We start from the raw sequence: 54,458 nt of genomic DNA on the forward strand, positions 1-54,458 counted from the left end.
CGCCGGTGACATTGGACGCGGCGGTGACCACGAGCAGCTTCGGGCCCTCGATCCCGGCCAGCGCCTCGTCGGCGGCGCGGACGGCCTCGCCGGGGAAGGCGGGCGGCGCCAGTCGTACGGACTTCCGCCAGGGCAGGAGCGAGGCGTGGTGCTCGGTGTTGAAGACGACGGTGGTGGTGCCCGCGGGCAGGCAGCCGGCCAGCAGGTTCGTGGCGTCGGTGGTGTTGCGGGTGAAGATCACGGCGTCGTCGGGACGAGCGCCGACGAACGCCCTGACCGTGTGGCGGGCCTGCTCGTACCTGGCGGTGGTGAGCTGGGAGGCGTAGCCGGCGCCGCGGTGGACGCTGGAGTAGGCCGGGAGCGCGGCGGCGACGGCGGCGCTGACCGGCTCCAGACAGGGCGCGCTGGCCGCGTAGTCCAGGTTGGCGTACCCCACCAGCCGGCCGCCCTTGACCGGCACCTGGAGGTCGGCCCCGAGCACCGCGGGAATCGGCCGGCTCGCGGCGGCGGCCTGGGTCTCGCCCGAAGCCTGGGCGGGGACGGAGTCGAAGATCGTCAGCGTGGACACGGCACATCTCCCTCAGGGACCATCGGACCCCTGGAGCAGCCATGGAGCCCGCGCTTGCCCGCCACACCGCGTGGCGGACCAGGTCTTCACCCGGGGCACCCCGCCGCGGACGCGAGGGTTGCCGGCCAGCTAGCCGGGGCTTGTCGCTGGCACTCATGACCTACGCCCGCACTATAACCCAGTTCCCACGGCAAAACGCAAACCGGCGAACTTTGACGGCTCTTGACTCGTTGCTACCGGGAACCGCAAAGCCGCAGGTCATGGAGGTAAGCAGATGTTCGACTGGGTGACCGACCCGCAGATCTGGATCGGATTCTTCACCCTGGTGGCCTTGGAGATCGTGCTAGGCATCGACAACATCATCTTCATCTCCATCCTGGCCGGGAAGCTACCTCCCGAACAACGGGACAGAGCCCGCGTCCTCGGCCTGGCCGCGGCCCTGATCAGCCGGCTGCTCCTCCTGCTCGGCCTGTCGTGGGTGGTGCAGCTCACTCAGCCGCTGTTCGCCGTCTTCGGCCACGAGATATCGGGACGTGACTTGATCCTGCTGCTCGGTGGCCTGTTCCTGCTGGCCAAGAGCGTCACCGAGATCGGCCAGAGCATGGACGCCCCCGCGGCCAAGGACGGCAAGAAGACCGCCGCCGTCACCTTCACGTCGGTGATCCTGCAGATCATGGTGCTCGACGTCGTGTTCTCGCTCGACTCGGTCATCACCGCGGTCGGCATGGTGAACGACCTCGGCGTGATGATCGCGGCCGTCGTGGTGGCGGTGCTGGTCATGCTGTTCGCCTCCGGGCCGATCAGCCGGTTCGTGGACCAGCACCCGAGCATCAAGATGCTGGCGCTGGCGTTCCTGGTGCTGATCGGCGTGGTGCTCATCGCCGAGGGTCTCGACCAGCACATTCCGAAGGGATACATCTACTTCGCGATGGCGTTCTCGGTCGTCGTCGAGCTGCTGAACATCCGGATGCGCGGCAGGCACGCCAAGCAGTCCGAGCAGCAGGAGGCGGAGCCGGAGGCTTCTACTATGAAGTAGTGCGCTTTGATCCCTGGAATCCGGATTTTGTGGCCTACCCGTACCGGGTCTACGACGAGCTGCGGCGCGAGGCGCCCGTCTGCTACTTCGAGCCGACGAACCAGTGGTTGATCTCGCGCCACGCCGACGTGAACACCCTGCTCAGGGACCGCCGTCTAGGGCGGTCCTTCCTTCACGTGGCCACGCCGGAAGAGTTCGGCAGGCCGACCGAGCCGGACTTCCAGGAGCCGTTCTGGCGCGTGATCAGGGCGGGCATGCTCGACGTCGAGCCGCCCGTGCACACGCGGCTGCGCCGGCTGGTCTCCAAGGCGTTCACGCCGCGCATGGTCGAGTCTCTGCGCCCGCGCGTGCGCGCGATCGCCGCGGGCCTGGTGGACACGTACGTGGAGAAGGGCGGCGGGGATCTGATCGCCGAGGTCGCCGAGCCGCTCCCGGTGACCGTGATCGCGGAGATGCTCGGCATCCCCGACGGGGATCGTCACTTGCTGCGCCCCTGGTCGGCCGACATCTGCGGCATGTACGAGCTCAACCCCACGCTCGAAGCCCAGCACACCGCGGTACGCGCGGCCGCGGAGTTCGCCGATTACCTCAAGGCCCTGGCCCGCGAGCGGCGGCGCCGCCCGGGCGACGACCTGATCAGCGCGTTGGCCGCGATCGATGAGCTGACCGAGGACGAGCTGGTCGGCACGTGTGTCCTGCTGCTCAACGCCGGCCACGAGGCCACCGTGAACGTCACGGGCAACGGCTGGTGGTCGTTGTTCAGGAACCCCGGCGAGCTGGCGCGGCTGCGTGCCGACCGCTCCCTGCTGCCCACGGCCGTGGAGGAGCTGATGCGCTGGGACACGCCGCTGCAGATGTTCGAGCGGTGGGTGCTGGAGGACATCGAGGTCCACGGCGTGACGATTCCGCGCGGGTCGGAGGTCGCGCTGCTGTTCGGCTCGGCCAACCGGGACCCTGCGGTGTTCGAGGATCCCGACCGGCTGGATGTGGGGCGGGTGGACAACCCGCACATCTCCTTTGGGGCCGGCATCCATTTCTGTCTGGGCGCGCCGCTGGCCCGCATCGAGCTCATCGAGTCGTTCGGCGCGCTGCTGGACCGGGCGGCCACGCTGGAGCTGCGCCAGGAGCCGGTCTGGAAGCCCGGCTACATCATCCGCGGCCTGCACGCCCTGGAGCTGACCGCCGAGTGACGTGAGGGGAGTCAGCCGAATCCGCCGTCCCGGCGCCGTCGGCCCAGGCCTGCTCACCGTCGCTGGTCGAGCCAGCCGAACCCGCCGAGGCCCGACGGGTCGATGAGCTCCCCTTCCTCCGACGCCCTGGCCAGGGCCCGCAGGTAGGCGCGCGGATCGGTGCCGGCCAGCTCCATGGGCGGCCGGGCGCCGGTGATCCCCAAGGCCCGCAGAGCGTCACGCTGTGTGGACAAGGTTGTGGATATCGCGCCGGCCCGCCGCCCCGCCGCGGCGCACGCGTCGAGCGCGACATGGGCCGTGATATCGCAGGTCCCGTCGGGAATCGGGGAGACGACGGCGCCGTCGCGGTATCCCGTCAGCGTGCCGCACATCGGCCGGTTATCCACAGGGTGTGCATAGTCGATGGCGATGGCCCGACCCCTGGTAAGGCGGGTCACGACCGAGGCCCAGGCCTCGTCACGGGGGCGGCCGATCTCCGCCCGTGAGCCCACCCGGGACAGCGGCCACCACCGATCCATCCACTCCCGGTCGGCGGGCCGCAGCGGGCCGCCGAGGCGCTCCTCGCCCGTACGGATGTTCACCAGGACGAGTCGCGGGCCGTCGGGCGTCTGCTCGGCCACGTCCACCGGGACGTTGTCGAGCCACTCATTGGCGATGGCCAGCCCCGTGATGCGCTCCGGCAGGCCGCGGCGCCAGCCGATCCGCTCGGGAAGGGCCTGCGGCCTGGGGGAGAGGTCGACGGCCGTGACCCGCAACCGGTCGCGCAGCGCGGGGTCGGCGGCGGCCAGCACTTGGGCCACCAGCGCGCCCTCTCCCGCGCCGATGTCGACCAGGTCGAGCGTCTCGGGCTCACCCAGCTCGGCGTCGAGCTGTCTCAGCAGCGCCAGCACCGCGTCAGCGAACACCGAAGAGGCGCTGACCGAGGTGCGGAAGTGGCCCGACGGGCGCTCTCGGAGGTAGAAACCCGCCTCGCCGTACAACGCCCGCTCCGTCGCGGCGCGCCACGTGAGCCACATGTCTTGGACTATCTCACGAGTTCCGCCTGACACGGACAGTCATTGTTTGACTACTCATTGCTGTCACCTTGCGCTACTGTTACCCAGCGTCATCAGTTGATCGCAGTCCGCCAACCCCCCACTGGCGGAGTCGATCGAAGCAAGCATCCGCGGCCCGGTGCCGCGAAACCGAGAGGAGCTCTCATGCTGAAGAAGATCCTGGTCGTGGCCGGAGCCGCCGCCATGCTGTCGCTGGCCGCCCCGCCGGCGCACGCCGACATCACAAGCGGCAGCGGCGGCGTGCTTTCCGGCAACCAAGTGCACGTTCCGATCAGCATCCCGATCAACGTCTGCGGCAACGCGGTGGCCGTTCTCGGCCACGCCATCGCCGGCTGCAAGGGCGGCGCCAAGGTGATAGGTCACTGATCAACGAAGAGAGCCCGGGCCGGCGCGGTCCGGCCCGGGCTCCCGGTCCTGGCCGGTCAGTCGGCGGATGAACCCGGCCAGGCGCACCTCCAAGGGGCGCAATCGTATGCGGGCGTCGGGTCCTGCCAGGACTCGGCGCCCGCGGCCATGCGATGAACCCCTCTCCTCATCTCTTCCGACAGGGGGTGCACTATTTGTCTGCCCTTGCCCCTTTTGTCGTTAACTCAACATGCGGCAAAGCACCGGTCACATCTGTAGTGCTGAGAGGCCGTTACGCTGGTCGGCAGTGCCATTTGCTCGACAGGGGTGTGACGTCATGGACGCAGGGGATCGCCCGGCACGGCTGACCGTCGGCGTGCTCGGCTCGGGCAAGGTCGGCTCGGCTCTCGGCGCCGCGTTGGCGCAGGCAGGACACCGGGTCGTGGCCGCGAGCGGGGTTTCGGACAACTCCCAGCGATGGGCCTCGGAGCGGCTCGGCGTCACGCTGTCGCGTCCCGACGAGGTCGTGGCGGCGGCCCAGCTGATCCTGCTCACCGTGCCCGACGACGCGCTGCCCGACCTGGTCAACGGCCTGGCCACCACGGGAGCCGACCTGAAGGGCAAGCTCCTGGTGCACACCAGCGGGGCCTACGGGCTGTCCGTGCTCGATCCCGCAGCCAGAGTCGGCGCGCTGCCGCTCGCGTTGCACCCGGTGATGACGTTCACGGGCCGCGACGACGACCTCAACAAGCTCACCGGCATCTCCTACGGCGTGACCGCGCCCGACACGCTGCGCCCCATCGCCGAGGCCCTGGTGATCGAGATGGGCGGCGAGCCGGTCTGGATCGCCGACGCCGACCGTGCCCTTTACCACGCGGCGCTGGCCGGGGCGGCCAACCACATGGTCACGCTCATCGCGGAGTCGCAGGAGCTCCTGGGACGCATCGGCGTCGAGCACCCGGGGCGCATGCTGGGCCCGCTGCTCGGCGCCGCGCTCGACAACGTGCTGCGGCTGGGCATCGCCGGCCTGACGGGACCGGTCGTGCGCGGCGACGCCGGGACCGTGCGCAAGCATGTGGACGCGCTGATCCTGGCGGCTCCGGAGGCGGCCGACGCCTACATCGCGCTGGCCAGGCTCACGGCCGACCGCGCGCTGGCCGCCGGCCTGCTCAAGCCGGAGGAGGCGGAGCGCCTGCTCGACGCTCTCGGGGGCAACATATGGACCTGACAGCGAGGCCGTGAAGAGGGAGGGCTCTATGGATCTGATCGTCGCCAGGAACCGGGACGACCTGGTCAAGGCGCGCGCCGGTGGCGAGGTGGCCCTGGTGCCGACCATGGGCGCCTTGCATGAGGGACACCGGTCGCTGATCAGGCTCGCCCGGGCCCGGGCCGATCAGGTCGTGGTCAGCATCTTCGTCAATCCCCTGCAGTTTGGGCCAACCGAGGATTTTTCGCGATATCCCCGTACGTTTGACGCCGACCTCGAGGTGTGCCGGTCCGAGGGCGTGGGCGTGGTGTTCCATCCGTCCGCCGAGGACATGTACCACCCTGATCGCCAGGTGAGCCTTCTCTCCGGCCGGATGGGCGAGATCGTCGAAGGCGCCTCGCGGCCGGGGCACTTCGACGGCGTGCTGACGGTCGTGCTCAAGCTGTTCAACCTGGTCCAGCCGCACGTGGCGATCTTCGGGCAGAAGGACGCCCAGCAGCTCGCGCTGATCCGGCGGATGGTGGCCGACCTCGACGTGCCGGTCGAGATCGTCGGCGCACCCACCGTACGCGAGCCCGACGGACTGGCCCTGTCCAGCCGCAACCGCTATCTGTCCGCCGCGGACCGTCAGGTGGCGCTGGCGCTGTCCCGGGCGCTGCGCGAGGGCGCCGCCGAGCCGGCCCCTTCCAGGATCCGGGCGGCCGCGCAGCAGGTGCTCGACGCGGCGGGCCCCGAGCTCGACGTGGACTACCTGGTCCTGGTGGACCCGGCGACGTTCACCGAGGTAGAAGAGTCGCACACGGGTGAGGCGGTGCTCGCGGTGGCCGCGAGGGTCGGTGGCACGCGGCTGATCGACAACGTCACCCTGACCTTGAACCCCGTCTGAGGCGGATTACCGTCAAGGTCATGACCGCCCCGGGGCATGCACACGCCGCGCCGGGCGTTATCGTCATATTGACGAAATCGCCTCAGTGAGGAGACCCCGAATGAGCGCACCGGCGATTCCCTTGCGGCTGACCGCTCCCGCGCCCGGCTGGACCGCCGAGGCCGACCTGGTCGTCGTGGGCTCCGGCATCGCGGGCCTGACCGTGGCCCTGCACTATGCCGAGCTGGAACCGGCCGCCAAGGTCATGGTCGTCACCAAGGACGTGTTGTCGGCGGGCTCAACGCGCTGGGCCCAGGGCGGCATCGCGGCCGTGCTCGACCCGCGCGACACGCCTGAGGAGCACCTGAACGACACGCTGCTCGCCGGGGTCGGCCTCTGCGATGTGCAGGCGGTGCGGACGCTGGTGACCGAGGGCCCCGCCGCGCTGCGCCGGCTGATGGCGCGCGGCGCCAATTTCGACCGCACCCCCGACGGGAAGCTCCAGCTCACCAGGGAAGGCGGGCACCGGCGGCGCAGGATCGTGCACGCCGGCGGCGACGCCACGGGCGCCGAGGTGCAGCGGGCGCTCATCGAGGCGGTGCGGGCCGCCTCGATCGAGGTGATCGAGCACGCGCTGGTGCTCGACCTGCTCAAGGACGCCGAGGGCCGGGCCAGGGGCGTGACGCTGCACGTCATGGGGGAAGGGGCGCGCGACGGCGTCGGCGCGGTGCTGGCCAGGGCGGTCGTGCTGGCCACCGGCGGCATGGGCCAGGTGTACGCCGCCACCACCAACCCCATGGTCTCCACCGGTGACGGGGTCGCGCTCGCGCTGCGTGCCGGGGCCGTGGTGCGGGACATCGAGTTCGTCCAGTTCCACCCCACCGTGCTCTGGCTCGGGGAGGGCTCGACGGGCCAGCAGCCGCTCATCTCCGAGGCGGTCAGGGGCGAGGGCGCGGTCCTGATCGACCACGACGGCAACCAGTTCATGGAGGGCGTGCACGAGCTGGCCGACCTGGCGCCGCGCGACGTCGTGGCCAAGGCGATCATGCGGACCATGCGCGCGACCGGCCACGATCACGTCTACCTCGACGGCCGTCACTTCGGCCGGGACAAGTGGGAGAGCCGGTTCCCGACGATCTACGCGGTCTGCCGGGAGCACGGCATCGACCCGGCCACCGAGCCCATCCCGGTGGCCCCCGCCGCCCACTACGCTAGCGGCGGCGTGCGTACGGACCTGCGCGGGCGTACCTCGATCGCGGGCCTGTACGCGTGCGGCGAGGTCGCCTGCACCGGCGTGCACGGTGCCAACCGGCTGGCCTCCAACTCCCTGCTCGAAGGGCTGGTCTTCGCCGAGCGCATCGCCGAGGACATCCACCAGGCACGCCCGGCGCCGGGCGACCCGGTCGCGAGCCGGTCCGCGCCCGGGCTGGCCGACCCCAGGATCAGAACGAGGGTCCAAGCCCACATGAGCACCGGGGCGAGCGTGCTGCGCAGCCGCGAGTCGCTGCTGGCCACGGCCAGGGCGCTGCGTGAGGCCCGCTGGACCCCCGTCGAGGTGCCGCCCTGCACCGAGTCATGGGAGGCCACGAACCTGCTGACGGTCGCCACCGTGCTCACCGGCGCGGCGGCGGCCAGACTGGAGACGCGTGGCTCACACTGGCGCGAGGACCACGACACCCGTGACGACGACGAATGGCTGGGGCACCTGGACGTGACCCTGACGGAGGAAGGCCCCCGCATGACGTACACGCCGCACGGGATTCCCGCGCGCCTGACGCAGGAGCTCGCCGTCGCCGGTCTCGACGCGGCCGAGGTGGACGCGCTGATCGACCGGGCGCTCGAGGAGGACCTGCAGGACGCGGGCGACGTGACGAGCCTGGCCACCATCCCGGCCGCGCAGCGTTCGACGGCTGACGTGGTGGCACGCAAGGACGGCGTCGTGGCCGGGATGGCCGTGGCGGAGGCGGTGTTCGTACGGCTGGGCGCGGGGCGTACCGAGCGGAGGGCCAAAGACGGCGAGCGGGTCCGGGCGGGCGACGTGCTGATGACCGTCGAGGGCCCGACGCGGGCCCTGCTGACGGCCGAGCGGACCGCGCTCAACCTGCTCACCCACCTGTCCGGGGTGGCCACGCTGACCGGCAGGTGGGTCGAGGCCATCAGCGGCACGGGGGCGCGGGTGCGTGACAGCCGCAAGACGCTGCCCGGGCTGCGGGCACTGGAGAAGTACGCGGTGCGCTGTGGCGGCGGCGTCAACCACCGGATGTCGTTGTCGGACGCCGCTCTGATCAAGGACAACCACGTGGTGGCGGCGGGCGGCGTGGCCGAGGCGTTCAGGGCGGTCAGGGAGCGGTACCCGGATCTGTCCATCGAAGTGGAGATCGACCGGCTGGACCAACTGGAGGCCGTGCTGGACGAGGGAGCCGAGGAGATCCTCCTCGACAACTTCACCATCGAGGACACCGCGCGCGCCGTACAAGTCGTGAAAAATCGGGCGAAAAACAGGGTTGCCGTCGAAGCCAGCGGGGGATTGACCTTGGAATCGGCTCGCCAGGTGGCCGAAACTGGCGTTGACTACTTGGCGGTGGGAGCGCTTACGCACTCGGCGCCGGCCCTGGACATCGCACTGGATCTGCGGGGGTAATTGATGCTGCTCACGATCGACGTCGGCAACACGCACACGGTGTTGGGGCTGTTCGAGGGCGAGGACGTCATCGAGCATTGGCGGCTGGCCACTGACGCCCGTCGCACCGCCGACGAGATCGCAGTCGTGCTCCAAGGGCTGCTGGCGCAGTCGCCGCTGCTCAAGGGGACCGACATTGATGGCATTGCCATTTGCTCCACGGTCCCGAGCGTGCTCAACGAGATGCGCGAGATGTGCCGTCGCTACTACGGCGACGTCAACGCGGTGATCGTGGAGCCGGGCATCCGCACCGGCGTGCCCGTGCGCATGGACAACCCCAAGGAGGTCGGCAGCGACCGCATCGTCAACGCGCTGGCGGCCATCGACCAATACGGCGGCCCGTGTGTCATCGTCGACTTCGGCACCGCGACCTCGTTCGACGCGGTGTCGGCCAAGGGCGAATACGTCGGCGCCGTCACCGCGCCCGGCATCGAGATCTCGGTGGACGCGCTGGCCGCCGCCGGGGCCCAACTGCACAAGGTGGAGCTGGTCAGGCCGCGCTCGGTGATCGCCAAGAACACGGTGGAGGCTCTGCAGGCCGGCATCATCTACGGCTTCGCCGGACAGGTGGACGGCATCGTCGAGCGCATGACGGCCGAGCTGGCCGACGACCCCGACGAGGTGACGGTGGTGGCCACCGGCGGGCACGCCGCGCTCGTGGTCGGCGAGTCGCGCTCGATCGACGTGCACGAGCCGTGGCTGACCCTCATCGGCCTGCGCCTGATCTACAACAGGAACACCACATAGGACAAGCGGCCCTCCGCTCGGGTACGAGGGCCGCTTGTGCATATGACCGCGTGAGGATTACTCGCTCTCGGCGGTGTAGAGGTACTGCCAGGGGCCGCACTTCGTCGGGTAGTTGCTGTGCACCCCGATCTGGCAGACCTTCGCCCGCAGGCTGTAGACGTCGTGCTCCTGGAAGTGGAACTTCTTGTAGCCGGGGAAGCCGCAGTACTTCTTGTAGTACGCGGGGGACCAGTCGTGGTCGAAGTCGCTGGCCTCGAACTTCACGAACGCGCACTTGCCGCCCTCGTTGTAGGTACGGTTGTCCAGGTCGTACAGCTTGCCGTAGAGGTGGACCTCATTCGACTCCCCGTCGTGGTCCCAGTTCACGGTGACCTGGCCGTGGGCCTTGGCCAGGCCGTGCTTGGCGTAGACCGGGCCCCAATACTCCGAGTAGTCGTCGTAGTCGGACGGGGTGCTGGCGGACGCGGCGGCCGGAAGCGACAGGGCCACGGCCGTGGTGGCGGCGATGGCGAGGGCGCCTGTCGCGATCTTCTTCAACATCTTCTCTCCTTGAGCTCCCCTGGGCCGGCTCCCTGCCGGCTCCCCCCTGAGCTCGTGAGTCATTGATAGAAGAGGTCTCTTGCAGTGTTCCTGCGTGCTCCCTGCAGGGGACCGACGAGTCCTTGCAGTTCGCCATATCCCCTACGCTTTGTTGTTGTGAGCGACGAACTTCCTGAGCAGATGCGGATCCGGAGGGAGAAGCTCGACCGCCTTCGCAGCGAGGGCGTCGACCCTTACCCGGTGAATTTCCCCCGTACGGCGACCAACGCCGAGGTGAGGGACAAATACCAGGGCCTGGAGCCTGACGCCGCCACCGGTGACACGGTCGCGGTCGCGGGCCGCGTCATGCTCAGCCGCGTGGGTGGCAAGCTCTGCTTCGCCACGCTCAGGGACGGCGAGGCCGATCTGCAGGTCATGATCTCGCTCGACAAGGTGGGCGAGGAGTCGCTGGCACGCTGGAAGCGCGACGTCGACCTGGGCGACCACGTCGGTGTGATCGGCGAGGTCATCACCTCGCGCCGCGGCGAGCTGTCCATCCTCGCCGAAAGCTGGCAGATCACCGCCAAGTGCCTGCGCCCCCTGCCGGAGAAGCACGTCGGCCTCACCGACCCCGAGGCCCGCGTCCGCCAGCGCTACGTCGACCTCATCGTCAACGACGAGGCCAGGAAGATGGCCCGCATCCGCAGCGCCACCGTGCGCGCGGTGCGCGACTTCTGGCACGACGAGGGCTACCTCGAGGTCGAGACGCCGATGCTGCAGCCCATCCACGGCGGCGCGACGGCCCGGCCCTTCAAGACCCACATCAACGCCTACGACATGGAGCTCTATCTCCGCATCGCGATCGAGCTCTACCTCAAGCGGCTGGTGGTCGGCGGCATCGAGAAGGTCTTCGAGGTCAATCGCAACTTCCGCAACGAGGGCGCGGACTCCACGCACAACCCCGAGTTCACCATGGTCGAGGCCTACGGCACCTACCTCGACTACAACGACATGGCGGACCTGACGCAGCGGATGTACCAGAAGGCCGTCCTGGCCGCCCTGGACACGTCCGTGGTCGTGCACGACGGCGTCGAGGTGGACCTGGGCCTCGCCCAGTGGCCGCGCATCACGCTCTACGGCGCCGTGTCGGAGGCCGTGGGCGAGGAGATCACCACCTCCACCACGCTGGAGGAGCTTCGCAAGATCGCCGACCGGCGCGAGATCCACTGGGACCCGAAGTGGGGCTCGGGCAAGATCGTGCAGGAGCTCTTCGAGGCGCTGGTCGAGCACACGCTCATCCAGCCCACGTTCGTCATGGACTATCCGCTGGAGACCTCGCCGCTGGCCCGCCTGCATCGGGACAACCCGCTGCTGACGGAGAAGTGGGACCTGATCGGCTTCGGCACCGAGCTGGGCACGGCCTACTCGGAGCTCAACGACCCGATCGACCAGCGCCACCGCCTGATGGAGCAGTCCTTGCTGGCCGCCGGCGGCGACCTGGAAGCCATGCAGCTCGACGAGGACTTCTTGCAGGCGCTGGAATACGCGATGCCGCCGACCGGCGGCATGGGCGCCGGCATCGATCGGATGATCATGGCCTTCACCGGCAAGAACATCCGGGAGACGATCCTGTTCCCCCTGGTCAAGCCGACCCGCTGAGCCGAGAGACGGGCGCGCGGCCGGTCCTGCGCGCCCGCCCGGTGCCACATCGGCCGCGTGGCCGGCAACTCGGCCTTGGTGAGCTCCTCGATCCGTGCCAGAGCGCTCAGGAGATCGTCGCCGGCGCGCCTGCCTGATCGCGATGAGGTCGCGGAAGTAGGCGCCAAACTTTCTTCTGGCCCGGCCGGTTTCCGATACGAGCTCTTCTGTAAGCATCGGGTCAAGGCTGCGAGCCAACATTTCGCTCCAGCCGCTGGAACATTCACAGTCCTCTGGAGGCACCCCGAGCATCTCGGTGATGACCATGGTAGGCGAAGCCGGAAACCAGCTCCGTCTCGTCCGGTAATGCGCCGATCAGCTCGGTGGCGATCACCCCGATGCGGGAGCGGAGCCGTTCGACTATGCACGGCGTGAACGCCTCGCCGACCGGAGCGCGCAGTCTGGTGTGGTCGGGTGGGTCCGTCCAGAGGGCCGATTCAATGGGCTGACCTGGGTCTCTTCCGTACAGAGGGTCGGAGCCGTGGCCGAAGCGGAGCATCGCTCCGCAACGTTCGTGGGTGGCGGCGACGAGCGGCCCGCGCGGGTGCGGAAGATCGCCCCGCGAGCGCTCAGCTCGCGGTAGCGCGCGTCTGGCTCGCGCAGAAAGTCCGGATCGCTCGGATCAAAACCAGGACGTCTGCCAGGCTCATCCGTCCCGGGCCGGGGCCTATTGGACCGTTCTATAGGATCGCTCATTGCGCCGACGGTCTCGTCGCCATATGGCGAGTTCGTCACATATAACGGATCATGTCAATAGTGCCCGTCAAGTGCGAAGATTCTGGCGCTTGACGACCTTTCCGGGATGCGTTTACCGTCTGCGAGACGAGCGGCTTTGGCCCGTTGTGAGGTCCGAGTTCTGCTGTTGGGGGGGAGGGCTCCCGATGGATGTGCTCACTGAAGGCGTCGAGCTGAGCCATGCGGATCTGGCGTTGCTGGCGGAGCTGGCCAAGGGGGTTACGGTCGATCGCGTGGGGAGACGTTTGGAGATCAGTGGGCGGACAGTACGCCGGCGGTTAAGGGGCATCTGCGACCGCATCGGCGTGGCCACGGCCATTGAGGCCGTGGCCTGGGCGGCGCGGCGTCAGCTGATCTGACGCCTCAGTCGGCGATGCGCACCGCGCCGGCGTACGGGCGGTTGGCGATCGAGGCGATGTGCACGACATCACCTGTGCGCGGGGCGTGCACCATCATGCCCCCGCCCAGGTAGATGCCGACGTGATGCAGGTCGCTGTAGAAGAACACCAGGTCGCCCGCGCGTAGCTCGGACCTGTCGATGTGCCGGCCCGCGGTCCACTGGTCACCGGTGTAGTGCGGCAGCGAGATGCCGACCCGCTGGAAGGCCGCCATCACCAGGCCGGAGCAGTCGTAGGAGCTGGGGCCCTCGGCGCCCCAGACGTACGGCTTGAGCTGCTGCGTGAGTGCCCACCTCGCGGCCTGGGCCGCCTTGCCGTTGCCGGGGATCGGCAGGTTGATGTGCACGCGCTTGCCGGCCCGGCCGGCCTCTCCCATGGCCCGCCTGAACAGGTCGCTCTCGGCCTTGGCCACCAGCTTGGTGATCTTGTCGCGCTTGCCGTCGAGGTCCGCGACGATCTTCTGCAGCTCCTCCATGCGGGTCTTGGCGCCCGCTCTGGCGCGTTCGGCGGCGTCCATGGCCTTGGCGAGCTGGTTGACCTGCTCGGCCTGCTGCTGCTCCAACGCGTACGTGGTCGCGGCCTGATCGAGGAACTTCTCGGGGTCGGTCGACGAGGTGAATGCCAGCGCCCTGCTCAGCCCACCGGAGATGTAGGCGTTCTGAGCGAGCAGGGCGGCCTTGGCGCGCTTGGCGGCGAGGTCCGCCTCGCTGCCGGCCAGCGTCTTCTGGGCGGCGTCGGCCGCCTTCTGCGCGACCTTGTATTTCTCCCGCTGCCCGTTGTACTGCTCCGTCAGCGTCTCGATCTCGACGTGCAGCTTCTCGACCTGGTCGGAGAGCTCCTTGAGCGAGGGGTTGGGATCCGCGGACGCCGGAGCGGCGGCGGGGATGGCGATCAGGAGCGCGGCCACTGTGATGCTCACCACGCCGAGGCGGCGTGCGAGCCAGGCCCGTTCCGGAGGGCGGGCATGCCTGCCCGCCGACTTCCTCCCACGGCCGTGCGTACGCTTCACCAACCAGCTCCTCTCATTGACGCCTACCGGGTTAGCTGACGGGTTCGGGCCGGAGCAGCCCTACCGAAGAACTCGGATTCACCCCGATGGTGGCGTGCGAAGCTCGCCACCGGTGGATCCCCGGCTCCCCATGCGGGAATTGGGCGTGTCTCCCGCGTGCGCCACGCGGGGAACGTTGTCGCTGGACACTAATGCACTCCGGGTTCGTGCTCAACCAGAACTGCTCGATCTGTAGAGGTTTCACAACTGGCGGGTCACAAGGTGATCTCGTGATCAGCCATGCAGGAGAGACCTTATGTCCCCTTTGTCATTGCTTCTGCCGAACGCCGGAAGACGCCGGGCTCGTGTCCATGTGGCTCGTGGCACGTCACAGGATGGGGCCAGACATGGGAGTTAGGACCGAACCGTAATGACATCTGTACTCTGGAGAGCCATGGAACAGGTGGCCGAACTGACGACGCCGGAGACCGCGGTGGTGGTCCGGCGTGCCCGCACGCCCGACGTGCGGAGGATCAGGCGCCTGGTCGACACCTATGCGGGCGCCGGCCCCCGGCTCCTGGAGAAGACCACAGTGACCCTGTACGAGGACGTACAGGAGTTCTGGGTGGCCGAGCGGGGCGGGCAGGTGGTCGGGTGTGGCGCGCTCCACGTCCTGTGGGAGGACCTGGCCGAGGTTCGCACGGTGGCCGTCGATCCTGAGTGCCGGGGCATGGGGATCGGCCACCGGATCGTCTCCGCGCTCATCCGGCAGGCGAACGATCTGGGACTGCGGCGTGTATTCTGCCTGACTTTTGAGGTCGACTTTTTCGCGCGGCACGGCTTCCGCCCGATCCAGGGCACGCCGGTCTCGCCTGAGGTCTACGCCGAACTGCTGGCTTCGTACGACGAGGGTGTGGCGGAGTTCCTCGACCTGGAGCATGTGAAGCCGAACACCCTGGGCAACACCCGCATGCTGCTCCACCTGACATCGGGTGACGCTGACCTTGACTAGCTGGAAAGGTGATTGTTGATACCTATGTCGATACGTTGGGCAGCACAGGGCATGTGTCCTGACACGTGCCACATGCGCACTCGAAGCGAGGTGACACGGTGAGCACCGGACAGCCGCCGTATCCACAGGACGAATCGGGCGAGAACTCTGCACCCGGAAATCCCCAGTACGGGCAGCAGAACACGGGCCGCCACCCCGGCGAGCCCGACCCCGACGTCACTGTGGTCGGCTACCGGGCGGACGACGCCTATGGCCAGCAGCCCCCATACGGCCAGCAGGGCTACGGACAGCAACAGGGTTATGGCCAGCAACAACAGCAGTACGGCCAGCAACCCGCCGCCGACGCCCAGTACGGGCAGCAGCAGGGCTACGGCCAGCAGCCGGATTACGGTCAGCAGGCGCAGCACGGCCAGCAGGGCTACGGCCAGCAACAGCAATACGGCCAGCAGCCGCAGTATGGTCAGCAGCCGCAGTCGCAGCCCGACTACGGCCAGCAGCAGGGCTACGGTCAGCAGCCGCAGTCCCAGCCGGGCTACGGCCAGCAGCCCGGCTATGGTCAGCAGGCTCAGTCCCAGCCCGACTATGGGCAGCAGGGCTATGGCCAGCAGGCGCAGTCCCAGCCGGGCTACGGCCAGCAGCCCTCCTCCGGGCAGTACGGCGCCCAGCAGCCGCAGTATGGCCAGCAGCCCCAGGCGCAGCCCGACTACGGCCAGCAGCAGGGCTACGGTCAGCAGGCTCAGTCCCAGCCCGACTACGGTCAGCAGCCGGGCTATGGCCAGCAACCGCAGTCGCAGCCGGGCTACGGTCAGCAGCAGGGCTACGGTCAGCAGGCGCAGTCCCAGCCCGACTACGGCCAGCAGCAGGGCTACGGTCAGCAGGCGCAGTCCCAGCCCGGCTACGGCCAGCAGCAGGGCTACGGTCAGCAGGCGCAGTCCCAGCCCGGCTACGGCCAGCAGCAGGGCTACGCTCAGCAGCAGCAGGGCTACGACCAGCAGGGTTATGGCCAGCAGGCGCAGTCCCAGCCTGGCTACGCCCAGCCTCAGTACGGCCAGCAGCAGTACGGCGACCAGCAGTACGGCCAGGCCTACGGGCAGCCGCAGCAGGCCGCCTATGGCCAGCCGGGCTACGGCCAGGCCTACGGGCAGCCGGTCGGCGTGCAACCTCCTGGCGCACCGGCTCCGCTGGCGGAGTGGTGGCAGCGGCTGGTGGCGAGGATCGTCGACGGTGTGATCTTCGGCGTGGTGATGGGCCTGGTGTCCTTCATCTTCGGGCTGTTCCTGGTCGCGAGCTACAGCTCGACCACCGGGGCGAGCACGGGCCTGTTCGGTTCGTTCGTCATCGGCATCCTGATGTCGGTCGTCCTCACCCTCGTCTACGTCGGCTACGACTTCTTCATGCACAAGATGAAGGGTCAGACCGTCGGCAAGATGATCATGGGCATCAAGGTCGTCCAGGTCGGCGGCCCGGTGCCGCCGGGCGGCATCCCCAACGACGTGGCGCTCAAGCGCGCGCTCGTGACGTGGGGCGGCTACATCTTCTACTGGATTCCCTTCGGAACGCTCCTCGGTCCCCTTCTGTGCGGCCTGAACGGCGCCTCCATGCTGTGGGACAAGCCGCTGCAGCAGACGTTCGCGGACAAGTTCGCGCGCACCGTGGTGGTGAAGATCAAGTAGTCCTCCCGCACGTAAACATAGGGGCCGGCTTCCCGCCGGCCCCTATGTTTTGTCCGCGGGGCCGTACCAGAATGGGACGGAACCCCGAGCCGGAGGCGAGGTGGAGGTTATGGCCGGGACGCCGCCATGGGCGATCTCGCTGCCGGCGGAATGGTGGGAACGGCTCGCCGCCCGCCTGATTGAAGCGCTCGTCTTCGGGGTCTTCTATTACATTCTGTTCATTGCGCTCTGGGCCATCTTCCGAACTGTCGGGGTGCTGGAGGTGTTCGGCGGTCGCCTGCCCGGCGTGTGCGCGTGGTTCGGGGCCGGACTGGCTTATGCCGGCTACGACTGGCGGGCCCATTTCAGGCACGGCAGGACGTTCGGCAAGGCGATCATGCGGATTCGCCTGGCCCCGGCGAAGCTCACGCCGGGAGCGGCGCTCAAACGATCCCTGGTCTATCCGGGGCCGCTCATGCTCATGGGCATTCCAGTGGTCAATCTGCTGGCCGGAATGCTGCTGTTCGGCGTCGGGCTGCTCATCCTGATCGACAAGCCGCTGGAGCGGGGGCCGCATGACAGGCTGGCCGGAACGCGCGTGGTAAAAGATCTTCGCTGAGCCTTCCGGGGCCTGCGCCGACGCCTTATCGCAAAATTTTCCCTTGATCCGGTAAGGAGCCTGGAGAGACTGGCATTAGGCTATGGGGCGTCCGGGTTGCCGGATGTTGGCGCACCTGCCGCACGCAGGGCATCTGTGTGCCGCTATGGTCGGGTGAGGGCGGTTGTCGCCTTGCTCATGAGGACCGTCGCGCTCCTCCGGGGCCGCGCACGCGCTCATATAGCGCCCCCGAAACCCCGCTAGCCGTGGAGGCGAGGACGAATGGAAGCCCTAACAGACGTATTGTCGGCGCTCATCCCTCCGGTCGTGGTCGGTGGAGCCTTCATCTTTGGCGTAGTGAAGTTGGTCCGCGCCGAGGGCCCCAGGCGGCACCGTAACGGCGAGGAGCCGGCCGAGAAGCAGAACTGATCGGCTAGTCAGCCGAATCCCCGCAGCGCTGAATTGTCTCAGGGCCTTTCCGGGTATATGTTTGGGCAGGCGAATGAAACAATGCCCGCGAAAGGATTGCGTACATGGCCAAGCAGATCCAGGAGATTCTCATCGATGACCTCGATGGGGGCGAGGCCAATGAGACGGTGAGCTTCGCTATTGACGGCTCCTCCTATGAGATTGACCTCAGCGACCTTAACGCCAAGAAGCTGAGGGACGCGCTCACGCCTTTCGTGCAGAACGCGCGCCGGGCAGGTGCCGTGGCCACGCGTCGTCGTGGCCGTGGCGGGAGCCGTGCGATGAGCCGCGAGAAGAGCTCCGAGATCCGTCAGTGGGCCAAGGCCCACGGGCTCCCGGTCAGCGAGCGAGGCCGTATCGCCTCCACGGTCGTCGAGAAGTACGAGGCGGCTCACTGATCGAGCCAACTCACGACCATGCGCTTATGATGTTCGCCTTGGACCCCGGCGGCCGCCATAAGCGCATGATCGTCTCTAGGGTGTTCCGAATGCCGGAACACCAAGTGGATGATCTCTAACTCCCCATATGCGGGCGTTTTGGCCGTGTGTTGTGGACCATGTCCGGCGTCGTTTCACCGACAGGTGTCCGCATATGTGATGGTGTCGCGCTCCGCGCGCCCGAATGGTGAATCCCCGCGATGGCCCGTTCCAGGAGAGCGGTGCTTGCGGATGGCGGCACGGCGTTGCCGGGATCGAGCCGCCGGAACATACGTTGAATGAGGTATGCGAGCCGCTCATCGGCGTTGAGTAAAACCTGAGACCGGCTCTAATCCGGGATCTCGACTCCCGCGCGTGTGACACCGGGCAAAACCCGCTCCCCCGGGCATGCGCCGCACAATGCCGGAGCTCCCGAGGTGCATCCTGCCGGGAATGCCGTGACCACTTGGACAGTCGTGCCTGATGAGGTCGGTAACCCGGCTGACCGGATGAGGATTTCATGAGAGTGCGGTAGGTGCCGTGTCCTGTTCAGGGCGTAGTGCGCGCACTTGGCCAACCATTGCGTGGGGACATAGGATGATTGCGTAACAGATACGGACGTGGCATCGGAGATGCGCGGGCGCGGGCCGGCTGACGCCGGTCCGCTCGAAGCGTCCGGTGGCCGGCGCGTGTTGATCTGCTTACGCCGCGGACGGCAATTTAGTGCTGCCGACGTGAAGCACCCTAAACATCGTTCGCTTGCGGCGTATCGGGAACACGTCACCCCCGAACAGTAGTTGGATGGAGGGTGAACGCCCTGCTCTCGGGGAACGTGTCTGCTATAGAGCGTGTCAGCGGCGAGTGGGCACGGTTCGCCGAGCCAGGGCTAGCATGCGGGAGGACGGGACCGGATTTACCGGCCTGACTGACCGCTCTGTGAGGAGCGACGAGATGTTCGAGAGGTTCACCGACCGAGCGAGGCGTGTTGTCGTCTTGGCCCAAGAAGAGGCCAGGATGCTCAACCACAACTACATCGGCACTGAGCACATTCTTCTTGGTTTGATCCACGAAGGTGAGGGCGTTGCCGCCAAGGCTCTGGAGAGCCTGGGCATCAGCCTTGAGGGTGTGCGCCAGCAGGTCGAGGAGATCATCGGCCAGGGCCAGTCGGCTCCGTCGGGGCACATTCCCTTCACCCCGCGGGCCAAGAAGGTCCTCGAGCTGTCGCTCCGTGAGGCTTTGCAGCTGGGTCACAACTACATCGGCACCGAGCACATCCTGCTCGGGCTCATCCGCGAGGGTGAAGGTGTGGCCGCCCAGGTGCTGGTCAAGCTTGGAGCTGATCTCAACCGTGTCAGGCAACAGGTCATCCAGTTGCTGCACGGTTACCAGGGCAAGGAGCCGGCCGCGGCGGGCGGCCCGCAGGAGTCTGCGCCGTCCACGTCCCTGGTGCTCGACCAGTTCGGCCGCAACCTGACCCAGGCCGCCCGCGAGGGCAAGCTGGATCCGGTCATCGGCCGTGAGAAGGAGATCGAGCGGGTCATGCAGGTCCTCTCCCGGAGGACCAAGAACAACCCGGTTCTCATCGGCGAGCCCGGCGTCGGCAAGACCGCCGTCGTCGAGGGCCTGTCGCAGAAGATCGTCAGGGGCGAGGTGCCCGAGACGCTGAAGGACAAGCAGCTCTACACGCTTGACCTCGGCGCCCTGGTCGCCGGCTCCCGCTACCGCGGCGACTTCGAAGAGCGCCTGAAGAAGGTGCTCAAGGAGATCCGCACGCGCGGCGACATCATCCTGTTCATCGACGAGCTGCACACGCTCGTGGGTGCGGGCGCCGCCGAGGGCGCGATCGACGCCGCCAGCATCCTCAAGCCGATGCTGGCCCGCGGCGAGCTGCAGACGATCGGCGCGACCACGCTCGACGAATACCGCAAATACCTCGAGAAGGATGCCGCGCTGGAGCGCCGTTTCCAGCCGATCCAGGTGGCCGAGCCCTCACTCAGCCACACGATCGAGATCCTGAAGGGTCTGCGCGACCGCTACGAGGCGCACCACCGCGTGTCCATCACCGACGACGCGCTGGTGGCCGCGGCGCAGCTGGCCGACCGCTACATCAGCGACCGCTACCTGCCCGACAAGGCGATCGACCTCATCGACGAGGCCGGGTCCCGGATGCGCATCCGCAGGATGACCGCTCCGCCGGACCTGCGCGAATACGACGAGAAGATCGCCAACGTGCGCCGCGACAAGGAGTCCGCGATCGACGCGCAGGACTTCGAGAAGGCCGCTGCCCTCCGTGACCAGGAGAAGCAGCTGCAGCTCAAGCGCGAGCGCCGGGAGAAGGAGTGGAAGGCCGGCGACATGGACGTCGTGGCCGAGGTCACTCAGGAGCTCATCGCCGAGGTCCTGGCGACCGCCACCGGCATCCCGGTCTTCAAGCTGACCGAGGAGGAGTCGCAGCGCCTGCTCCGCATGGAGGACGAGCTCCACAAGCGGATCATCGGCCAGGACGACGCCATCAAGGGCCTGTCGCGGTCCATCCGGCGCACCCGCGCCGGTCTGAAGGACCCGCGCCGTCCCGGTGGCTCGTTCATCTTCGCGGGTCCCTCCGGTGTCGGTAAGACCGAGCTGTCCAAGGCTCTGGCGGAGTTCCTCTTCGGCGACGAGGACGCGCTGATCAGCCTGGACATGTCGGAGTTCATGGAGAAGCACACCGTCTCCAGGCTGTTCGGCTCGCCTCCCGGCTACGTCGGCTACGAGGAGGGCGGCCAGCTCACGGAGAAGGTGCGGCGCAAGCCGTTCTCCGTGGTCCTGTTCGACGAGATCGAGAAGGCCCACCCCGACATCTTCAACTCGCTGCTGCAGATCCTGGAGGACGGTCGCCTGACCGACGCCCAGGGTCGGGTGGTCGACTTCAAGAACACGGTCATCATCATGACCACCAACCTCGGCACCCGGGACATCTCCAAGGGCATCGGGGTCGGGTTCGCGAAGTCCAACGACGCCGACTCCAACTACGACCGGATGAAGTCCAAGGTGCAGGAAGAGCTCAAGCAGCACTTCCGGCCCGAGTTCCTCAACCGTGTCGACGACATCGTGGTCTTCCACCAGCTCACGCCCGCCGAGATCATCAAGATCGTCGATCTGATGCTCCACCAGGTGGACCTCAGGCTGAAGGACCGCGACATGGCGCTCGACGTCTCGCCCGAGGCCAAGCAGCTGCTGGCCGACCGTGGTTACGACCCGGTCATGGGCGCCCGTCCGCTGCGGCGTACGATCCAGCGCGAGCTGGAGGACTCCCTGTCGGAGAAGATCCTTTACGGCGAGCTCCGTCCGGGGCAGGTCGTGAAGGTTGCGGTCGAGGGTGAGGGCGACAACGCCAAGTTCACCTTCCGGGGCGAGTCGATCTCGAAGATTCCGGACTCGGCGGCTGCCATCGCGGCCCCGATCCAGCACTGACGGGACCGCTTCGCGCGACGACGGCCCCCGTGTGATCCTCACACGGGGGCTTTCGCGCATCCTGGGGTCATACCTTCGGCGCCGGGCGCATCCGCCGGCGCCGTCGGTACTGCGGTGCTGACGTAGGCGCCGAGCGCGCCCCGGCCGATGTGCGCCCCGGCCGATGTGCGCCGCGTCTGAATGTGCACCGCGTCTGATGTGCGCCGTGGCCGCCGGGTGCGGCGTCCATGGGTGCTGGCCGCATCCGATGGCGGCCGTCGGCGCCGCAGTGCGCGGCGTCTGAATGTGCGCGACGAGCGCTGTGGCGCGGAAGGGGTTATGGCGCGGTAGGCGCTGTGGCGGGGCTGGGGCGCGGTAGGCGCTGTGGCCGACGTGTGCCGCGGAGCGGGTGACGCTCGATGGAGGCGTGGGGGTTGGCGCGGCCGGCAGGTATAAATGCCTTAGTGGGGACAAAGGGGGCAAAATGGGTGAATTTGGGCGTTGCCTAATTGTTGGATGGGCGGCTATACCACCACCGCGAGTAGTACTACACTGCGTAGAGCTTCGCCAAGTCTCATCCAAGTGAGCCACAAGATCGTGTTCCTAGGTTGGGGACTGCTCCCAAGGGAGTAGCCGGGAATCAACTCAGGGCGGACGCGTGAGCCACCCAAGAGCAGGCATGCTCGACCAGGTTCGCGCTCGTCTGGGGCGGGCGACGGGAACACACAAGCAAGCCGTGGAGGAAACCGATGCGCCTGCGTCACGATGACGGAACGCTGGTACACCTCGCCTACAACGCAGGCGTCCATCCTGCCGAGGATCTGGAAAACCTGATCGCGCACCTGACCCGCTACGCGGTCCCGGTGCGCAAGCGGCTGGGCGTGGAGCGGATGGGCATCGGGCTGTGGCTCTCGCCGAGCGTCGCCGACCACCTCACGGCCGACCGCATCGAGCTCGTACGGCTGCGCCGCTCCTTGGAGGAGCGCGGCCTCGAGGTCGTGAGCCTCAACGGCACCGGCGGCCGCAACCAGGAGGTCCCCGGCCCCGACTGGGCCAAGCCGGAGCGATACCGCTACACCATGGCGCTGGCCAAGATCCTGGCCTTCCTGCTGCCCGACGACGTGCGGTTCGGCAGCATCTCGACGATTCCGATCGGCTGGCGTCGCGACTGGCCCGCCGACCTGCACGCGATCGCCACCCGGCGCCTGGAGCGGCTCGCCCGCGAGCTGCGCGGCATCTACAGCGTCACCGGCAAGACGATCAGGGTCGGGTTCGAGCCGTGGCCCGGGTGCGTGCTGGAGACGACGGAGCAGGCGCTCGAGCGCGTGTGCGGGATCGACTCCGAGCACCTGGGCGTGTGCCTGGACGCCTGTCATCTCGCCTGCGGGGCCGAGGAGGCGGGGGCGACACTGAAGGGCCTGGCGAAGGCCGGGGCCCCTGTCGTCAAGCTGGGGCACGTACACAACCACACGGGCGAGACCACGAACACCGGCGCGGTGCTGCACGACACGCTGACGGCGATGTTGTCGGGCGCGGTGAGCGGGAGCGCGCACATCGAGGTCGAGACGCACAATCTGATCGTTCCCGGGCGGGCCAAGGGGCCGGGCGCGCTGGTGTCGATGCTGGCCGAGGAGCTGGCCTGGGCCCGTACCAACCTCACCAGTCTGGGCCTGCAGTTGGCGGCCTGAGTGGGTCCTGGGCTCGTGCGAACCTCGCGAGCCCGGGCCTTCAGCCCTTCTACAGAGTGCCGAACCAGCCTGGCATGTCCAGGCGCCACGGGTTGGCCGGGGTGAGCTTGCGCAGGTCGGACTCCAGGGCGCGCAGGCGGTCCTCGCCCAGCTCGCCGGCCCAGCGGGCGCGCAGGGCGTCGAAGATGCGGGCCGAGCGGCCGAGCGCGTCCATCCCGTACGGAGTGAGGCGGACGATCTTGCGGCGCGTGTCGCGCGGGTCGGCGGTGCGTTCGACGTAGCCGATCCGCTCCAGCGTGTCGATGGTCTTGCCGGCTGCCTGCTTGGACACGCCGAGCGTACGGCCCAGCTCGACGGCCGTGGTGCCCTCTGGCCCGATGGCCTGCATGACGAATCCGTGCATAGGGCGGATGTCCGGATGGCCCTGCCGGGACAGCTCGGCGTGGAGCTCGTCGATGAGAGCTCGGAACGCCAGCAGCAGGCGAAGTGGCAGTTCGAATCCCGGGGTGTCACTTGACATGATAGACAACCTGGTTAACTATATCGATGGACAACGTGGTTGCCTATCTTAGGGGTTTCAAGAGATGACTGTTATTCGCGCCGCCGACGCCCGTCGATCGGAGACGCCCAACGGGATCATGACGACGTTCGCCTCGCCGACGCAGGGCGGCGCCGAGTGCTCCCTCTGGCGCGTCGACGCCCGGCCCGGCGCCGTCGGGCCGGTGCATGACTTCGACGTCGAGCAGGTGTGGACCTGGATCGAGGGTGCGGCGACCGTCGAGTTGGGCGGCGAGAAGTACGCCGTGGCCGCCGGTGACACCGTCGTCATGCCCGCCCGGACGGCGCGGCAGGTGCTGGCCGACCCGGCCGCCGGATACACCGCCGTCGTCACGGCCTCGGCCGGCGCCAGGGCCATGTCCGCCGACGGGGCCGACCTGGGCGTTCCGCCGTGGATCGGCTGATTCGCCGCCGAACGGCTCGTGCCACCCTGCGGGCGTGCTGAAGGGGTGACCGGTCAGGCGTGGGGCAAGCGGTAGGTGCCGTCCTCGAGTGCTTCGGCCAGGCCGTCCGCGATCAGGCCGTCCAGGGCACGCTCGCGTTGCACCGCGTCGTCCCACACCACGTCCAGTGCCTCCTTGGGAACCGGACCGTGGGCGGCGCGCAACACCGCGAGCAGCCGGCCGCGGCACTGGCGGTCGGTGCCCGCGTACGTCTGGCCCTTGCGCGCCGGACCGGCGTGCGGGGGCTTGCCGGCCAGGCGCCACGCGCAGACGTCCGCGATCGGGCAGTCCGCGCAGCGCGGCGCCCTGGCCGTGCAGACCAGCGCGCCCAGCTCCATCACCGCAACGCCCCAGCGGGCCGCGCCAAGCTCGGGCAGGAGGCTCTCCGCCAGCCGCCGCTCGGCCGCCGACGTGGTCGTGGGCGGGTATTCCTCCGCGCGTACGGCCCTGGCGAACACCCGGCGGACGTTCGTGTCCAGAACGGCGTGCCGGCCGCCGTAGGCGAAGCTGGCGACCGCGGCGGCGGTGTACTCGCCGATGCCGGGCAGGGACAGCAGGGTCGCGTGGTCGGCCGGCACCTCGCCGCCGTGCTCGTCGGTGATGGCCCTGGCGCAGGCGTGCAGGCGCAGCGCCCGGCGCGGGTAGCCGAGCCTGCCCCAGTGGCGTACGGCCTCACCCGGCTGCTCGGCGGCCAGATCTTTTGGGGTGGGCCAGCGGGCCATCCAGTCATGCCACACGGGCAGCACCCGCACGACCGGGGTCTGCTGGAGCATGATCTCGCTGACCAGCACTCCCCATGGCGTCGCACCGGCCGCCCGCCAGGGAAGGTCCCTGGCGTTGTCCTCGTACCAATTGAGTACAGGCCCGTGCAACGTTTTCGGATCAGCCACGCGGTCAAGGGTATGGCTCCGTGAATGATTTCGGCGTGTCGTCACTCTAAGTGCCCGCCGAATTACCATGCTGTGCGTATGGATCCGGACACGATGCGTGAGGACGGCGGTGACGTCTACTGGCGGCGGCGCATGAGCGTGCTGGTGGCGGTGCTCGTCGTGGTGGCCGTGGTGGCGTGGGCGTGTTCCAGCGGGGGCAGCGGACCGGAACGCAAGTCCAGCGCCCAGTCCTCACCGAGCGCGACGCCCACCACCGATCCGTTGCTGGCGGGCCTGCGTACGCTCGCGATGGGCACGGCCAGCCCGACACCCACCCCCAGCCCGAGCACGCCGACCCCCGTCGCGCGCCCCAAACGGCCCGGCGAGCCCTGCGCCGAGGAAGATCTGGTGCTCAGCCTCCAGGCCGGCAAGGACAAGATCTACGCAGCCGGCGCCCAGCCCGCCTTCGTGGTCACGCTGGTGAACACGGGACCCGTGATGTGCACGGCCGACGTGGGACCGCGGGCCATGGAGATCCGCATCACCTCGGGTGCGGATCGCATCTGGTCCACGGCCGACTGCGTCAGCGGCCCGGGAACCGACATCAAGCAGTTGCAGCGGGGCGTGCCGTACGTGCGGACACTGAGCTGGGACCGCCGCCGCTCCAGCAGCAACTGCCGCTCCACCCCGGCGGCCGCCCTGCCCGGCACCTACGTGGCCACTGTTCGCCTGGGCAAGCTCCGCAGCACCAAGGGCGTCTTCCACCTGCGCTAGATCGTCAGAGTCGGGTTAGACGTAGCGTTCGAGGATGGAGGATTCGGCGAGGCGGGACAGGCCCTCGCGGACGCTGCGGGCGCGGGACTCGCCGACGCCGCCCACCGCCTGCAGATCGTCGATGCTGGCCGCCAGCAGCTTCTGCAGGCTGCCGAAGTGGCTGACCAGGCGGTCCACCACTGTCGCGGGCAGGCGGGGGACCTTGGCGAGCAGGCGGAATCCGCGTGGGCTGACCGGGCTGTCCAGCTTGTCGGAGCCGTGGTGGCCGAGGACCTGGGCGACGGCCGAGAGGTCCAAAAGCTCGTTGCCCGACAGCGTGTCGAGGTCGTGCATGGCGTCCACCAGGCGCTTCTGGCGGCGCGCGGAGGGGGCGGGGAGGTAGTCGCGGATCACCAGCTCGCGTTCGGAGTCCACGCCCGCCACGAGCTCGTCGAGCTGCAGGGACAGCAGGCGGCCGTCGGTGCCCAGCTCCACCACGTAGCCCTTGATCTCGTCGGAGATGCGCCGGACCATCTCGAGGCGCTGGACGACGGCGGCCACGTCTCTGACGGTGACCAGGTCCTCGATCTCCAGGGCCGACAGGGTGCCGGAGACCTCGTCCAGGCGGTGCTTGTAGCGCTCTAGGGTGGCCAGAGCCTGGTTGGCCTTGGAGAGGATGGCCGCGGACTCCTCCAGCACATAGCGAATGCCGTCGAGGTAGAGCGCGATGATCCGCATCGACTTGCTGATCGCGATGATGGGCAGCCCGGTCTGCCTCGCGACCCGCTGGGCGGTGCGGTGGCGGGTGCCGGCCTCGTCAGTGGGGATCGCGGGGTCGGGCACGAGGTGCACGGCGGCGCGTACGATCTTGTGGTCGTCGCTCAGCACGATCGCGCCGTCCATCTTGGCCAGCTCGCGCAGCCGGGTGGCGGAGAAATCGACGTCAAGCTCAAAACCGCCGCTGCAGAGCTCCTCGACATCCCGGTTGTAGCCGAGCACGATCAACCCGCCGGTCTGCCCACGCAGAATCCGCTCGAGGCCGTCGCGCAACGGTGTGCCCGGGGCCACAGCGGCCAGGGCTTCGCGACGACGTTCGTCCAGACTCCTATCCACCTGACCCCCGTGTCGATCGGTCAACCGTCAGCTTAGCCGCGCTATGTGACGTGTGTGAGTGCGTCCCAGACGTTCTCCGCCTGAACCACCTCAAACCCGGGCGCGAACGCCACAGGCCCCACAGGCACCAGAGCACGCTGCCCGTTACGCCGCCGGGCACCGTCCTCCAAGGATCCGGCCGGTACGAGTGCGCGTTTGAAGCCCAGCCTGGCCGCCTCGGTCAACCTCCTGCGTACGTCCTTGACCGGGCGCAGCTCACCGGCCAGGCCCACTTCGCCCAGGGCCACCAGTCCCGGAGGCAGCGGCTTGTCGCCGGCGGCGCTGGCCACCGCGAGCATGACCGACAGATCCACGGCGGGGTCGGCCAGTTTGATGCCTCCCACGGTCGCGGTGAACACGTCGCAGCCGCCGAGGCGGGCGTTGAGCCGGCGCTCCAGGACCGCCAGGATCATCTGCACGCGGTAGGTGTCGAGGCCGGAGGAGGTGCGCCGGGGCTGCTGCGCCTCGGTGCGCGCGACCAGGGCCTGGACCTCGGCGGGCAGCGGGCGGGTGCCCTCGACCGTGACCGTGACGCAGGTGCCGGGCACCGGCTCGCTGCGCCGGGAGACGAACAGGCCGCTCGGGTCGGTGATGCCCTCGATGCCCCGCTCGTGCAGGTCGAAGCAGCCGACCTCGTCGGTGGGGCCGAACCGGTTTTTGATCGCGCGCACCATGCGGAGCCTGGAGTGGCGGTCGCCCTCGAAGTTGAGCACGACGTCGACCAGGTGCTCGAGCGTGCGGGGGCCGGCGATCGAGCCTTCCTTGGTGACGTGGCCGACGAGCACCGTGGCCATGTTGCGATCCTTGGCCAGGCGCACGAGATTGGCAGCCACCTCGCGCACCTGCGTCACCCCGCCGGGCACGCCGGTGGCCTGCGCGGAGCCGACCGTCTGCACCGAGTCGACGACGAGGAGCGTGGGCTGGACCTTCTCCACATGCGTCACCAGGGCCGACAGCTCGGTCTCCGCGGCGAGGTAGAGGTTGGGCTCGATGGCGGCGATGCGGTCGGCCCGCAGCCGCACCTGGGCGGCCGACTCCTCGCCCGTCACGTAGAGCACGGTCTCGCGCTGGGCGATGCGGGCGGCGGCCTGCAGCAGGAGCGTGGACTTGCCGATGCCGGGCTCGCCCGCCAGCAGCACGACCGCGCCGGCCACCAGCCCGCCGCCGAGCACCCGGTCGAGCTCTCCCACGCCGGTCGTGCGGGCGGCCGCGACCTCGGCCTTGACCTGGCCGATCGGGACCGCGGGCGCGCTGGTGGCGCCGCCTTGGACGATGGTGGCGCCGGCCCGGGCGCCCTCCTCGTCGACCGTGCCCCACGCCTGGCACTCACCGCACCGCCCCACCCATTTCGTGGTGCGCCAACCGCATTCGGCGCAGCGGTATCCGGGCTTCTGGGCTGACTTGGCCATGCCGAGCAGGGTAGCGGCACGGGCCGACAATCTTGGCTAGACGAGGCCCAGGTCGGACTCCAGGAGGCGCTTGGGCTTGGCGCCGACCACGCGCTTCACCGGTTCGCCGTTCTCGAACAGGATCAGCGTGGGGATGCCCATCACGCCGTACTTGGCCATGATCTCCGGGTTTTCGTCGGTGTTGAGCTTGCCGATCGTCAGGCCGCGCTCGGCCTCGATCTGCTCCAGCACGGGCGCCACCATCCGGCAGGGACCGCACCACTCGGCCCAGAAGTCCACCAGCACCGGCCGGTCGCTCTTGAGCACCTGCTCGTCGAAGTTTTCAGTCGTCAATGTGATCATGTTTCATCCCCTGACAAAGCAACCTGGGCACGATTGGGCGAGCTGGGCGGCCACCTCGGCGCGGCGGGTGAGCAGGAGACGGATCTCCTCGTCGATCTCGGCCAGCTTGCGCTGGTAGACCTCCACGGACTCGGCGCACGAGCCGCCCGTGCTGTGCCCGCTGCGCAGGCAGTCCACGAACGGCCGGGTGTCCTCCAAGGTGAAGCCGACGGCGAGCAGGGCCCGGATCTCGGTGACCAGCCTGACGTCGTCCTCGGAATATTGCCGGTAGCCGTTGGAACCGCGCCGTGCGCTGAGCAGCCCGTGCTGCTCGTAGTAGCGGAGCGAGCGGGTGCTCACTCCGGTGCGTTCCGCCAGCTCTCCGATGCGCATACCCCCAAGGGTAAACTTTGACACTGACGTCAAGGTCAAGCCCGGGGTGCTCAGTAATAGCGCCAGCGCAACACGTTCGGATAGGGCAGCTCCAGCCCGGGTGTCTCGGCGATGGCCTGCTCGGCCACCTCGGGTGCGAACTCGATGCGCAGCACCGCCTCCAGGTCCGCCCGTCGCTCGAAGGCCATGCGCAGGTCCAGCGGCTGACGCTGCCACCCGTGGCGGTCCCAGAACGCCTCGACCTCGCGTGCCGAGTACGTCGGCACGGTGTGCGAGAACCACCGCCCGAACGAGCCCCGCGTCGCGTCCAGGTCGATGACGAAGGCCGCGCCGCCGCGGCGCACCACCCTGGACAGCTCCCGGAGCCCCGGCTCGCAGCCGGGACCGAAGAAGTACGCCCAGCGCGCCATCGCCACATCCACGCTCGCGTCCGGCAGTGGCAGGTCCTGTGCCGCGGCGGCGTGCACGCTCACGTTGGCCAGCGCGGCGCACCGGCGGCGGGCCAGCATGGCCAGGTCGCCGTGCGGCTCGACGCCGATCACGCTCGCGGCCGACCTGGCCAGCACGGGCAGGTGGTAACCGGTGCCGCAGCCGATGTCGAGCACGGTGGCGGCGTCCCAGGGGCGCAGGGCGCGCATCGCCGCGTCGGCCGCGCCCTCGGGATCGACGGCGCGGTTCTCCACCTCGTAGACCTGGGGTGTGTTCCAGATGTTGGGGCTCGGGATCGCGCCTTTGGCTATCCGTGGCATGCCCCAACGGTAGATGCACAACCTCCGTGGTGAGGCGGCTCACCACAGGGGCTAGCGCGCCATATCCGGTTCTCCGGCTTAGGCTGGCAGCGTGGCTGATGTCATCCGCGTGCCCAATGCGAAGATCGCATTGTCCACTGCTTCGGTATATCCGGAACGCACTCCTGACGCGTTCGAGTTGGCCGCCCGCCTGGGCTATGACGGCGTAGAGATCATGGTCGGCGCCGACCCCGTGAGCCAGGACATCGACGTGATCGAGCGGCTCTCCGAGCACTATCAAGTTCCCGTCCTGGCCATTCACGCCCCCTGTCTGCTGGTGACCCAGCGGGTGTGGGGTCGCGACCCCTGGGCCAAGCTGGTCAAGGCACAGAAGGCGGCCGAGCGCCTGGGCGCCTCGACAGTCGTGGTGCACCCGCCGTTTCGCTGGCAGCGCGACTACGCGCGCGACTTCGAGGTGGGGCTGGCCAGGATGCGCGACGAGACGGACGTCACGTTCGCGGTGGAGAACATGTTCCCGCTGCGGGCCAGGGGCAACGACGTGGTGCCCTACTCGCCCGGCTGGAACCCGATCGACTACGAGTTCCCCCAGGTCACCCTGGACCTGTCGCACACGGCCGTGTCCGGCTCGGACGCCATGGAGATGGCCGCCAAGCTCGGTGACCGGCTGGCGCACCTCCACCTGGCCGACGGCATCGGGGTGACGAACAAGGACGAGCATCTGGTGCCGGGCAGGGGCAACCAGCCCTGCGCCCAGATGCTGGAGCGCCTGGCCAAGACCGGCTACTCCGGCCTGGTCGTGCTCGAGATCAACACGCGCAAGGCGGCGAGCCGTACCGAGCGGATCGACGATCTGGCCGAGGGGCTGGCCTTCGCGCGGCTGCACCTGGCGGCGTCTACATGAACATCGGGCCGATGAGGGATCTTGGCAGGGTGTTCGACCGCGTGGCCGACGCCTACGACGCGGGCCGGCCCAGCTACCCCGACGAGATGTATCGCGCCGTGAGCGAGCTGACCGGCGTCGACCTGGACGGCGCCACGACCGTGGACGTGGGGGCGGGCACGGGCATTCTGACGCGGGCGCTCAGAGCGCGTGGCTCGCACGTCATCGCGGTCGATCCGGGTGCGGAGATGCTGGCCAAGCTCATGTCCCGGTCCGCGAACGGCACGCCGGCCGTCGCTGCGGTGCAGGGTGACGGCAACGCGCTGCCGCTCGCGGACGGGGTGGCCGACCTGGTGGCGTACGGCCAGTCGTGGCACTGGCTGGACCCGGTGGTCTCGATCGCCGAGGCCAGGAGGGTGCTGCGGCAGCGTGGCGCGATCGTGGGCTGCTGGAACTTCCACCACGCCGCCCAGGCGGACTGGCTGGCCGCCTACGAGGCCCGCCTGGCCGAGGAGGTCCCCGCCTACTGGGGGCCGGCCGTCGAGGAGTGGTCGGTGCCGCCCATCGCCTCGGCCTTCGAGGTGATCGAAGAGCGTTGGATCCCGTGGACGCGGCTGGTCGGCATCGAGGACTTCCTGCTGGACCTACGCTCGCACTCATACATGGCGGCGCTGTCGGCGCAGGCGGCCGGCGCGCTCGTCGAGCGGCAGCGGGCGGAGTTGCGCGAGGAGTTCCCGGAGGGCGTGTTGTCGGTGCCGATGCGGGTCTATCTGGCGGTGGGCCGGTGAGCACGGGCGGCGTTTGGCGACCGAGCCCGCCTCGCGGAGTGAGGCCATGAGCACAGTAAAGCGGCGTCCGGGGCGTCGGCCCGGGTCTGCCGACACGCGTGGAGAGATCCTGGCGGCGGCGAGGAAGGTGTTCTCCGAGAAGGGGTTCGACAAGGCCACGGTGCGCGGCATCGCCAGGGAGGCCAAGGTCGATCCCGCCCTCGTGCACCACTACTTCGCGACGAAGGAGGGCATGTTCGCGGCGGCCATGCAGTTGCCGGTCAGCCCCGATACCGTCATCCCGCTTCTGCTGGAGGGCCCGCGCGAAGAGATCGGCGAGCGGCTGGTCCGCATGATCCTGCGCGTCACCGCCTCGCCGGAGACGCGCGAGCCTCTGGTCGCGCTGATCCGGTCGGCCATGACCAACGAGCAGGCGGCCGTGATGATGCGGGAGTTCATCACCAACGCCCTGCTCTACCAGGTGGCCGGCCGGCTGGAGGTGCCGCACCTGCGGATCGAGGCCGCGTTCGCCCAGATGTTCGGCGTGATCCTGGGGCGCTATGTGCTCAAGCTGGAGCCGCTGGCGAGCGCCGATCCCGAGGAGCTGGTCGAGTTGCTGGCGCCGACCATCCAGAGGTACTTCGCCGGCTAGAGCATTGTTCTACACAGCGCGGTGACCTTAGGGTATGTCGCGTACCCTGGCAAAGTTACTCACGGGTAGGATCAGGGTAGCGGTCGGTGGTTCGGGTGACCGTACGCTGGCAGCCAACGTCGTCTGTGGGAGGAACCCGTGCTCTGGGTAGCCATCATCGGACTCGTCATGACCGTCCTGGCGGTGGCCGTCGCCGGCCGCAGGGCGCTGTTCCTGTACAAGCTGGCGACCGTGGGCCCGCCCGCACCTGAGCGGATCGACTACGCCAAGACGCACGCCGCCGACGAGGCCAAGGCGCAGCTGGTCGAGGTGTTCGGGCAGAAGAAGCTGCTCAAGTGGACGCCGTCGGGCACCGCGCACTTTTTCGTCATGTGGGCGTTCTTCATCCTGCTGACCGTCTACATCGAGGCGTACGGCGCGATCGTCCAGGGGGCGATCACCGGCCGGCCCGACTTCCACATCCCGCTCATCGGGACCTGGGGCGTGCTGGGCTTCCTGCAGGACTTCATCGCGGTCGCGTGCCTGGCGGGCCTCGCGGTCTTCGCGGGCATCCGGATCAAGAACGCGCCCGAGAAGCTCGGCCGCAGCTCGCGCTTCTCCGGGTCCCACCTGGGCGGCGCGTGGCTCGTGCTGTTCATGATCTTCAACATCATCTGGACGCTCTTCCTGGCCAGGGGCGCGGCGGCGGCCAACGGGAACTTCCCGTACTCCTCGGGCGCCTTCGTCTCGCTGGCGCTCGGCGACGTGCTGCCGCAGAGCGGGCTGTTGGAGGAGATCGCGCTGCTCCTGCACATCGGCTTCATGCTGGTGTTCCTGGTGATCGTGGTGCACTCCAAGCACCTGCACATCTTCACCGCGCCGCTGAACGTGCTGTTCTCGCGCCGTCCCGACGGCCTCGGCGCGGCAGTGGAAATGCGGGTGGACGGCAAGCCGGTGGACTTCGAGGACGAGGACCTGGATCCGGAGCGGCTGGGGCGCGGCAAGATCGGCGACACCACGTGGAAGGGGTTCCTGGACTTCTACTCCTGTACGGAGTGCGGCCGCTGCCAGTCGCAGTGCCCGGCGTGGAACACCGACAAGCCGCTGTCGCCGAAGATGCTCATCCTCGACCAGCGTGACCACGCCTTCAAGGTGGCGCCCTACCTGATGGCGGCGAGCACGGAGCACGCCGACAAGGACGTGCTGGCACTGCTGGAGAAGCCGCTGGTCGGCGAGGATGGTGTGATCCACCCGGACGTGCTGTGGTCGTGCACCAACTGCGGCGCGTGCGTCGAGCAGTGCCCGGTGGACATCGAGCACATCGACCACATTCTCGATATGCGCCGCTACCAGGTGATGGTCGAGTCGTCGTTCCCGTCAGAGGCGGGGGTGATGGTCAAGAACCTGGAGAACAAGGGCAACCCGTGGGGGATGTCCGAGATGAAGCGGGCCGACTGGATCGAGGAGCTCGATTTCGAGGTCGAGGTCGTCGACGAGAAGATGCCCGAGGACGCCGAATACCTGTTCTGGGTGGGCTGCGCGGGCGCGCTTGAGGACCGGGCCAAGAAGACCACCAAGGCCGTGGCCGAGCTGCTGCACATCGCGGGCGTGAAGTTCGCGGTGCTGGGGCCGATGGAGGCGTGCACCGGCGACCCGGCCCGCCGCCTGGGCATGGAATATCTGTTCAACATGCTCGCCCAGCAGAACATCGAGACGCTCAACGAGGCGGGCGTCAAGAAGATCGTCGCCACCTGCCCGCACTGCTTCAACACGCTCGCGAACGAATACCCACAGCTCGGCGGCACGTACGAGGTCGTGCACCACACGCAGCTGCTGTCGAAGCTGGTGGACGAGGGACTGCTCACCCCGATCACGCCGATCGAGGAGAAGATCACCTACCACGACCCGTGCTTCCTCGGCCGCCACAACAAGGTTTACTCCCAGCCCCGCGACATCATGTCCAAGGTGCCCGGCGTCACGACCCAGGAGATGCACCGGCACAAGGACCGCGGCTTCTGCTGCGGCGCGGGCGGCGCGCGCATGTGGATGGAGGAGCGCATCGGCAAGCGCATCAACACCGAGCGCGTGGACGAGGCGCTGACCACCAACCCGGACACCGTGTCCACGGCCTGCCCGTTCTGCATGGTGATGCTGGGCGATGCGATCAACGAGAAGAAGAACAACGGTGAGGCCAAGGAGTCGCTGGAAGTCGTGGACGTGGCTCAGCTCTTGATCAAATCGGTCAAAGGCGCTTCCTGACCGGGAAATGTCGGACTCCTCCACACGCGTGGTGGAGGAGTTTCGCATGTCAGCAGGGGTGGTTACAAGAAATCAACCATCCACATAACGGGAAAATCACGGTAACCTCAACGTCGCATGGCTCTATTCGACGGGGAGGGGGCTCGTGATGGGCGTCGTCGTCACCGACGCCGAGGTCACCCTGGCTGACGTGCTCTCCTTGCGACTGGCCATCGACGAACCACTACAAGAGGGCACAGAGCTCGTCCTCAGGAACCGCACCACGGGGGTGGAGCGCGATGTGCGGCTCGGCACTCGGGGCGCGCGATCGCGCGAGGCCACGCTGGCGGTCTCGCTGGCGCCGCTGGACCTCAGCGCCGGGCGCTGGGATGCCTACCTGCGGGGGGCGAACGGCAAGCGCAGCAGGTTGCGCAGTGTCGATCCCGGCTTCTCGCTCGACCACCTCGACGCCTACGCCCTGTGCAAGCGCACCCTGGCCTACCGCTCCTACCGCACCCGCAACGGGTTCCTCGCGCTGAAGATCTCCGACGCGGAGCCCGCAGCCGAGGTGCGCGCGATCTGGTTCAGGGAAGGCCGTTTCGAGGCCATGGGCCTGCTGGCCTACTCCGGGCTCGAGGACGACGACTCCCGCCACGAGGCCACGCTGACGCTGGACCGCCGGCAGACCAGCGCGCGGGTGACGGCCACGGCCTTCGTCCAAGGCGTGCGCTTCCACGCCGCCTTCTCTCTCGTGGACGTTGTGGCCGCCGACCCCGCGAGCTCCGACACCGCGGCGGGCTCCGGCACCTGGGAGCCGGCGCTGCAGGTGGAGGGCGTGCCCACGCCGCTGAAGCTGGGCGCCTGGCTCGACGACGTGGACGGCAAGCGCCGCCGGCTGCACTACCCCTCGGCCAAGGTGGACGGCGTGCCGATCAAACCCTGCTACACCGCCGACGACGAGCTGCGCATCGAGGTGGGCGGATGAAGGTCAGCCTGGTCCTGCCCTCCGCGTACGGCATGCGGGGCGATGTGCGGGCCACGCTCAACCTCGCCTCGGCGCTGGCGAAGCGGCACGAGGTCGAGGTGATCAGCGTACGGCGGCAGAAGGAGAAGCCGTTCTTCCCCGTCGACCCCGACGTGGCCATGCGCAGCGTGGTCGACGCCCGGCCGGGCGTCAGGCACGTGCTCCCGCGCGGCCAGATGCGCACCGAGGTGGCGCTGTGGCGGGTGTTGCGCGGGCTCAAGTGCGACGTGCTGATCACCACCCGGCCGGCGCTCGGCGTCCAGGCCGCCAGGCACGCTCCCCGCGAGATTCTGAAGATCGCCAGAGAATGGTCGCGGCCGGCCGTGCCCGCTCCCGTGAAACGCTTCTATCCGCGCCTGAACGCCGTTGTGACGGCCACGGAGTCGGCTCAGGAGGAGTGGACCAGGCTCCTGGACGGCGGGCCCGTCGTGCACTCTATACAGGACGCGCTGGCGGCCGGTCCGTGGCCGCGCTCGCGAATGGACAACAGGATCGTGGCCGCCGGCGGGCGGTGGGTGCCGGTCAAGGCGTACGACCGGCTGATCAAGGCGTTCGCCATCGTCGCCGACAAGCGGCCCGACTGGCGGCTGCGGCTCTACGGCGGCGGCCCGGAGGAGCGGCGGCTGCGCGCGCTGGTGCGCGAGCTCAACCTGCACAACCACGTCTACTTCATGGGCACCACGCCGGACCTGGCGGGCGAGTTCGCCAAGGCGTCGATCGTCGCCAACACCTCGCGGGCCGAGGACCAGTCCATGACGGTGCTCGAGGCCATGGGGTGCGGGGTGCCGGTGGTGGCGTTCGAGGGGTCCAAGGGGCCGACGGAGTTCGTGGCCACGGGTTACAACGGGATTCTGGTGCCCCAGCCCGACGTGCCCGGGTCCGGCACCGCGTCCGACGTGCCCGGGTCCGGCAGCGCGTCCAACGCCGACCCGCCCCTGTTCGCCGCGGCGCTGCTCGCGCTGATCGACGACGAACGCAGGCGGCGCTCGCTCGCGGCAGGGGCGCTGGACACGGCGCTGCGCCACTCGGCCGGCGAGGTGGCCGAGCAGTGGGAGAAGCTGATCACCGATCTCCACTGAGGGATACCGGTTCCGGGTACCGTAGAGGCATGCATGGGTACAGCGGAGACAAGCAGGCCTATCTGACGCGGCTCAGGCGCATCGAGGGTCAGATCAGGGGCCTGCAGCGAATGGTCGATGACGACGCATACTGCATCGACGTGCTCACCCAGGTCTCCGCGGCCACGCGGGCGCTGCAGGCGGTGGCGCTGGGGCTGCTCGAGGAGCACATCTCGCACTGCGTGGCCGACGCGATCAACACCGGCGGGCCCGAGGCCGAGGCGAAAGTGAAAGAGGCCTCCGCGGCGATCGCGCGCCTCGTCCGTTCGTAAGTCTCCGTCTCGTAAGTCTCCGTCGAATGTGAGGATGCCTCATTTGTACGGAGGAGACCGATGGGGGCAAGTGACTAGTTATGCGAAACCCCGGGAACTAGGTCCCCGGGGTCAGTAATCGTGATGGTCGTATGGTCCTTCAGCGGCTCGCCGAAGTCCGCAATCCGAGCGCGTCGTCGAGTTCGTCCAAGGTCAGCCGCCGCTCGCTGACAGCCACGGCCGTGAGCACCTCGGCGTAGAGCGCAATCTCGTCCAACGCGACACGGTCGTGGACCCGAGAGTCCAGGTCGTCGTGCCCCACCGCGTCGTCCTTTCCTTCCGCAGCCCACACCCTCTACGAGGTTACGGTGCGGCCCCTTCCGGCGACATGGCCCATCGGAGTCATTCCTTTCCGTGCCGCGGAGCCCCAGTGGGATCATTTCCCGAATCAGAGATCACAATTCAGCGTATTTCCTGTTACCTGGAGTGTTAGAACGATATAGGGGTGGTTAGGGTGAAATAGCGGGATAAGTGGTTTAGTAGTGACCTGTGTCATGTTCATGGTGATCGTCGCGTTCGTGGACGAGCTTCTGCACAAGCGCCGACTGCCCCGCCAGCCCGCGCTCGGGCACCTTGGCACCGGTCAGCCTGCCCCACGCCAGCCCCGTCGCGTACGCCGCCCCGAGCACCGCCGCCGCGCTCGCCCGGTCCGGCGGCGCCACCTCCAGCACCGGCGAGGGGGCGATGGACACCCCGCCTGGCCGCCCCTGCGCGGGGAACCCGTCCGGCGCGGTCGTCTCCCCCGCGGAGGTTCCGGTGAGCCCGGCCCGCTCCAGCTCCTCATATGCCATTCTGAGCCGGTGATCCAGCCGCGCGGGCAGCAGACCCCTGGAGTCCGACAGATCGGCCAGGAACGCCGCCGTGGACCGCGGCGGGTGCGGCATGAAAGCCAGCGCCTCGGCCAGGTCGTAGACGGAGTGGGAGAAGTGCGCCTCGGGATCGGTCTCCACCAGCAACGCCCGGCTCAGCCGCGCGGGACAGCGGCCCAGCCAGACCTGACGCACCACCTCGTCACCGGGCGAGGTGTCGTCGAGCCCGGACCGGCGCAACATGGGCTCCACCATGGTGAGCAGCGCCAGCGCCCGCGGCCTGAAACGGGTGTCGGACAGGAGGATCTGCGCCGTGTCGGCCATGACGGCGGCGAGCCTGAGCGCCTCGCGCGTGCGGCCGGCCCGCGCCCGCTCCGCCACCAGCGTGACGAGGTCGAGCAGGGGCGGCGCGGGCAACCAGCGCACCCACTCGTCGCCGGGGAGCGGGCGGCGCAGGTATTCGCCGAACACGGTGATCAGCCGCTCGTTGCCGTCGAAGGCAGGCGCGTACGCGCACCACATGATCGTGCCCCAGACCGCCGCCACCGTGCTCGGCACGTCGGAGGCGAAGATCTCGTCGAACGCCGTCAGAGGATAGTCCAGCTCCGACTTGCGCCCGCTCGCCCGCACCAGCACCCTGACCTGCTCGGTCAGGTCCGCCGACACGTCGGGGCCGATGAACGCCTGAGTGGAGCCCGGCTCGGCGTGGAAGTCGGGACCGTACGGGATGACCGCGTCCGGCAGCACGGCCGCGGCGTGCTGGACCTGCCGGGCCCGCGTGCTCCGCGGCGGCGCCGCCAGGCGCCAGCGGCCGTCGGCGGGGTCGTACAGATGCCAGCGCGCGTGCGCGCCGAAGAGCCAGCGGTCGCCATCTGGGGTCACAAGAATCCTGGCGGCCAGGACGTGGGCGCGATCGGGCACGGAAAGCCCTTGCCAGCGCGGGTCCGCGACCATCGCGCGGACCTCCGCCTCGGCAGAAGTGAACGCGTCCCAGGGTGGCACGGGCGTCATGGTACTGGGAGCCATCGGATCAACCATCGGCATTTCACGGCAGAATGTCCGCTATGAGGGCGAAGGTAGCAGGGACGTTGGCGGTCGCGAGCGTGCTCGCCGGTTGCGGCACGACTACCCCGGCACAACCGACGCCCAGCGGTCCCGGACTGGTCACCCTGGACAAGGTCACCCCGCCGGCGCCCGGCGGGGAGGTGGGCCAGGCCTCGACGGAGTTCGCGAACGCGACCGACCTGTCCTTGTGGACGAAGCTGAGCGAGACCGAGAAGGACGTCGACAGGATCGCCAAGTGGGACGTGAACAAGACCGTGAAGGGCTCGATGTATCTGGAGCCCAAGACCTCGGCCTGGTTCGACGGCTTCCGCGGCCCCTTTGTCTACCAGGAGCTCGCCGGCGACATCGTCATGCACGCCCGGGTCAAGGTCGAGGGCAAGAGCGGCGGCCAGCCCAAGCGCAAGTTCTCCCTCGGCGGACTGATGGCCCGCCAGCCCGACTCGTACACCACGCCCAACTGGGTGTCGGTCACCACCGGCACCGCAGAAAAGAGCGGTCAGGTCGAGGTGAAGTACACCAAGGACGGCAGCTCCAAGCCGAAGGAGCTGGCGGTCAAGAACGGCTGGGTGGAGCTCGTGCTGGCCAGGGTGGGCCGCGTCTTCGTCGCGCTGTACAAGGAGGACGGCGGCAAGTGGAAGGTCGGCAACCGCTGGCCCTCGACCCTGCCTGACGTGCTGCAATGGGGCGTCACCGCCTATACGGACTGGGACAGCTACAACACCCTCAAGAAGGACGCGGCCAAGGCCAACGCCAAGCAGGTCAGCGGCCGGCCCGACCTTGAACTGACCGTCGACTTCGTCCGGTTCCTGCGGCCCGAGCTGCCGGAGTATGCCGACCCGCTCAACAACGCGTCGGTGTCCGACGAGGTCCTGATCAAAGCGATGACGCCTGCCGGTGCCTGAGCGCCTTGGCGATGTAGTTGTCCGGCGTGCGGGCGAAGGACGCCCGGTCGTCGTCGGTGAGCTCGCGCACGATCTTCCCAGGCACGCCGGCGACCAGCACGCCGGCCGGGATCTTCTTGCCGGGGCCCACCAGCGCTCCGGCGGCGACCAGTGTGCCCGCCCCGATGCGGGCGCCGCCGAGCACGATCGCGCCGATGCCGATCAACGCGCCGGACTCCACGTGGGCGCCGTGGACCATGGCCTTGTGGCCCAGGCTGACCCGGTCCTCCAGGACCGCGGGCTCACCCGGGTCGGAGTGCAGGCAACACAGATCCTGTACGTTGCATTCCTGGCCGATTTCGATCCGCTCGTCGTCGCCGCGGAGAACGGAGCCGTACCAGATGCTGGACGCCCGGCCGATCCGGACCCTGCCGACCACGGTCACGCCGTGGGCGATGTACGCCTCGGGATGTATGTCCGGGACTGCTCCGTTGTCCAACGCTGCTATGTACACCCGTCACATCGTAATTCCCGAGCTCCGTGGCTCCACTATGGCGTTCCGGTTGCGGACGTGGGCAGATGGCAGGAGAGTCGTTTCCTGACGTCTCGTCGTCAGACCCTCACAACCCGCAGTTTCCCCCCGCCTCACGCAAACCACCTTTAGGTAACCCCCATGATGAACCAGCACGAGAGCATTCCCGATCTGATGCAAGAGGACACCTTCGAGGTCGTGATGCGCGGCTACAACCGCCGCCAGGTCCACGACTACATGCTCCGAACCCGTAACCAGATACGGGATCTGGAAGAGCGGCTGGCACGGGCGATCGACCAGGCCGAGCAGGGCCGCATCGAGCTGGCCGAGGCCAGGCGGCGCATGGTCGAGGCGCCGCAGAGCTATGAGGACCTCAGCCCCAGGCTCGCCCAGATCCTCAAGCTCGGCGAAGAGGAGGCCGCGGCCAAGCGGTCGGACGCCGAGGCCGAGGCCGCCAGCGTGCGTGACGCGGCCAAGTCGGAGGCCGACCGGCTGTTGATGACGTCCCGCGAGACCGCTGACAAGATCCTCACCTCCGCGCAGGGCGAGGCCGAGCGCCGCGTGCACGAGGCGACGCAGGCGGCGGAGGGCATGTTGGCCCAGGCGGGTGCGGACGCGGAGGAGCATCTCACCGCCGCCCGCACCGAGGCTGATGAGGCGCTGCGCGAGGCACGGGCCGAGGCGGAGCGGGTGGTGACCGCCGCCCAAGCCGAGTCCGAGCAGCTGATGAAGTCCGCCAACGCGCAGGCCGAGCAGCTGCTCACGGGTGCGCGGAGTGAGGCCGATTCGATGCTCGCGGCGGCGCAGCAGCGCACCGCGACGCTGGACGAGCACGCGGGGCGGCGGGTGGAATACCTGACCAACACGCACAGCGAGGTCGTGCGGCGGCTGACGGAGATCAGCTCGGTGCTGGGCGATCTGATGCGCACCGAGTCGGGCGCGGGGCCGCTGGTGCCCGAGCACGCCCTTCCCCCCTCGCCTCAGGAGCACGCCCTTCCCTCGGGGCAGGAGGACGTGCGGATCATCGTGGAGGCACAGGAGGAGGAGCGTCCGCCGGCGGACGCGCCCCCGGCCATCTCCGACGACACGGACGTGACCATCGTCCGCTTGTCCGAGGTCCCCAAGTAATCCCACCAGGCGGCTATGACTGTACGGAGCGGAAGCCCCCGCCCCCGATAGGGTCGGAGGCTTCCGCGTTCGTGGCCCCTCCTGCGTGGTGGCCCGGTGCCGGGGCCGCCGAGACGCTGGACCCGGCACCGGGCTGCTCATGTGCGTCCGCCGCGGAACGCTCCACGGCGGACGTCAAGGCGGCGCCGGGCCGGTCCGCCACCGGTGCGGGTCCCCGGCCCGTCGTTCCTGGTTCCGGAGCCGGTCACGCAGGCCGTCCGGGTCGTCCGCGTCGATGGTCATCGCACATCCGGCGTCGCGCTGCGCCGCGCTCAGCGGATGGTGTCTCGTGGCCCACCAGCGGCCGGCATCGCTCCGCCAGATGGTCCACTGGGGGAACTCCCGGGCGATCTCGGCGAGGTGCCGATCAAAGGACATCGCCGTCCACCTTCCCGGGCCCCAGGCGAGGTTCCATCTCTCTAAGAAGATGAACGACTTCTCTAGAGATATCAATGATCGTGATGGACAGGTCAACCTATCGCTTGACAGATCGCCTTGATTCAGGCGTCGAAGTCGTACTGGAGTACATAAGCCGCCGAGTCCAGCACCATCTCGTTGACCTCGACGGGCAGTCCACCGGACGTGTACGCGGTCCGCGCGATGACGATCACGGGTGTGCCGCCCGGCAGGTCCAGCAGCGCGCTCTCGCGCGGTTGCGGCATACGGGCCCGCACCTCCTCGGTGAAGTGGGCCGGGGGCACGCCCAGATCGCCCAGCCTGGCGTAGACGCCGCCAGGACCTGTGTCGGGAAGGGTGATCGCGCTGCCCTCCACCAGGGTGGCGGGAAAGTAGGACGTGGCCAGTTGCACGGGCCTGGTGTCGACCGAATAGCGGCGTCGCCGCACCCAGACCTCGCGACTGTCCAGAACGCTCGCGACCTCCTCTGTGGCTCGCTCCAGCGCCACCTCGACGTGATCCACGGTGAACGGCCGGCCTCGGGTGTCGGCCTCCCAGATGGCCTGGCCCTGACCCCACTGCTCTCGTGACAGGCGACGTGAGCCGTGCCTGCGGATCGGTTTGAACAGCCGCACGTAAACCCCCGAACCTCGTCTGGGCACCGCCAGCCCTTCATTGATCAGTACGGCAAGCGCCTGCCTGGCGGTGGCTCGTGCGATTGCGTATTCGGCCATCAGTGCGTTCTCGCCCGGTAGTCGGTCCCCATCGCGCAACTCGCCGGACAGGATCCGGGCGCGGAGACCGTCGGCGATGCGGCGATAGATAGGGGGCTCGTGGGGTACCGGGGATTCAGACAACTTTGATCACCCTCTGTCACCAACCAGGTAGTGGCGTCTCCAGAGAACTTGCCCCGTCTTGTCCACGATCGCACAGATACAGAGGTTGGTCCCGGGCTTCTTTTGAGCGGATCGTGCCCGTGTGGTGAATTCCGCTGCGTTTTAGCAGACCGTTACCGTGGAACGGTCCCAGCCGGTATTCGGCTGGCCCGCCAGCGGCGAGTAATCAGTGCGAAGATCACGGCGCCTGCCGTGTTGAGGATGACATCGTCGATGGAGGAGAAACGGCCCAGCCTCAGCACGTAATGGAGGAGCTCGACCAGGACCGAAAATGCCGCGGAGACCGCCGCAACCCGGCCGATCGAGGCCATGGCGGGGGTGCGTACCGGCAGCAGCGCCCCCAGGGCGGCGAACACCAGCAGATTGCCTCCGACCTGCACCAACACGGTCTGCCACGATGCGGTGGCGACGTCGGCGAGGTCCATGAACGGGACGAGGCCGACTCCGCGAGCGCCGTCGGACGGCTTGAGGATCATCCAGATCCACGGCGCGGTGCCGACCACGATGCCGAGGTCGGCGATCGACGTGCGCAGAGGCGCCGGGTGGCCGGCGCACGTCCGCGCCACCCCGACCATGATGGTCAGTGATCTAGGGGTACCGGAAGATGTCCATCTGGACAGGTCTTCTCGGATCCTTTTGCGCCGTGGTCGAGGGAGACGATGCCAGGGAAGCCTTCTCGCCGAGAGCGACGTGGAGGTGGCAGGGAGGGTGGCATGCGATCGCTCGACTTCTACTCTGAACCCACCACGATCACCATCAAACTGGAGCAACCCGATGTATGACGAATGGTCCCAGGCCGTCGACGCACGCTCCCAGGCCGCCGAACGGCTGGCCGAAGCCGCGCGCTCCGGCAAGCCGTGCGCGCCGATCAGGGACCTGATCGGTACGGCGACCGACGCGTACGCCGTCCAGGAAATCAACACCCGGCGGGCGCTCGGCGAGGGACGGCGCCTGGTCGGCAGGAAGATCGGCGTCACGAACCTCGAGGTGCAGCGGCAGCTCGGCATCGACCAGCCGACCTGCGCCCCGCTCTTCGCGGACATGGCCTACCTCGACGGGCTGCCCATTCCGTATGGGCGGCTCCTGCAACCGCGGGCCGAGGCCGAGGTGGCGCTCGTGCTCGGCGCGGACCTGGTGGGCGGTCCTTTCACGGTGGCCGAGGTGATCAGGGCGGTGGAGTTCGCGCTGCCCGCCATCGAGATCGCCGACTCGCGCATTGACGGCTGGGACATCACCCTGGCGGACACAGTGTCCGACAACGCCTCCAGCGGGGTGTTCGTGCTGGGGAACACGCCGGTCTCGCTGATGGGGCTCGATCTGCGTGCGTCCGGGATGACGATGACCTGCGCCGGGACGGAGGTCTCGGCCGGGTCGGGCGCCGCGTGTCTGGGCAGCCCGCTCAACGCGGCCGTGTGGCTGGCCACGCGGCTGGGCCGTACGCAGCGGCCCCTGCGGGCCGGTGAGGTGGTGCTGACCGGCGCGCTCGGCCCGGTCGTGCCGGTCGAGCCCGGGGACGTGTTCGAGGCGCACATCGACGGGCTCGGATCGGTGCGGGCGGTGATCGGCACGTGAGGGCCAAAGGCATGCGGGTGCCTGGAAAGGCCACGCCGCGTGGCAGGTTTCCGCACGTCAAGCGAGCAGGTGACTTCCTGTACGTCTCGGGCGTCAACTGCCGCAGGACCGACGACACGTTCGTGGGTGTGGAGGTCTACAAGGACGGGGCGACGAACCTGGACATCCGCGCTCAGACCAGGACGGTCATCGAGAACATCGGCGACATTCTCAAGGCGGCCGGCGGCTCGCTCGCCGACCTCGTCCAGATCACGGCGTACCTGGTCAACATGAACGACTTCAAGGGCTACAACGAGGTCTACGCCGAGTTCTTCGACGAGGAGGGGCCCACCAGGACCACGGTCGCGGTGCACCAGTTGCCGCACCCCCACCTGCTCATCGAGATGCAGGCCGTCGCCTACCATCCGCAGGAGTGACCCGGGGAGCTGGTGCAGAACCGGCCAGAATGGTGTAAACCGGGGTAGTTGCCCACAAAGGGAGTGAACGGGTGATAGATCGCGACCACTGCCTCGCCCTCGACGCCGGCGACCCGCTCCGCGCGTTCCGAGACGAGTTCGTGCTCCCCGAAGGCGTCGTCTACCTCGTGGGCAACTCGCTCGGCGCGTTGCCCCGCCGTACCGCGGAGCGCGTGCGGCGAGCCGTCGAGGACGAGTGGGGCGGGCACCTGGTCGGCGGCTGGAACCACGACGGCTGGTACGCCCAGCCGCTGACCGCCGGTGACCGGCTGGCCCCGCTGATCGGCGCGGGACCCGGGCAGGTCGTGGTGGGCAACACGACCTCGATCGCGGTCTACCAGACGGTGGCGGCCGCGCTGCGGCTGCGCCCGGAGCGCCGGGTGATCGTCTCCGACGTGCGCAACTTCCCCACCGACCACTACATGGTGCAAGGGCTGGCCGGGCTGCTCGGCGGCTACGAGATCCGCGACTTCGCGGCAGGGCGGTTCGACGACGCGGCCGTGGTGCTGCTGTCGGAGGTGGACTACCGGACCGGCGCGCGCCACGACGTGCCGTCGATCACCGCCCGCGTGCAGGAGGCCGGGGCGCTCATGGTCTGGGACGTGTGCCACAGCGTGGGCGCCATGGAGGTGGACGTGTCGGCGGCGGATTTCGCGGTCGGATGCACGTACAAGTACCTGAACGCCGGCCCGGGCGCGCCCGCGTTCCTCTACGTCAACCCGCGGCACCACGCCACCGCCGAGAACGTGCTGTCCGGCTGGCACGGGCACGCCGAGCCGTTCGCGTTCGAGCCCGGCTACCGCCCGGCCGAGGGGATCAGACGGTTCGCGGTGGGCACGCCGCATGTGTTGTCGTTCGCGGCGCTGGAGGCGGCGCTCGACGTATGGGAACGGGTCCCCATGGGCCAAGTGCGGGCCAAGAGCATGGCGCTGACCTCGCTCTTCGTCGACCTGGTGGGGGACGCGCTGGAGCTGGTCTCGCCGGCCGACGCCGCCGCGCGCGGCAGTCAGGTGAGCCTGCGCCACCCCGACGGCTATCCGGTCATGCGGGCGCTGATCGACCGCGGCGTGCACGGGGACTTCCGCGCGCCGGATGTGCTCAGGTTCGGCTTCGCGCCGCTCTACATCCGCTACACCGACGTTTACGACGCGGCCGCCACGCTGCTGGAGGTGCTGGATCGGGAGCTCTGGCGGGAGGAGAAGTACGCCCAGCGGCTGGCCGTCACCTAAGCGCGGCGGCGGAACTCCTCCAGCTTGTCTTCGATGACGTCCCTGATCAGGTCGCGGGCCTGCATCCGGGGCACGCCCGACATCAGCAGGCTGTCGTAGTCGGTGTCGAGGTGCCTGATGGAGGCGATCACGGCCAGCGTGATCGCGTTCTCGTCGAGCGCCCTGGCCGCCGCCGACCGGCCGACCCTGCCGCTGCCGCGCTGCCCGGCGTGCTCGGCGATCTCGCGCGCCCGCTCCGGCGGGCAGCCGGGGAACAATCGGGCGATCTCGGCCGCCATACTGGCCTGGAACTCGACGTCCTGCTCGGCCCTGCGCTCCCGGTCGCGCTCGCGGCGGCGCAGGCGCACCTCCTCGTCGGCCAGGCAGCGTTCCTCGGCCGCGTCCAGCGCGGCCTGCTCGACCAGCAGGCCGAGGCGCTGGTAGATCTTGCGCCGCCGGTTGAACTGCACCACCACGGCCGACAGGCCGCTCTCCTGCTTGGCGCGGCGGCTGAGCGCCGCGTTTCCGGCAGGCAGGAACACCAGGTGGTCCATGTCTGCGCAGGTCAGGCAGTGCGGCTGGTCGTCCTCCATGATCAGGTAGGGCCCGGTGTCGCCGCAGGCCGCGCACGTCCAGTCGGTCAGTGGGGCCACCGCCACCAGGTCGGGCGCCTTGCTCTGCCGCTCGGTGAGACGGCGCACTCTGGCCTCGCCGAGGTCGGGCGAGATCCAGTGGACGCGGAACGGCTCCTGCGGGTGGCGGGCGGTGAAGCGCAGCTCGCGACGGTCGCGGGTGCCGGCCACGTACGGGGTGTCCACCGGATTGAGCCCTTTGGCCAGCGCCCACTCCTTCAGCAGCGCGGCCGCGGCGACCAGGCGGTCCTCGTCCACGTCCGCCAGCTCGGCCAGCGTGGCCACCCGGCCCTGCCGCCAGGTGTCCACGTGCCGGGAATGCAGCCAGCGCAGGCCTGTGACCACGTCGATGAACGTCACGTACTTGCGGGTGGTCAGCGCGATCTCGGCCGCGTCGGCGACCCTGCGTGCCAGGTTCGGCTTACTCACAGGGCCTCCTCCGCTCGCTCACGTGGATAGTCTCTCGCGCCCTTTGTCGGGAGATGGCCAGACCCGAAGCTTTCCTTTTGCGCATCGGGGCTAGTAATTCCTCCGGATTGGAGGAACATCGTGCGCCTGTTCTGGCCTGCCGTCCTCATGGTCGCCACCTCGTGTGGCCTGGCCGAGGAGGGCACACAACCCGTCGTCACCGGAGCGGTCGGCAGCAAGCCGATCGTCGCCATCCCCAAGGGGGATCCAGCCCGCACGTCGCGGATCACGGTGCTGTCGGAGGGGAGCGGGCGGCGCACGCTGCCGGGGGACGTGGTGCTCGCGGACGTGGACATCCGGCGGTGGTCCGGCAATCAGCCGTATCTGAGCACCTACGACGCCAACCAGCCCACCACGGTCGTCTTCGACGGCAGGCAGGTGGCGGAGACCTGGCGCCGCTCGCTCATCGGTCACCCGGCGGGCAGCCGCGTCATGCTCGTCGGCCCCGCCGCCGAGGCCCTGGGGCCGGACGTTCCGGTGACCGGCGTCGCGCCCGCGGACACGCTCGTGGTGGTCTTCGACATCCTGGGCGGCTACCCGCCCGACGCCCGCCTGATCGGCCGCGCGCTGCCGGTCGTCCCCGCCGACCTCACGCCTGCCGCGCCGCCCCGCACCCTCATCGACGGCTCCGGGCGGGAGATCGTGGCCGGCTCGAAGGTGGTCGTCCAGTACGTGGCCGCCGCCTGGCCGTCCCGCCTGGTCGTGGACTCCTCCTACCGGCGGGGCGGACCGGCGGCGTACCCGCTGAAGCCGGGTGCGGTGCCGCCGGCCTGGCTGAGCGCGCTGGTCGGGCAGCGGGTGGGCTGCCGCATGGCGGTGCCGTCCCCGGGCGAGGAGCCGAGGCTGTACGTCATCGACGTCCTGGACACCATCACCCAGGCGTGACCTCGCCGTCGAGGTCGGAGCGGATCATGCTGTAAAGCACGCCGTCGTGCCACTTGCCGGCGCGGAACCCGCCGCCGCGCAGGACGCCCTCCCGGGTGAACCCGGCCTTCTCCAACGCCCGCTGCTCGGCCAGGTTGTCGATCTCGGTGGACGCCTCGATCCTGTTGGCCGTCGTGTGGTCGAAGAGGTAACGGGCGATCAGCTTCTGTGCCTCAGTGCCGATCCCCCTGCCGCGGAACTCCGGCGCCACGATGATCCCCATGGACCAGTAGTAGCTGGCGCGGTCGGCGATCTGCTTCCTGAAGGACACGAAACCGGCCGCCTCGTCGCCGTCCGCGATGATCAGCATGCCACGGTCGTCGCCGAGCATTCCGTTGTCCGCCCATTGTTCGCGGACCCGGTGCGGGTTCTGGAAGCCGTACCACTGGAAGGCACCCGTGCTGTCCGGGTCGCTGATGAGCCGGTGGAGGAAGGGCAGGTCGTCCTCGTCGACGGGACGCAGCTTGATGGTCATGATCCGGACACTATGCGACGGACCAGGCGCCTGAGCCGTGATTCCTGAACCGGCGCGGCCTGCAGGGCGTGCAGCGCCTCGGCGGCGGTCGGCCGCTTGGCCGGAGAGTGGTCGAGCATCCGTCGCACCACCTCGGGCACATCAGGGCCGTGGGCGTCGGCGCTCGTCGGCAGCTCCCCGGTGAGCAGCTGGTAGGCGATCGCCCCGGCCGCGTAAACGTCGGACGCGACCGTCATCCTGTCGGGCCGCTCCTGGCACTCCGGCGCCACGTAATGCGCGTCCAGCACGTTGCCCAGCTCGTGGGCGACGGTGTAGTTGCGCGGTCCCGGCTTGGCGTAGTCGAACCCGGTCAGCACCGCGTGGCCGTCGTCGGTGACCAGCACGCACGCGGGCGTGAGCGCCCGGTGCATGACGCCGTTGGCGTGCGCGTGCGCCAGCCCGCGCAGCAGGTCCTGGATCACGCCCATCCGCTCGCCCCGGCCCAGCGACAGGTGCAGCGCCTGGCCGTGCACGTCGTCGAGCACCAGCACGAACCGGCTCTCGTCGTCGATGGCGAAGAAGTCGCGCGAGCGCACCACGCACGGGTGCGGGGGGATCCTCGCCAGCGTCTGGTAGGCGTTGGCGATGCGCTGCCGCTCGGCCGCCCGCGCTTCGTGGTCGGCCAGCGGATCGGCCTGGTAAACCCGGAGCAGCACGGTCTCGCTGCCCGGCATCGTCGCGTTGAACGCGCGGTATTCGGTGACCTTGGCATCACCCCCGAGCTGCTCCTCCACCTCCCAGTTGCCGAACCTGGGCGGCGCGGTGCTGCGGCGCACCGTCTGGTTGAGCGCGTCGAGAACCGCGGTCATATAGGGTCGCGCGTCCGGGCTGCACCCGCGTCTGACCCGCGAGGCGTCGCTCAGTGTGGCCAGGAGGGCGGGCAGGGTCGTGACGTTGACCGCGTCGCGCCCGGCCGGATCGACCAGCTCGGCGTCCGGCGAGGAGAGCACGACGAGGCTGTCGACGTAGACGCGTTCGAGCTGGGTGGCCTTGGACACCAGCAGGCCCTTCAGCGCCTTGGCCGTGCCCCGCAGCTTGGCCACCGGAGAGCCGAAGGCCTCCCTGCGCGGCGGGAACCACCGCGTGCCCGACACCTCGATCCGCCCCCTGGTGCCCTTGACGTCGACGACCACCAGCGAGTGGCCGGTCAGCACGAGCAGGTCGACCTCGAAGACGTCATGGCCGCGCGGGACCTCGATGTTGTGCAGCAGAAGCCAGTCGGCGGGCGCTTGGTCGCGCAGGTATGCGATGACGCGCCGCTCGGCGTCGTTGACTGGACGTCCTCCGCCGACGATCTCTGCCATGCGCCCATCCTCCCACGCAATCCGATTGACAACATGCTGTCGAAATGACAAGATGTTGTCATGAAGGAAATCGTTCACCACGCCGTTTACGACACGCTCGCCGACTGGGAGACCGGTCACGCGACCGCGCACCTGCGCAACGGGAGCTACCAGCGCGAGCCCGGCGCCTACGAGATCGTCACCGTGGGCCTGACCACCGACCCCGTCGTCACGATGGGCGGGCTGCGCATCACCCCGGACCTCGCCCTCGACCAGCTGTCTCCGGCCGGCAGCGCGTTGCTGATCCTGCCGGGGGCGACCCTGTGGGACGCGGGCGGGGAGTTGGCGCCGTTCGCGCGCAAGGCCCGTGAGTTCCTGGAGGCCGGGGTGCCGGTCGCGGCCATCTGCGGCGCCACGGCCGGGCTCGCCAGGGAGGGGCTGCTGAACGAGCGCGAGCACACCAGTGGCGCCGTGCAATATCTGGAGGCGCAGGAGGGCTACACGGGCGCCAAGCGTTACCTGGACCAGGACGCGGTGCTCGACGGCGACCTCATCACGGCCGGGCCCACGGAGCCGGTCGCGTTCGCCAGGGAGATCTTCCGGCGGCTGGACATCTACCGGCCCGAGGTGCTGGACGCCTGGTTCCGGCTCTTCTCCCGGAGCGACCCCTCGGCCTACGAGGTGCTGATGGCGGCATGAGTGAGAAGTCGGACCTGCTGTCGGGCCTGGCATTGGGGGCGTTCCGGCTCAACGGCCAGTTCCTCCAGGTCGCGGAGGGGCTGGCCAGGCCCGCGGGGATGACTGCGGCCTGGTGGCAGGTGCTCGGCGCGGTCCTGCGCGAGCCCCTGCCCGTGGCCGGGATCGCCCGGGTCATGGGGATGACCAGGCAGGGGGTGCAGCGGATCGCGGACCTGCTGGTGGAGCGGGGGCTGGCCGAATACCGGCCCAACCCGGCGCACCGGCGGGCCAAGCTGCTCCAGCCGACGGCGGCCGGCCGTGAGGCGATCTCCAAGATCGTCCCTGGACACCAGGAGCTCGCCGACCGTCTGGTGGGCGAGCTGGGGCTGGAGCAGGCACGGCAGTGCCTGGAGGCCCTCCAACGGCTGTCGGCCGCTCTGGACCGCCTCGGCGACCAGCCCTGACCCCGCCCGCCCCGGCGACCGTCTGCGCTCCCTCACCACCCTCCGCACTTCGGCGGAGGTCCTTTGAGTGGAGGCCGAAGCCCCAGGGCGGCGGACGTGCGACGACGCAGCAGGTGTGGGAAGGTCTACAGCTTCTCGATGATCTGGTCCAGGAGGGCCGGGGTGCCGGCTGGGGGCGAGGCGTGCACGCCAAGCTCGTCCAGCAGCCGGCGGTAGTGGCGCACGTCGCTCTCCTTGGTCAGGTATTGGGCGCCGGTGAGGTGCTCGAGGTAGACGACGTCGTTCAGCCCCTGCTGCGTGAAGCGGAGCATGGTGACGGGCCCGACGCCGCCGATGGTGCTGCCTGAGGCGAACGGGACGATCTGCAGGGTGATGTGCGGTTGTCCGGCCATCCGGGCGAGGTGCTCCAGCTGCGCTCGCATGATGGCCTCGCCGCCGACCCGGCGGCGCAGGGCGCCTTCGTCCAGCACCACCCACAGCTTGCGCGGCGTGGGCGGGTTCAGGATCTCCTGCCGGCGCATTCGCAGCGCGACCCGGCGTTCGATCTGTTGGGGGGAGTCGTGCTCGTGGCCCTGTGCGATCACGGCGCGGGCATAGTCCTCGGTCTGCAGCAGGCCGGGGACGAACTGCACCTCGTGGGTCCGGATCAGCGCGGCGTCGTGCTCGAGCCCGAGGTACGGCTCGAACCAGTCGGGGATCACGTCGCGGTAGTCGCTCCACCAGCTCGGTGCGTTGGCCTGGGCGACCAGGGCGAGCAGGCTCGCGCGCTCGGCGTCGTCGCTCACGCCGTACAGGGTGAGCAGGTCGGCCACGTCGCGCCGCTTGAAGCTGGTGCGCCCGGACTCCATGCGACTGATCTTGGAGTGTGAGCCGCGGATGGCGTATCCGGCGTCCTCGCGGGTGATGCCGCTGGACTCGCGGAGCCGGCGCAGCTGTGCGCCGATGAGGAGCCTCAGCGCGGTCGGTCCAGATTGGAGCGAATCGCTATCGAATATTTCGGTCATGTCGCCCATACCGCGAGCACTCCGTATCTATGCTCCTAAATCGGCAGATCTCCATAGTTCCGGCCTGAGGACAATCCTGCCACGCCAGCCGATGCGCGTGCCGTATCTCCTAAATTGGGGAATGTAGTGCTCTTTCGTGTATTTATGGGGATTCGGCGTGGCTACCGGGCCGTCGCCAGGATGACGCCGGAGCCGTGGCCGGCCAGTTCGACGGCGACCAGCCGCTCGTGCCCGAGCAACGTCCGCCGTACGGCCTCCTGCCTGCCGGCGAACTCCGCGTCCCACACCACGGCGGGCGCGGGCACCATGTCGTCCACGACCAGCATGCCCCGCGGGCTCAGCGCGGCGATCGTGAGCTCCAGCCCCACCTGCTTGCCCGCCTCTGCATCCGCGAAGACCAGGTCGAAAGTCCCGAGCCCCGGCAGCAGGTCCAGCGCGTCCCCCGAACGGAAATCCACGAACCCGGGCCAGTCACCATTTGTCACCAGCTCGGCCCGCCCGAGATCGCACTCGATCGTGGTCACCGTCACGTCGGCCCGCGGGAGGAGGCCGCTCACCAGCCAGGCGAGCCCCACCCCGGCACCGGTGCCGATCTCCAGCACGCGACCGCCTTCCGGCACGCCCGCGGCGAGAGTGGCGAGCAGGCGGCCGACGGCGGGCTCGCAGGAGAGCCCCGGGCGTCACCTGACCCCGGGGCGTCCGCCCGCAGATGGCGCTCCAGGTACGCCCATCGGCGTCCACGGCTGCTCAAAGTTTCCGGCGATCCTTGCTTATGCGGCGGTGAAAGATTGGCCCATCGATCTTGCCGCCGGCCAAATAAACGTCGATTGCCGGATAGCGAGTGCGCGCTGAGTGCCGTGCGTCGGTGATTTGCGTGAAAACCGAGTGCCAAGAAATCGAGGCGCCTCCTTGACCTCGTGGGGGGCGTTCTGGGTTGCGATACCGGCTGCCTGCCGCGATTGTTATCTGCGGCACCTCACAGCCCTGCACAAACGACTATGGCGCCGGGAATTCCGCGCCCATACATGGAGGAAAAGACAAGTATGTTCGGTCGTATTCTGGCGGGCGCGGCAATCGCGGCAGTCGCCCTGGGCTTCACGGCCACCACCGCGTCCGCCGACCAGCCCAGCCCGAACAACTCGGGTCAGGCCATCTTCAGCCAGTTCCAGGTCTTCGATGACGTGCTGAACGGCTGGTTCAACAACTCGCTCAACGAGGCGCTCAGCGGCGCCGAGCTGTCCCTCGTCGAGAACCTGATGATCAACGAGGTCGACCTCGACCTGCTGACCAACAACAACGGCGTTCAGTAACCACAGCAAGGTCAGTGTCGCCGGGGTCGGCGACACCACCTACTGACACTCGTCGCGTGGCGCAGCAGGAGAGGCGATTCGCGGCCGCCCCCTTGGCGGCGGCCGTCTGGCCAGAGGCGCCCTCCTCGCGCCCAGGCGAAGCGCGAAACGACCATGGCGCTGAATTCGCGCCCATCCATGGAAGGAAAGACAAGAATGATCAGTCGTATTCTGGCGGGCGCGGCAATCGCGGCCGTGGCCCTGGGCTTCTCGGCCTCCAGCGCGTCCGCCGACCAGCCCAACGCCAACAACTCGGGTCAGGCGGTGCTGAGCCAGTTCCAGGTCTTCGACGACGTGCTGAACAACTGGTTCAACAACTCGCTCAACGGGGCACTCAGGGACACCGAGGTGTCCCTCGTCAAGTTCCTGTACCTCGAGGAGGTCGACCTCGACCTGCTCACCAACAACCACGCTGCGGTCACCCCCCGCTTCTGACGCGCGCAGGAGTCCGTCGTGGGTGCTCGCGAGGCCACGGACGGCTCTTGAAGAACACCGAATGTCCGAGCGCCGTGCGGCTCAGGTCGCTCCTGGGCCGCACGACTCACCCTCAGACCGCCGAGTCGGCGCGGCCGGCACCCGGCCTCACCACCCCCAGGAAGTGCGGCCGGTCCAGCGGGTCCACGCGCACGAACGTCCCTGTGTACGGGGCGTGCACCATTCTCTCCCCGTCGACCGCGATGCCGACGTGCTCCGGCCCGTCACGCTGCGGCTTGCTGTCGTAGAAGACCAGATCCCCTGGCTGCACCTGCTCCCTCGTCACCCTGATCCCGGAATGCCACTGCTGCTGCGTCGTGGATCCGATGGGCACCCCCGCCCGCGCGTAGGCGTACTCGGCGAGCCCTGAACAGTCGAACCCCTTCGTCGTGGCGCCCCTCCCTATCCCGTATCCGGGTCCCTGCACCCCGCCCCCGCCCCACGAATACGGGACGCCGATCATTTCCAGCGCCGCGCGCAGCGCGATCAGCCCGGTCTCCGACCTGCCGCTGAATGTGCAGGCGATAGCGCATGCCGCCGCTATCAGCGCTCGTGTCCATCTTCCTTTCATCACGTATTCAGCGCCCCCGAATCGCTGCCCGCGTGTGTTTCTGATGCGTGACTTTTCACCCGCTGTATTGGGATAAAACGCATCGGGCAAACCGCCGCAAGTCCGGAAATGTTGCGATGGTTGGAACGGGCCTCGGCTTCGCCTCGGGGTCTCGGGAGATCCCCGGCAAACCCGCCGTCCCGCGCGGGCAGCCCCGGCCCGTA

At 68.8% G+C, this 54,458-nt stretch carries 58 protein-coding genes and 2 riboswitches (1 of these 60 running past the window's edge); of the genes, 34 read left to right on the forward strand and 24 right to left on the reverse strand.

The window, feature by feature from the left end; genetic code table 11:
- Positions 1 to 568, reverse strand: the start of a protein-coding gene (locus tag OHA25_RS10325; RefSeq protein ID WP_442942096.1) for an aminotransferase class V-fold PLP-dependent enzyme. It extends 737 nt beyond the left edge of the window; the window shows 568 of its 1,305 coding nt (coding positions 1–568); the start codon lies at positions 566 to 568; its stop codon lies beyond the left edge, outside the window.
- Positions 569 to 613: 45 nt separating this feature from the next.
- A riboswitch (SAM riboswitch) is annotated at positions 614 to 729 on the reverse strand.
- 113 nt (positions 730 to 842) lie between these two features.
- On the opposite strand from OHA25_RS10325, the gene OHA25_RS10330 reads away from it, so the two are divergent.
- Both OHA25_RS10330 and OHA25_RS10335 read left to right on the forward strand, forming a co-directional pair.
- Entirely contained in the window at positions 843 to 1,604 is a 762-nt protein-coding gene (locus tag OHA25_RS10330) for a TerC family protein (protein ID WP_327587346.1), read from the forward strand.
- Positions 1,604 to 2,794, forward strand: a complete 1,191-nt coding sequence (locus OHA25_RS10335) for a cytochrome P450 (RefSeq protein ID WP_327587347.1) — start codon at positions 1,604 to 1,606, stop codon at positions 2,792 to 2,794. The genes OHA25_RS10330 and OHA25_RS10335 overlap by 1 nt, the downstream gene beginning before the upstream one ends.
- Before the next feature lie 53 nt (positions 2,795 to 2,847).
- Here OHA25_RS10335 and OHA25_RS10340 read toward each other — a convergent pair whose 3' ends face one another.
- Positions 2,848 to 3,810: an SAM-dependent methyltransferase gene (locus OHA25_RS10340; RefSeq protein WP_327587348.1), complete on the reverse strand. Its 963-nt coding sequence runs from the start codon at positions 3,808 to 3,810 to the stop codon at positions 2,848 to 2,850.
- A 183-nt stretch (positions 3,811 to 3,993) separates the two neighbouring features.
- Here OHA25_RS10340 and OHA25_RS10345 point away from each other — a divergent pair, with 183 nt between their 5' ends.
- From OHA25_RS10345 to OHA25_RS10365, 5 genes are all read left to right on the forward strand, one after another.
- A complete protein-coding gene (locus tag OHA25_RS10345) occupies positions 3,994 to 4,215 on the forward strand; it encodes a chaplin (RefSeq protein WP_305917327.1) in 222 nt (73 codons plus the stop codon).
- Positions 4,216 to 4,531: 316 nt separating this feature from the next.
- The gene (locus tag OHA25_RS10350) at positions 4,532 to 5,422 is read left to right on the forward strand and encodes a Rossmann-like and DUF2520 domain-containing protein (protein WP_327587349.1); all 891 of its coding nucleotides are present in this window, start codon (positions 4,532 to 4,534) and stop codon (positions 5,420 to 5,422) included.
- 28 nt (positions 5,423 to 5,450) lie between these two features.
- Positions 5,451 to 6,287: a pantoate--beta-alanine ligase gene (gene panC, locus OHA25_RS10355; protein ID WP_327587350.1), complete on the forward strand. Its 837-nt coding sequence runs from the start codon at positions 5,451 to 5,453 to the stop codon at positions 6,285 to 6,287.
- Positions 6,288 to 6,387: 100 nt separating this feature from the next.
- Entirely contained in the window at positions 6,388 to 8,907 is a 2,520-nt protein-coding gene (locus OHA25_RS10360; RefSeq protein ID WP_327587351.1) for an L-aspartate oxidase, read from the forward strand.
- 3 nt (positions 8,908 to 8,910) lie between these two features.
- A complete protein-coding gene (locus tag OHA25_RS10365) occupies positions 8,911 to 9,693 on the forward strand; it encodes a type III pantothenate kinase (RefSeq protein WP_305917323.1) in 783 nt (260 codons plus the stop codon).
- Between the two features lie 57 nt (positions 9,694 to 9,750).
- Here OHA25_RS10365 and OHA25_RS10370 read toward each other — a convergent pair whose 3' ends face one another.
- Positions 9,751 to 10,233 carry a hypothetical protein gene (locus OHA25_RS10370; RefSeq protein ID WP_327587352.1) on the reverse strand — a complete coding sequence of 161 codons (483 nt, stop codon included), beginning with the start codon at positions 10,231 to 10,233 and terminating at the stop codon, positions 9,751 to 9,753.
- A 156-nt stretch (positions 10,234 to 10,389) separates the two neighbouring features.
- Between OHA25_RS10370 and lysX the strand changes: the two genes are divergently transcribed.
- Positions 10,390 to 11,871, forward strand: coding sequence for a bifunctional lysylphosphatidylglycerol synthetase/lysine--tRNA ligase LysX (gene lysX, locus OHA25_RS10375; RefSeq protein WP_327587353.1), 1,482 nt, complete (start codon positions 10,390 to 10,392; stop codon positions 11,869 to 11,871).
- A 920-nt stretch (positions 11,872 to 12,791) separates the two neighbouring features.
- Positions 12,792 to 13,004 carry a LuxR C-terminal-related transcriptional regulator gene (locus OHA25_RS10380; protein ID WP_157251897.1) on the forward strand — a complete coding sequence of 71 codons (213 nt, stop codon included), beginning with the start codon at positions 12,792 to 12,794 and terminating at the stop codon, positions 13,002 to 13,004.
- Positions 13,005 to 13,008: 4 nt separating this feature from the next.
- Here the strand turns inward: OHA25_RS10380 and OHA25_RS10385 are convergent, their stop codons facing one another.
- Positions 13,009 to 14,052, reverse strand: coding sequence for a C40 family peptidase (locus OHA25_RS10385; protein ID WP_327587354.1), 1,044 nt, complete (start codon positions 14,050 to 14,052; stop codon positions 13,009 to 13,011).
- Between the two features lie 5 nt (positions 14,053 to 14,057).
- Positions 14,058 to 14,208: riboswitch (cyclic di-AMP (ydaO/yuaA leader) on the reverse strand.
- A gap of 277 nt (positions 14,209 to 14,485) precedes the next feature.
- On the opposite strand from OHA25_RS10385, the gene OHA25_RS10390 reads away from it, so the two are divergent.
- Positions 14,486 to 15,043: an amino-acid N-acetyltransferase gene (locus OHA25_RS10390; RefSeq protein ID WP_327587355.1), complete on the forward strand. Its 558-nt coding sequence runs from the start codon at positions 14,486 to 14,488 to the stop codon at positions 15,041 to 15,043.
- Here the strand turns inward: OHA25_RS10390 and OHA25_RS10395 are convergent.
- Positions 15,040 to 16,203: a hypothetical protein gene (locus tag OHA25_RS10395; protein ID WP_327587356.1), complete on the reverse strand. Its 1,164-nt coding sequence runs from the start codon at positions 16,201 to 16,203 to the stop codon at positions 15,040 to 15,042. The genes OHA25_RS10390 and OHA25_RS10395 overlap by 4 nt on opposite strands.
- On the opposite strand from OHA25_RS10395, the gene OHA25_RS10400 reads away from it, so the two are divergent.
- The 5 genes from OHA25_RS10400 to OHA25_RS10420 all read left to right on the forward strand — a co-directional run bounded on the left by OHA25_RS10400 (position 16,198) and on the right by OHA25_RS10420 (position 23,297).
- Positions 16,198 to 16,716 carry an RDD family protein gene (locus tag OHA25_RS10400; protein WP_327587357.1) on the forward strand — a complete coding sequence of 173 codons (519 nt, stop codon included), beginning with the start codon at positions 16,198 to 16,200 and terminating at the stop codon, positions 16,714 to 16,716. The two genes, OHA25_RS10395 and OHA25_RS10400, sit on opposite strands and share 6 nt — an antisense overlap.
- 109 nt (positions 16,717 to 16,825) lie before the next feature.
- Positions 16,826 to 17,314, forward strand: a complete 489-nt coding sequence (locus OHA25_RS10405; RefSeq protein WP_327587358.1) for an RDD family protein — start codon at positions 16,826 to 16,828, stop codon at positions 17,312 to 17,314.
- Between the two features lie 512 nt (positions 17,315 to 17,826).
- A complete protein-coding gene (locus tag OHA25_RS10410) occupies positions 17,827 to 18,159 on the forward strand; it encodes a histone-like nucleoid-structuring protein Lsr2 (RefSeq protein ID WP_305917313.1) in 333 nt (110 codons plus the stop codon).
- Positions 18,160 to 19,128: 969 nt separating this feature from the next.
- Positions 19,129 to 21,630: an ATP-dependent Clp protease ATP-binding subunit gene (locus OHA25_RS10415; RefSeq protein WP_305917312.1), complete on the forward strand. Its 2,502-nt coding sequence runs from the start codon at positions 19,129 to 19,131 to the stop codon at positions 21,628 to 21,630.
- A gap of 728 nt (positions 21,631 to 22,358) precedes the next feature.
- A complete protein-coding gene (locus OHA25_RS10420) occupies positions 22,359 to 23,297 on the forward strand; it encodes a sugar phosphate isomerase/epimerase family protein (protein WP_327587359.1) in 939 nt (312 codons plus the stop codon).
- Between the two features lie 49 nt (positions 23,298 to 23,346).
- On the opposite strand, the gene OHA25_RS10425 is transcribed toward OHA25_RS10420, so the two are convergent.
- Positions 23,347 to 23,817, reverse strand: coding sequence for a MarR family winged helix-turn-helix transcriptional regulator (locus tag OHA25_RS10425; RefSeq protein WP_305917310.1), 471 nt, complete (start codon positions 23,815 to 23,817; stop codon positions 23,347 to 23,349).
- A gap of 64 nt (positions 23,818 to 23,881) precedes the next feature.
- Between OHA25_RS10425 and OHA25_RS10430 the strand changes: the two genes are divergently transcribed.
- Positions 23,882 to 24,259, forward strand: coding sequence for a cupin domain-containing protein (locus tag OHA25_RS10430; protein WP_327587360.1), 378 nt, complete (start codon positions 23,882 to 23,884; stop codon positions 24,257 to 24,259).
- Positions 24,260 to 24,312: 53 nt separating this feature from the next.
- On the opposite strand, the gene OHA25_RS10435 is transcribed toward OHA25_RS10430, so the two are convergent.
- Entirely contained in the window at positions 24,313 to 25,071 is a 759-nt protein-coding gene (locus OHA25_RS10435) for an A/G-specific adenine glycosylase (RefSeq protein ID WP_327590957.1), read from the reverse strand.
- Between the two features lie 195 nt (positions 25,072 to 25,266).
- Here OHA25_RS10435 and OHA25_RS10440 point away from each other — a divergent pair, with 195 nt between their 5' ends.
- Positions 25,267 to 25,941 carry a hypothetical protein gene (locus tag OHA25_RS10440; protein WP_327587361.1) on the forward strand — a complete coding sequence of 225 codons (675 nt, stop codon included), beginning with the start codon at positions 25,267 to 25,269 and terminating at the stop codon, positions 25,939 to 25,941.
- Between the two features lie 15 nt (positions 25,942 to 25,956).
- Here the strand turns inward: OHA25_RS10440 and disA are convergent, their stop codons facing one another.
- Genes disA through OHA25_RS10465 form a run of 5 tightly spaced genes read right to left on the reverse strand, consistent with a single transcriptional unit; the run spans position 25,957 to position 29,944 of the window.
- Complete coding sequence (gene disA / locus OHA25_RS10445) at positions 25,957 to 27,033, reverse strand: DNA integrity scanning diadenylate cyclase DisA (RefSeq protein WP_327587362.1); 1,077 nt, start codon at positions 27,031 to 27,033, stop codon at positions 25,957 to 25,959.
- Between the two features lie 41 nt (positions 27,034 to 27,074).
- Positions 27,075 to 28,481 carry a DNA repair protein RadA gene (gene radA, locus OHA25_RS10450; RefSeq protein ID WP_327587363.1) on the reverse strand — a complete coding sequence of 469 codons (1,407 nt, stop codon included), beginning with the start codon at positions 28,479 to 28,481 and terminating at the stop codon, positions 27,075 to 27,077.
- Between the two features lie 36 nt (positions 28,482 to 28,517).
- Complete coding sequence (trxA, locus tag OHA25_RS10455) at positions 28,518 to 28,823, reverse strand: thioredoxin (protein WP_305917305.1); 306 nt, start codon at positions 28,821 to 28,823, stop codon at positions 28,518 to 28,520.
- 3 nt (positions 28,824 to 28,826) lie between these two features.
- The gene (locus OHA25_RS10460) at positions 28,827 to 29,195 is read right to left on the reverse strand and encodes a MerR family transcriptional regulator (RefSeq protein ID WP_327587364.1); all 369 of its coding nucleotides are present in this window, start codon (positions 29,193 to 29,195) and stop codon (positions 28,827 to 28,829) included.
- Between the two features lie 50 nt (positions 29,196 to 29,245).
- Complete coding sequence (locus tag OHA25_RS10465; protein ID WP_327587365.1) at positions 29,246 to 29,944, reverse strand: class I SAM-dependent methyltransferase; 699 nt, start codon at positions 29,942 to 29,944, stop codon at positions 29,246 to 29,248.
- Positions 29,945 to 30,035: 91 nt separating this feature from the next.
- Between OHA25_RS10465 and OHA25_RS10470 the strand changes: the two genes are divergently transcribed.
- The 7 genes from OHA25_RS10470 to OHA25_RS10500 all read left to right on the forward strand — a co-directional run bounded on the left by OHA25_RS10470 (position 30,036) and on the right by OHA25_RS10500 (position 36,874).
- Complete coding sequence (locus OHA25_RS10470; RefSeq protein WP_305917302.1) at positions 30,036 to 30,845, forward strand: sugar phosphate isomerase/epimerase family protein; 810 nt, start codon at positions 30,036 to 30,038, stop codon at positions 30,843 to 30,845.
- 11 nt (positions 30,846 to 30,856) lie between these two features.
- Positions 30,857 to 31,612 (forward strand): class I SAM-dependent methyltransferase, encoded by a 756-nt coding sequence (locus OHA25_RS10475; protein ID WP_327587366.1) that lies wholly within the window; start codon positions 30,857 to 30,859, stop codon positions 31,610 to 31,612.
- Between the two features lie 46 nt (positions 31,613 to 31,658).
- Entirely contained in the window at positions 31,659 to 32,243 is a 585-nt protein-coding gene (locus OHA25_RS10480; RefSeq protein ID WP_327587367.1) for a TetR/AcrR family transcriptional regulator, read from the forward strand.
- Positions 32,244 to 32,381: 138 nt separating this feature from the next.
- Positions 32,382 to 34,481, forward strand: coding sequence for a (Fe-S)-binding protein (locus OHA25_RS10485; protein WP_327587368.1), 2,100 nt, complete (start codon positions 32,382 to 32,384; stop codon positions 34,479 to 34,481).
- A gap of 148 nt (positions 34,482 to 34,629) precedes the next feature.
- Entirely contained in the window at positions 34,630 to 35,445 is an 816-nt protein-coding gene (locus OHA25_RS10490; RefSeq protein WP_327590958.1) for a hypothetical protein, read from the forward strand.
- Positions 35,442 to 36,563 (forward strand): glycosyltransferase, encoded by a 1,122-nt coding sequence (locus OHA25_RS10495; protein WP_327587369.1) that lies wholly within the window; start codon positions 35,442 to 35,444, stop codon positions 36,561 to 36,563. The genes OHA25_RS10490 and OHA25_RS10495 overlap by 4 nt, the downstream gene beginning before the upstream one ends.
- 29 nt (positions 36,564 to 36,592) lie before the next feature.
- Positions 36,593 to 36,874: a metal-sensitive transcriptional regulator gene (locus tag OHA25_RS10500; protein ID WP_080044376.1), complete on the forward strand. Its 282-nt coding sequence runs from the start codon at positions 36,593 to 36,595 to the stop codon at positions 36,872 to 36,874.
- Between the two features lie 139 nt (positions 36,875 to 37,013).
- On the opposite strand, the gene OHA25_RS10505 is transcribed toward OHA25_RS10500, so the two are convergent.
- Positions 37,014 to 37,205, reverse strand: coding sequence for a hypothetical protein (locus tag OHA25_RS10505; RefSeq protein ID WP_211370473.1), 192 nt, complete (start codon positions 37,203 to 37,205; stop codon positions 37,014 to 37,016).
- A gap of 184 nt (positions 37,206 to 37,389) precedes the next feature.
- The gene (locus tag OHA25_RS10510) at positions 37,390 to 38,733 is read right to left on the reverse strand and encodes a hypothetical protein (RefSeq protein ID WP_327590959.1); all 1,344 of its coding nucleotides are present in this window, start codon (positions 38,731 to 38,733) and stop codon (positions 37,390 to 37,392) included.
- Positions 38,734 to 38,786: 53 nt separating this feature from the next.
- Here OHA25_RS10510 and OHA25_RS10515 point away from each other — a divergent pair, with 53 nt between their 5' ends.
- On the forward strand, positions 38,787 to 39,689 hold the full coding sequence (locus OHA25_RS10515; RefSeq protein WP_327587370.1) for a hypothetical protein: 903 nt from the start codon (positions 38,787 to 38,789) through the stop codon (positions 39,687 to 39,689).
- On the opposite strand, the gene OHA25_RS10520 is transcribed toward OHA25_RS10515, so the two are convergent.
- Positions 39,661 to 40,182, reverse strand: coding sequence for a gamma carbonic anhydrase family protein (locus tag OHA25_RS10520; protein WP_327587371.1), 522 nt, complete (start codon positions 40,180 to 40,182; stop codon positions 39,661 to 39,663). The genes OHA25_RS10515 and OHA25_RS10520 overlap by 29 nt on opposite strands.
- 159 nt (positions 40,183 to 40,341) lie before the next feature.
- Between OHA25_RS10520 and OHA25_RS10525 the strand changes: the two genes are divergently transcribed.
- On the forward strand, positions 40,342 to 41,328 hold the full coding sequence (locus tag OHA25_RS10525; protein ID WP_327587372.1) for a hypothetical protein: 987 nt from the start codon (positions 40,342 to 40,344) through the stop codon (positions 41,326 to 41,328).
- Between the two features lie 174 nt (positions 41,329 to 41,502).
- On the opposite strand, the gene OHA25_RS10530 is transcribed toward OHA25_RS10525, so the two are convergent.
- The 3 genes from OHA25_RS10530 to OHA25_RS10540 form a co-directional block, all read right to left on the reverse strand.
- Complete coding sequence (locus OHA25_RS10530; protein ID WP_327587373.1) at positions 41,503 to 41,745, reverse strand: hypothetical protein; 243 nt, start codon at positions 41,743 to 41,745, stop codon at positions 41,503 to 41,505.
- A gap of 122 nt (positions 41,746 to 41,867) precedes the next feature.
- The gene (locus OHA25_RS10535) at positions 41,868 to 42,620 is read right to left on the reverse strand and encodes a GntR family transcriptional regulator (protein ID WP_327587374.1); all 753 of its coding nucleotides are present in this window, start codon (positions 42,618 to 42,620) and stop codon (positions 41,868 to 41,870) included.
- A gap of 152 nt (positions 42,621 to 42,772) precedes the next feature.
- Entirely contained in the window at positions 42,773 to 43,225 is a 453-nt protein-coding gene (locus OHA25_RS10540; protein ID WP_327587375.1) for a VanZ family protein, read from the reverse strand.
- Between the two features lie 208 nt (positions 43,226 to 43,433).
- Between OHA25_RS10540 and OHA25_RS10545 the strand changes: the two genes are divergently transcribed.
- The 3 genes from OHA25_RS10545 (at position 43,434) to kynU (ending at position 45,915) form a co-directional block, all read left to right on the forward strand.
- Positions 43,434 to 44,231: a 2-keto-4-pentenoate hydratase gene (locus OHA25_RS10545; RefSeq protein WP_327587376.1), complete on the forward strand. Its 798-nt coding sequence runs from the start codon at positions 43,434 to 43,436 to the stop codon at positions 44,229 to 44,231.
- Positions 44,228 to 44,647 carry a RidA family protein gene (locus OHA25_RS10550; protein ID WP_327587377.1) on the forward strand — a complete coding sequence of 140 codons (420 nt, stop codon included), beginning with the start codon at positions 44,228 to 44,230 and terminating at the stop codon, positions 44,645 to 44,647. Before OHA25_RS10545 ends, OHA25_RS10550 begins: the two co-directional genes overlap by 4 nt.
- A 71-nt stretch (positions 44,648 to 44,718) precedes the next feature.
- Positions 44,719 to 45,915: a kynureninase gene (gene kynU / locus OHA25_RS10555; protein WP_327587378.1), complete on the forward strand. Its 1,197-nt coding sequence runs from the start codon at positions 44,719 to 44,721 to the stop codon at positions 45,913 to 45,915.
- Here the strand turns inward: kynU and OHA25_RS10560 are convergent.
- Positions 45,912 to 46,955, reverse strand: coding sequence for a DUF2293 domain-containing protein (locus OHA25_RS10560; RefSeq protein ID WP_327587379.1), 1,044 nt, complete (start codon positions 46,953 to 46,955; stop codon positions 45,912 to 45,914). The two genes, kynU and OHA25_RS10560, sit on opposite strands and share 4 nt — an antisense overlap.
- Before the next feature lie 120 nt (positions 46,956 to 47,075).
- Between OHA25_RS10560 and OHA25_RS10565 the strand changes: the two genes are divergently transcribed.
- Positions 47,076 to 47,879 (forward strand): FKBP-type peptidyl-prolyl cis-trans isomerase, encoded by an 804-nt coding sequence (locus tag OHA25_RS10565; protein ID WP_327587380.1) that lies wholly within the window; start codon positions 47,076 to 47,078, stop codon positions 47,877 to 47,879.
- Here OHA25_RS10565 and OHA25_RS10570 read toward each other — a convergent pair.
- Both OHA25_RS10570 and mads6 read right to left on the reverse strand, forming a co-directional pair.
- Complete coding sequence (locus OHA25_RS10570; protein WP_327587381.1) at positions 47,866 to 48,393, reverse strand: GNAT family N-acetyltransferase; 528 nt, start codon at positions 48,391 to 48,393, stop codon at positions 47,866 to 47,868. The genes OHA25_RS10565 and OHA25_RS10570 overlap by 14 nt on opposite strands.
- Entirely contained in the window at positions 48,390 to 49,736 is a 1,347-nt protein-coding gene (mads6, locus tag OHA25_RS10575) for a methylation-associated defense system protein kinase MAD6 (protein WP_327587382.1), read from the reverse strand. Before mads6 ends, OHA25_RS10570 begins: the two co-directional genes overlap by 4 nt.
- Positions 49,737 to 49,796: 60 nt before the next feature.
- On the opposite strand from mads6, the gene OHA25_RS10580 reads away from it, so the two are divergent.
- Positions 49,797 to 50,414, forward strand: a complete 618-nt coding sequence (locus OHA25_RS10580; RefSeq protein WP_327587383.1) for a type 1 glutamine amidotransferase family protein — start codon at positions 49,797 to 49,799, stop codon at positions 50,412 to 50,414.
- Positions 50,411 to 50,857: a MarR family winged helix-turn-helix transcriptional regulator gene (locus tag OHA25_RS10585; RefSeq protein ID WP_327587384.1), complete on the forward strand. Its 447-nt coding sequence runs from the start codon at positions 50,411 to 50,413 to the stop codon at positions 50,855 to 50,857. The genes OHA25_RS10580 and OHA25_RS10585 overlap by 4 nt, the downstream gene beginning before the upstream one ends.
- 125 nt (positions 50,858 to 50,982) lie before the next feature.
- Here OHA25_RS10585 and OHA25_RS10590 read toward each other — a convergent pair whose 3' ends face one another.
- Both OHA25_RS10590 and OHA25_RS10595 read right to left on the reverse strand, forming a co-directional pair.
- Positions 50,983 to 51,861, reverse strand: a complete 879-nt coding sequence (locus OHA25_RS10590; protein WP_327587385.1) for a helix-turn-helix domain-containing protein — start codon at positions 51,859 to 51,861, stop codon at positions 50,983 to 50,985.
- 161 nt (positions 51,862 to 52,022) lie between these two features.
- Complete coding sequence (locus tag OHA25_RS10595) at positions 52,023 to 52,463, reverse strand: O-methyltransferase (RefSeq protein WP_327587386.1); 441 nt, start codon at positions 52,461 to 52,463, stop codon at positions 52,023 to 52,025.
- Positions 52,464 to 52,904: 441 nt separating this feature from the next.
- Between OHA25_RS10595 and OHA25_RS10600 the strand changes: the two genes are divergently transcribed.
- Positions 52,905 to 53,171: a hypothetical protein gene (locus OHA25_RS10600; protein WP_327587387.1), complete on the forward strand. Its 267-nt coding sequence runs from the start codon at positions 52,905 to 52,907 to the stop codon at positions 53,169 to 53,171.
- Positions 53,172 to 53,366: 195 nt separating this feature from the next.
- Positions 53,367 to 53,645, forward strand: a complete 279-nt coding sequence (locus OHA25_RS10605) for a hypothetical protein (RefSeq protein ID WP_327587388.1) — start codon at positions 53,367 to 53,369, stop codon at positions 53,643 to 53,645.
- Positions 53,646 to 53,757: 112 nt separating this feature from the next.
- On the opposite strand, the gene OHA25_RS10610 is transcribed toward OHA25_RS10605, so the two are convergent.
- Complete coding sequence (locus OHA25_RS10610) at positions 53,758 to 54,255, reverse strand: C40 family peptidase (RefSeq protein ID WP_327587389.1); 498 nt, start codon at positions 54,253 to 54,255, stop codon at positions 53,758 to 53,760.
- Between the last annotated feature and the right edge of the window lie 203 nt (positions 54,256 to 54,458).

This window comes from Nonomuraea sp. NBC_00507 (assembly GCF_036013525.1).
Taxonomy (GTDB): Bacteria; Actinomycetota; Actinomycetes; order Streptosporangiales; family Streptosporangiaceae; genus Nonomuraea.

Excerpts from the sequence above, each read along its gene's own strand:
- OHA25_RS10420 (WP_327587359.1), top strand. The coding sequence starts at position 22,359 with ATGCGCCTGCGTCACGATGACGGAACGCTGGTACACCTCGCCTACAAC.
- OHA25_RS10380 (WP_157251897.1), top strand. The coding sequence starts at position 12,792 with ATGGATGTGCTCACTGAAGGCGTCGAGCTGAGCCATGCGGATCTGGCG.
- OHA25_RS10390 (WP_327587355.1), top strand. The coding sequence starts at position 14,486 with ATGGAACAGGTGGCCGAACTGACGACGCCGGAGACCGCGGTGGTGGTC.
- OHA25_RS10490 (WP_327590958.1), top strand. The coding sequence starts at position 34,630 with ATGGGCGTCGTCGTCACCGACGCCGAGGTCACCCTGGCTGACGTGCTC.
- OHA25_RS10435 (WP_327590957.1), bottom strand. The coding sequence starts at position 25,071 with ATGCTCCAGCAGACCCCGGTCGTGCGGGTGCTGCCCGTGTGGCATGAC.
- OHA25_RS10345 (WP_305917327.1), top strand. The coding sequence starts at position 3,994 with ATGCTGAAGAAGATCCTGGTCGTGGCCGGAGCCGCCGCCATGCTGTCG.
- OHA25_RS10600 (WP_327587387.1), top strand. The coding sequence starts at position 52,905 with ATGTTCGGTCGTATTCTGGCGGGCGCGGCAATCGCGGCAGTCGCCCTG.
- mads6 (WP_327587382.1), bottom strand. The coding sequence starts at position 49,736 with ATGGCAGAGATCGTCGGCGGAGGACGTCCAGTCAACGACGCCGAGCGG.
- OHA25_RS10495 (WP_327587369.1), top strand. The coding sequence starts at position 35,442 with ATGAAGGTCAGCCTGGTCCTGCCCTCCGCGTACGGCATGCGGGGCGAT.
- OHA25_RS10570 (WP_327587381.1), bottom strand. The coding sequence starts at position 48,393 with ATGACCATCAAGCTGCGTCCCGTCGACGAGGACGACCTGCCCTTCCTC.
- OHA25_RS10525 (WP_327587372.1), top strand. The coding sequence starts at position 40,342 with ATGATGAACCAGCACGAGAGCATTCCCGATCTGATGCAAGAGGACACC.
- OHA25_RS10530 (WP_327587373.1), bottom strand. The coding sequence starts at position 41,745 with ATGTCCTTTGATCGGCACCTCGCCGAGATCGCCCGGGAGTTCCCCCAG.
- OHA25_RS10425 (WP_305917310.1), bottom strand. The coding sequence starts at position 23,817 with ATGTCAAGTGACACCCCGGGATTCGAACTGCCACTTCGCCTGCTGCTG.
- trxA (WP_305917305.1), bottom strand. The coding sequence starts at position 28,823 with ATGATCACATTGACGACTGAAAACTTCGACGAGCAGGTGCTCAAGAGC.
- OHA25_RS10610 (WP_327587389.1), bottom strand. The coding sequence starts at position 54,255 with ATGAAAGGAAGATGGACACGAGCGCTGATAGCGGCGGCATGCGCTATC.
- OHA25_RS10580 (WP_327587383.1), top strand. The coding sequence starts at position 49,797 with ATGAAGGAAATCGTTCACCACGCCGTTTACGACACGCTCGCCGACTGG.
- OHA25_RS10465 (WP_327587365.1), bottom strand. The coding sequence starts at position 29,944 with ATGCCACGGATAGCCAAAGGCGCGATCCCGAGCCCCAACATCTGGAAC.
- panC (WP_327587350.1), top strand. The coding sequence starts at position 5,451 with ATGGATCTGATCGTCGCCAGGAACCGGGACGACCTGGTCAAGGCGCGC.
- OHA25_RS10360 (WP_327587351.1), top strand. The coding sequence starts at position 6,388 with ATGAGCGCACCGGCGATTCCCTTGCGGCTGACCGCTCCCGCGCCCGGC.
- OHA25_RS10430 (WP_327587360.1), top strand. The coding sequence starts at position 23,882 with ATGACTGTTATTCGCGCCGCCGACGCCCGTCGATCGGAGACGCCCAAC.
- OHA25_RS10605 (WP_327587388.1), top strand. The coding sequence starts at position 53,367 with ATGATCAGTCGTATTCTGGCGGGCGCGGCAATCGCGGCCGTGGCCCTG.
- OHA25_RS10330 (WP_327587346.1), top strand. The coding sequence starts at position 843 with ATGTTCGACTGGGTGACCGACCCGCAGATCTGGATCGGATTCTTCACC.
- OHA25_RS10545 (WP_327587376.1), top strand. The coding sequence starts at position 43,434 with ATGTATGACGAATGGTCCCAGGCCGTCGACGCACGCTCCCAGGCCGCC.
- OHA25_RS10415 (WP_305917312.1), top strand. The coding sequence starts at position 19,129 with ATGTTCGAGAGGTTCACCGACCGAGCGAGGCGTGTTGTCGTCTTGGCC.
- OHA25_RS10460 (WP_327587364.1), bottom strand. The coding sequence starts at position 29,195 with ATGCGCATCGGAGAGCTGGCGGAACGCACCGGAGTGAGCACCCGCTCG.
- OHA25_RS10340 (WP_327587348.1), bottom strand. The coding sequence starts at position 3,810 with ATGTGGCTCACGTGGCGCGCCGCGACGGAGCGGGCGTTGTACGGCGAG.
- OHA25_RS10405 (WP_327587358.1), top strand. The coding sequence starts at position 16,826 with ATGGCCGGGACGCCGCCATGGGCGATCTCGCTGCCGGCGGAATGGTGG.
- OHA25_RS10510 (WP_327590959.1), bottom strand. The coding sequence starts at position 38,733 with ATGACGCCCGTGCCACCCTGGGACGCGTTCACTTCTGCCGAGGCGGAG.
- OHA25_RS10350 (WP_327587349.1), top strand. The coding sequence starts at position 4,532 with ATGGACGCAGGGGATCGCCCGGCACGGCTGACCGTCGGCGTGCTCGGC.
- OHA25_RS10410 (WP_305917313.1), top strand. The coding sequence starts at position 17,827 with ATGGCCAAGCAGATCCAGGAGATTCTCATCGATGACCTCGATGGGGGC.
- OHA25_RS10590 (WP_327587385.1), bottom strand. The coding sequence starts at position 51,861 with ATGACCGAAATATTCGATAGCGATTCGCTCCAATCTGGACCGACCGCG.
- OHA25_RS10365 (WP_305917323.1), top strand. The coding sequence starts at position 8,911 with ATGCTGCTCACGATCGACGTCGGCAACACGCACACGGTGTTGGGGCTG.
- OHA25_RS10480 (WP_327587367.1), top strand. The coding sequence starts at position 31,659 with ATGAGCACAGTAAAGCGGCGTCCGGGGCGTCGGCCCGGGTCTGCCGAC.
- OHA25_RS10500 (WP_080044376.1), top strand. The coding sequence starts at position 36,593 with ATGCATGGGTACAGCGGAGACAAGCAGGCCTATCTGACGCGGCTCAGG.
- OHA25_RS10370 (WP_327587352.1), bottom strand. The coding sequence starts at position 10,233 with ATGTTGAAGAAGATCGCGACAGGCGCCCTCGCCATCGCCGCCACCACG.
- OHA25_RS10515 (WP_327587370.1), top strand. The coding sequence starts at position 38,787 with ATGAGGGCGAAGGTAGCAGGGACGTTGGCGGTCGCGAGCGTGCTCGCC.
- OHA25_RS10475 (WP_327587366.1), top strand. The coding sequence starts at position 30,857 with ATGAGGGATCTTGGCAGGGTGTTCGACCGCGTGGCCGACGCCTACGAC.
- OHA25_RS10585 (WP_327587384.1), top strand. The coding sequence starts at position 50,411 with ATGAGTGAGAAGTCGGACCTGCTGTCGGGCCTGGCATTGGGGGCGTTC.
- radA (WP_327587363.1), bottom strand. The coding sequence starts at position 28,481 with ATGGCCAAGTCAGCCCAGAAGCCCGGATACCGCTGCGCCGAATGCGGT.
- OHA25_RS10440 (WP_327587361.1), top strand. The coding sequence starts at position 25,267 with ATGGATCCGGACACGATGCGTGAGGACGGCGGTGACGTCTACTGGCGG.